This is a genomic window from Pseudoroseomonas sp. WGS1072, assembly GCF_049340465.1.
GTDB lineage: Bacteria > Pseudomonadota > Alphaproteobacteria > Acetobacterales > Acetobacteraceae > Pseudoroseomonas.
The window spans coordinates 2,598,790-2,654,951 of record NZ_JBMPSU010000001.1 but is presented as its reverse complement, the minus strand read 5'-3'; the positions used below and the strand labels follow the sequence as shown (position 1 = coordinate 2,654,951).

Sequence of the window (56,162 nt, the reverse complement as noted above, 5' to 3'; positions counted from 1 at the left end):
GACCAGGATCGCCGGCGAGACGAGGAAGAGCACGGCGAGCGCGAAGCCCAGCTTCTCCAGCAGGCGCATCATGCCTTGACCCTCCCGCGCGTCCAGAGCAGCAGGGAGGCCAGGGCGACGATCAGGAGGAAGAAGACCACCACCACCGCGCTGGCATAACCCATGTTGTAGTAGGCGAAGCCCTGCAGGTAGAGGAAGATGTTGATGGTCTCGCTGCTGGTCCCCGGCCCGCCCTGGGTGATGACATAGATGGTGTCGAAGGCCTTCAGCGCGTCGATGGTGCGGATGATGAGTGCCACGACGATGAACGGCGCGAGCAGCGGCAGGGTGATGTGCCAGAAGGCCTGCAGCGCGCTGGCGCCGTCGATCTTGGCCGCCTCGTAGGGGTCCTGCGGCAGCGAGGCCAGGCCGCCCAGCACGATCAGCATGACCAGCGGCGTCCAGTGCCAGACCTCGACCATCACCAGGGTCGGGATGACGGTGGCGGGGTCGTAGATCCACATGCTGGGCGGCAGGCCGAACCAGGTCAGCAGCCAGTTCAGCACGCCGAGCTGGGGATGGAACATCATGGTCCAGACCAGCGCCACCGCCACCGGCGTCGCCATCATCGGCAGGATGAAGATGGTGCGCGCCAGGCCGCGCAGCGGAAACTTCCGGTTGAACACCAGCGCGCCGGCCACGCCGAGGATCATCGGCAGGATGACGGCCAGCGCGGTGAAGTACAGGGTCCGCAACATGGCCCAGTGGAAGCGCTCGTCGGTCAGGAGCTTGCGGTAGTTGTCGAGGCCGACGAAATGGTGGCCACCGCCGATCTTCCAGTCATGCGCCGACATGAAGAGGGTGAAGGCCCAGGGGAAGAGGATGACGGAGAGCACCACCACCCCGGCCGGAACCACGAACCACCAGTAGCGGCGCGCATAGTTCCGGCGCCGGCCCGGCGCGGCGGCCAGGGCAGGTGCGCCCATGGCCGCCGGCTTTCCCGATGTCACGCCCGACATGGCACGATCAGGTCGCCCGCTCGGATTGTTCCAGCACCGGGCGGAAGGCGTCGGTCGCGCGCTTCAGCTCGGCGGGGATGTCGGCCCCGGTGCCGATGGCGTTGGTCAGCGCAGTGCCGATGGTGTCGCGGAACTCCGTCACCGGCACGATCTCCGGCAGGCCGGGGCGCGCGATGCGGCTGCTCTGCGTCAGGGTCTCGAAGAACTCGCGCGGGAAGCGGCTGGAGGCGATCGCTTCCTCGTTGCGGAAGGCGCTCGCCCGGGCCGGCGCGCCGGCCCCGGAGGTCAGGTAGCGAAGCTGGTTTGCCTTGCCGGTCGCCCATTGCAGGTAGTACCAGCTCGCGCCCCTGCGCTGGCTCTGCTCGGCGATGCCGAAGGCGGTGCCGAACAGGCAGCAATGGTGGTGCGCCGGGCCGGCGGGCGAGACGGCGTAGCCCACCTTGCCGCCCGCCAGCCGCGAGCGCTTCGGGTCCTCCAGCGGCGCGGCGAAGCCCACGCCGTCGATCCAGAAGGCGGCACGGCCCTGCATGAAGGTGGTCTGGCACTCGTTCCAGTTGAAGCCGATGCTGCCCGGCGGGCCGCATTCGCGCATCAGCTTGGCATACATCTCGGTGGCCCAGACGGCGTCGGGCGTGTCGGTCAGCAGCTTCATCTCGGGGCTGACCGTGTCGCGCTGCTGCGTGCCGAGGAGGAAGGAGGACCAGAGCACGACATTGGCGTTGCGCAGGCCGCGGCCCACGAAGCCGTACTGCTGCTTCGACGGATCGGTCAGCGCCTTGGCCGCGGTGTAGAGCTCGTCGAAGGTCTTCGGCACCGCGATGCCCTTCGAGGCCAGCAGCTCCTTGTTGTAGTACATGACGAAGTAGTCGGTGAACTCGGGCAGCGTGTCCATGCGCCCGTCGGCCTGGGTCGAGTAGGCCACGGCGCCCTGGCCGAAATCGGCGAAGTCGAAGTCGGGCGCCGTCATCGTGGGATCGTTGATCAGCGTCTTGACGTCGGTGCACCACCTGGCGCGCCCCACCTGCCGCTTGCTGACATGCAGGCTGATGCCGACCACGTCGAAGGAAGGGCGGCCGGAGGCGAACTCGATGGCGAACTTCTGCCGGTGCTGCTGCTCCGGGATGGCCTCGGCACCGACGCGGATGCCGGTCAGCTCCTCGAACTCCTTCTGATGCTGGATCAGCAGGCTGGAGCGTGGATTGGCGGTCAGGCTGGCCTCGACCTTCTCGCCCTTGAAGCGCTTCCAGTCGAAGGCCTGCTGCGCCCCCACGCTTTCCACCAGGGCCGGCGCCGCCAACAGGCCAGCGGCCGCGCGCAAGGCCACGCGCCGCGTGATCTCGGACATGTGTTCATCCCTCCCAAGTCCCGGCTTCACCGGTTGTCCGGCCATGCTTTCACCGGCATGGCCCGGATGGCAAGCGGGATCGGAAGGCGGTACGGTTTTCGCCAAGCCTCACGAGGCACACAGCAGGAGGACGCCGCATGACCACCCTCTCCACCGCCCTGCCGGAGGATTGGCGGGATGGCCATTTCGCCCTCCGGGCCGAGGGGCCGGACGGGCCGATGGCCCTCGCCCTGGCGCGCGGCGCCGCCTTCGACATGACGCCTGCCTTCGGCACGGTCAGCGCCTGGCTGAACAGCGACCAGCCGCTGGAGGCGATCCCGGCGCGCGGCGCGCCCATCGCCCTCGACATTCCGGGCCTGCTGGCCGGCGAGGGCCCCCACCGCCTGCTGGCGCCCTTCGACCTGCAGGCGCTCAAGGCCTGCGGCGTGACCTATGCCCGCTCGATGCTGGAGCGCGTCATCGAGGAGCGGTGCCGGGGCGATGCCAGCCAGGCGGAGGCGGTGCGGGCCGAGGTGCGCGGCATCATCGGCGACGATATCGCGAGCCTCCGCCCCGGCAGCCCAGAGGCCATGGCGCTCAAGGAGAATCTGGTCGCGCGCGGCTGGTGGAGCCAGTACCTGGAGGTCGGCATCGGCCCGGATGCGGAAATCTTCACCAAGGCCCAGCCGCTCTCCGCCGTGCCCTCCGGCGCCAGGGTCGGCATCCATCCCGGCAGTTCCTGGAACAACCCCGAGCCCGAGGCGGTGCTGGCGATCGACGCGCGCGGCCGCATCCTGGGCGCCACGCTCGGCAACGACGTGAACCTGCGCGATGTCGAGGGCCGCTCCGCCCTGCTGCTCGGCCGCGCCAAGGACAACAACGCGGCCTGCGCCCTGGGTCCGGCCATCCGCCTCTTCGACGAGGGCTTCACGCTGGAGGATGTCCGGGCCGCCGGGATCACGCTGACCATCGAGGGGCCGGATGGCTTCCGGCTGGAGGAGAGCGGCCGCGTCGGCGCCATCAGCCGCGACCCGACCGAGATCGTCGACCAGCTCATCAACCCCCACCACCAGTACCCGGACGGCGCCGCGCTCTTCCTCGGCACGCCCTTCTCGCCGGCCGCCGACCGCGACGCGCCGGGGATGGGCTTCACACACCATGTCGGCGACGTCGTGCGCATCGCCAGCCCGCGCCTGGGTGCCCTGGTGAACACCGTGGACCGCACCGATGCCTGCCCGCCCTGGCGCTTCGGCATCGGCGCCCTGATGGCCAACCTGGTCAAGCGGGGATTGCCGCACGCATGACACGGGAGGAAACCGGCCGGCTCGATCGGGGCGACGGCACGCATCTCGCCTGGGCCCGCCTGCCGGGGCGCGGCCCCACCACGGTCTTCCTGACCGGCTTCCGCTCCGACATGGAGGGCAGCAAGGCCCTGGCGCTCCGCGACGCCTGCGCCGCCGAGGGCCGCGCCTTCCTGCGCTTCGACTACTCCGGCCATGGCGCCAGCGACGGCGCCTTCGAGGCCGGCTGCGTCGGCGAATGGGCGGAGGATGCCGCCACGGCGCTGGAGCGGCTGACCGAGGGGCCGCTGGTGCTGGTCGGCTCCTCCATGGGCGGCTGGATCTCGCTGCTCCTGGCGCGGCGCTGGGCGCGGCTTCCCGGCAGCCGCATCCGGGCCCTGCTCGGCATCGCCGCCGCGCCGGACTTCACCCGCAAGCTGATGTGGCCGAGCTTCACCGAGGCGCAGCGCGAGACCATCCTGCGGGAGGGCGTGCTGCATGTGGAGAGCCCCTATGGCCCTCCGGTGCCGATCACGCGCCGGCTGATCGAGGATGGCGCGAGGAACCTGCTGCTCGATGGCCCGATCGCCTTCGACGGGCCGGTGCGGCTGCTGCAGGGCATGCGCGACAACGAGGTGCCCTGGGAGATGGCGGCCGAGATCGCCGGCCATCTGACGACACAGGATGTCCGCGTCACCCTGGTGAAGGATGGCGACCACCGCCTGGCGCGGCAGCAGGATCTGGCGCTGATCGTGGCGACGCTGCGGGAGTTGCTGGGGGGATGAAGGGAGGAGCGGCCACCCCTTCCCGCCCGCTCACCCCATGATGCCGATCTGCCAGGGCACGAACTCGTGCTTGCCGACGCCGAGATCCTCGCTCTTGCTCCGTTCGCCGGAGGCGATGCGCAGGATGTGCTCGAAGATCCGCTGGCCCATCTCCTGCAGGCTGGCCGTGCCGTCGAGGATCTCGCCGCAATTGATGTCCATGTCCTCCTCCAGCCGGCGGTACATGGGCGTGTTGGTGGCGAGCTTGATCGATGGCGCCGGCTTGCAGCCGAACATCGAGCCGCGGCCGGTGGTGAAGCAGATGACGTTCGCCCCGCCCGCCACCTGACCGGTGGCCGAGACCGGGTCGAAGCCCGGGCTGTCCATGAAGACGAAGCCCGGCGTCGTCACCGGCTCGGCGTATTTGTAGACCTCCATCAGCGGGCCGGTGCCGCCCTTCATCGAGGAGCCGAGCGACTTCTCGAAGATATTGGCGAGGCCGCCGGCCTGGTTGCCGGGGCTGACCACGCCGTTGATCTGCGTGTCGCGCCCGGCGGCATACTCGTCCTTCCACCAGCGGATGCGCTCGATCAGCTTCTCGCCCACCGCCCGGCTGGCGGCGCGGCGTGTCAGCGTGTGCTCGACGCCGTAGATCTCCGGCGTCTCGGACAGGATCGCCGTGCCGCCGTGCCGGGTCAGGATGTCCATGGCATGGCCGAGGGCCGGATTGGCGGTGATCGAGGAGAAGCCGTCCGAGCCGCCGCATTGCAGCCCGACCATGATGTGGCTCGCGGGCACCGTCTGCCGCGTCACGGCATTGGCCTCGGCCAGCATCTCGCGCACGGCGGCGATGCCGGCCTCGATGCTCTTCCGCGTGCCGCCGGTCTCCTGCATGGTGAAGTGGCGCAGCTTCGGCCCCGCCGACAGGCCGTGCTCCTGCATCAGCCCGGCGATCTGGTTGCGCTCGCAGCCGAGGCCGATGACCAGCACGGCGGCGATGTTCGGGTGGCGGATGTAGCCGGCGAGCGTCCGCCGCAGCAGCTGCATCGGCTCGCCCGAAAGCTCCATGCCGCAGCCGGTCTGGTGCGTGAAGGCGGCGACGCCGTCGACATTGGGGAACTCGGCCAGGCGCTCGGCGGTGAAGTGATCGGCGATGTTCTGCACCACGGTCGCCGAGCAGTTCACCGTCGAGACGATGCCGATGTAGTTCCGCGTGCCGACGCGCCCGTCCCCGCGGACGATGCCCTGGAAGGTGGCGCGCTCCGCCTCCGGCACCATGGCGAGCGGCGCGTAGTCCTCGCAGAAGGCGTAGTCGCGGTCGAACTCGGTGAAGGTGATGTTGTGGCCGTGCAGCATGGTGCCGGCCGGCATGTCCTCGGCGGCGAAGCCGATGGTCACGTTGTACTTCAGGATCGGCTCGCCCTTGCGCAGATGGCGCGTGGCGATCTTGTAGCCGGCCTGGACCGCCTCGCGCGCCAGGACGTTCTCGCCGGGGATCGAGGTGCCCGCCTCCACCGGGATGCGGGCGACCACGACATTGTCGTTGGGATGCAGGCGGATGACGGGGCCGTTCAGCCGCTTGGCGGAAAGGTCGATGATGGACATGGGCGGACGTCCCTTATCGTTGATGCTTGAGGGTGGCCTGTCCGCCGGCGGGACCGCTGGACAAGCCACGGATACGACAATTCAGGTCACGGGCTCCGGCAGGGCGACGCCGAGGCGCCCGGCATAGGGGCGGAGCGACTCCAGGATGCCCTCGGCCAGCGGCACCCCCTCGCGCAGCGCGGCCTCGCGCTGGGCCAGGCCCTTCTCTCCGGGCAGGCGCACCCTCTCCACACCCGGGCGCGGCGCCGCGGCGCGGCAGGCGGCGACCGTATGGCCGGTCTGGCGGGTGAAGGCGCCGAGCCCGGCGAAGGCCTCAGGATCGATCACCTGCAGGAAGACGCTGGCCAGCATGCCACCGGCCCCGTCGGCGCGGCCGAAGCCGGAGAGGCCCTGGGTCAGCGCCTCGGTCATCAGCGCCCAGCCATAGCCCTTCTGCCCGTGATCGAGGCCGCCGGCGGGCAGTACCGTGCCGCCCCGGCCGATCACCGCCGGATCGTCGGTGGCATGGCCCTCGGCATCCATCAGCCATTTCTGCGGGAAGCGGCGGCCGAGCTTGGCCAGGCGCAGGCTCATGTTGTTGGTGGTGATGGAGGCGGAGATGTCGGTCACCACCGGCACGCTGCCGGTGGGAAAGCCGGCCGAGACCGGGTTGGGCGAGAGAACGCCCTGCCGGGCGCCGAAGGGCGCGACGCTGGCCGTCCCCGGGGCGCTGCTGTGCAGGATGCAGACCAGCCCCTCCGCCGCCGCCCGCGCGGAATAGACCGCGAGGCAGCCGATATGGTGGCTGTTGCCGATGGCGATGCTGACCGTGCCATGCTGCCGCGCCCGCTCCATGGCGAGGTCGAGCGCCGTCGTGGTCAGCCAGCCGCCCGGCAGGGCACGGCCGTTCCAGGCGAGGCACGCGCCGCGGTCGGAGAGCACCTCCGGCTCGCCATCGGGGCGCATCAGGCCGCTCTCGAGATCGTCCAGGTACTTCGGCACCAGGCCGAGACCATGCGTCACATGGCCCATCAGGTCGGATTCGACGAGCACCCCGGCCATGACATCGGCCTTGGCGGCCGGCACGCCCGCCGCCTGGAACAGGGCCGAGGCGAAGGCGCGCAGCCCGGTGGCGTCGTAAAGCGTCGGCGCGCTCACGCCGCAGCTCTCCGCAGCCCCGCATGGCGCGGCGATGATGTCATGTCCGTTCTCCCGTCCCAGTCATCCGATGATCGCATGGCAACCCCGGCGCCGCAACGCGGAGGCGGCGGCGTGGTCAGCCGAAGACCTCCTCCCAGGCCAGCCGCAGCGCCACGTCCACCTCGGCCATGCTGGGCGTGACGCCGAGCGCCCAGAGGCTGGTGACACCGTGCTGGCGGATGCCGCAGGGCACGATGCCGGCGAAGTGCGACAGGTCGGGATCGACATTGAGCGCGATGCCGTGCCAGCTCACCCAGCGGGTCACGCGCACGCCGATGGCGCCGATCTTGTCCTCCCGCCCGCGCGCCTGGTCCGCCACCCAGATGCCGACCCGCCCCTCGCGCCGCTCCCCGCGCACGTTGAAACGGTCCAGGGCGCGGATCATCCACTCCTCCAGCCCGTGCACGAAGGCGCGCACGTCGCGCGCCGGCACGCGGCCGTGCGGCCGCGTGAGGTCCAGCATGACGTAGGCGGTGCGCTGGCCGGGGCCGTGATAGGTCCATTGCCCGCCCCGCCCGGCGGCGTAGGTCGGGAAGCGCGCCTCGACGAGGCCGTCCGGCGTGGCCGAGGTGCCGGCCGTATAGGCGGGGCTGTGCTCGACCAGCCAGACCCGCTCCGGCGCGCCGTCCTGGCGGATGGCGGCCGCATGCGCCTCCATGGCCGCCAGGGCCTCCGGATAGGCGGTCAGACCGGGGGCGACGCGCCATTCGGGCGTGTCCGGGGCGGGAGCGGGAGCGGGGGCCGAAGAATTATCTTCCGCCGGCCCTCCGGGGGTTGTTGCTGTCTCCGAGATCATCGGCTATACGCCCGGCCCTGCCTGATACTTTCCCACGTGCGGTCGTGGCGGAATGGTAGACGCGTCAGCTTGAGGTGCTGGTGGGGGCAACCCCGTGGAAGTTCGAATCTTCTCGACCGCATATTTCCCTGAACCGTAATTCATCGCCCCGCCTGTCATCCGGCCCTGCTCCCTTGTGGCACTGTGCCGGCTCCGTCATCGTCCGGGGCACGGAGGTGCGCATGGACGATGATTTCCGCAAGGCGGCGCTGAACTACCACCAGCTGCCGCGCCCTGGAAAGCTCAGCGTCGAGCCGACCAAGCGGATGGCGACGCAGCGCGACCTGGCCCTGGCCTATTCCCCCGGCGTCGCCGCCGCCTGCGAGGCGATCGCGGCCGACCCCCGGGCCGCCTACGACATGACGGTGCGCGGCAACCTGGTCGCCGTGATCACCAACGGCACTGCCGTGCTCGGCCTCGGCGCCATCGGCGCCCTGGCCTCGAAGCCGGTGATGGAGGGCAAGGCCGTCCTCTTCAAGAAGTTCGCCGGCATCGATTCCATCGACCTCGAGGTGGACGAGCTCGACCCGGCGAAGTTCGTCGAGGCCGTGGCGGTGCTGGAGCCCAGCTTCGGCGCCATCAACCTCGAGGACATCAAGGCGCCGGAGTGCTTCGAGATCGAGCGCGCGCTCCGCGAGCGGATGAAGATCCCGGTCTTCCACGACGACCAGCACGGCACCGCCATCATCGTCGCCTCCGCCGTGCGCAACGGCCTGCTGCTGCAGGGCAAGCAGCTCGCCGAGGCGCGGATCGTCACCTCCGGCGGCGGCGCCGCCGCGCTGGCCTGCCTCGACCTGCTGGTGGCGATGGGCGCGAAGCGCGAGAACATCACCGTCACCGACATCAAGGGCGTGGTCTATGTCGGCCGCCCCGAGCTGATGGACCCCTACAAGGACCGCTACGCCCAGGCGACCACGGCGCGCACCCTCGAGGAGGTGCTGACCGGCGCCGATGTCTTCCTCGGCCTCTCGGCGCCACGGGTCCTGAAGGCGGAATGGCTGCCCAAGCTGGCGCCGCGCCCGCTGGTGCTGGCACTCGCCAATCCCGAGCCGGAGATCCTGCCCGAGGCGGTGCGCGCCGCCCGGCCGGACGCCATCGTCGCCACCGGCCGTTCGGACTATCCGAATCAGGTCAACAACGTCCTCTGCTTCCCCTTCATCTTCCGCGGCGCGCTGGATGCCGGGGCGACCACCATCAACGAGGCGATGAAGGTGGCCGCCGTCGAGGCCATCGCCCGCCTGGCGCGGATCGAGGCCTCCGAGGTGGTGGCCGCCGCCTATGGCGGGCAGGCGCCGATCTTCGGGCCGGACTACATCATCCCGAAGCCCTTCGACCCCCGGCTGATCCTGGAGATCGCGCCCGCCGTCGCGCGCGCGGCGATGGACAGCGGCGTCGCGACACGGCCGATCGCCGATTTCACCGCCTATCGCGAGACGCTGGAGCGCTTCGTCTACCGCTCGGGCGACCTGATGCGCCCGGTGGTCGAGGCGGCGCGCAAGCAGCCGCGCCGCGTCGCCTATTCCGAGGGCGAGGACGAGCGCGTGCTGCGCGCCGTGCAGTCGGTGCTGGATGACGGCGTGGCCGAGCCGGTGCTGATCGGCCGCCGCGCCGTGATCGCCGAGAAGGTCAGGACCATGGGCCTGCGCATGGATCTCGAGGAGAGCGTCCGTGTGCTCGACCCGGACGTCGATGACGAGATCTTCCTGCCGCTGATCGACATCTACCGGCAGAAGGTCGGCCGCCGCGGCGTGCCGCCGGATGCCTGCGAGCGTTTCGTCCGCACCCGCCCCTCGGTCGCCGCCTCCCTGCTGCTGGAGGGCGGCTATGTCGATGCCGCGCTGGTCGGCGGCCAGGGCGAATGGATGCGGATCTGGCACCAGGCGCATGACGTGATCGGCAAGCGCGAGGATGTCAGCCGCGTCTATGCGCTGACCGGCGTGATCCTGACGGCCGGCGTGCTGTTCTTCGTCGACACCCACCTGATCGTCGATCCGACGGCGGAGCAGGTGGCGGAGATGACGCTGCTCGCCTCCGAGCAGGTGCGCGCCTTCGGCCTGACGCCGCGCGTGGCCCTGCTCTCGCACTCCTCCTTCGGCGCCAGCGGCGCGCCCTCGGCGCGCAAGATGCGCGAGGCGCTGAAGCTGATCCAGGCCGCCGCGCCGGATCTGGAGGTGGATGGCGAGATGCACGCCGATGCGGCGCTGATCCCGGCGATCCGCGACCGGGCCGTGCATGCGTCCCCGCTGACCGAGACGGCCAACCTGCTGGTCATGCCGAACCTCGATGCCGCCAATATCGCCTACAATCTGGTGAAGGCGGCGGCGGACGGGTTGCAGGTCGGCCCCATCCTGCTGGGCATGCGCAAGCCGGTCCATGTCCTGGTGCCGAGCGTGACCGCGCGCGGCATCTCCAACATGACGGCGCTGGCCGTGACGCAGAGCTGAGGCTGGAGCGCTTTTCCGTCCGGCCGGGGCGGGGGGCGGTCTTTCACGGGCGGTCGGGCGAGGCCATCTTCGCAGGCATGGCGAATGTCCCTGCCCGCCCCGCCTCCGCCGCCGTCGCCGCCTTCCTGAAGCAGGCGGAGGGCCTCCCCGCCCTGCGCCCGGCGGTCCACCGTCCCGGGCGGCTAATCTTCGCTGTGGACGCGACGGCCAGCCGCCAGCCCGCCTGGGACCGCGCCAGCCATCTGCAGGGCGAGATGTTCCTGGCCGCCGCCGGTCATGGCGGCCTGGCGGTCCAGCTCGCCTATTACCGCGGCTTCGGCGAATTCGCCGCCACACCCTTCCTGGAGGATGGCGCGGAGCTGGCCCGGCGCATGTCCGGCGTCACCTGCCTCGGCGGCCAGACCCAGATCGGCGCGGTGCTCGCCCATGCCCTGGCGGAGACGGCGCGGGAGCGGGTGGCGGCGCTGGTCTTCGTCGGCGATGCCGTCGAGGAGGCGGCCGACCCGCTTTGCCACGCCGCCGGCCAGCTGGGCCTGCGCGGCACGCCCGCCTTCGTCTTCCAGGAGGGGGGAGATGCCCACGCCACGGCCATCCTGCGACAGATCGCCCGGCTCTCGGGCGGTGCTCATCATGCCCTCGACGCCGCCAGCCCCGCCACGCTGCGCGACCTGCTGCGCGCCGTCGCGGTCTTCGCCGCCGGCGGCCACGGGGCGCTGGCGCGGCTCGGCGGCGGCGCGGCGCGCGGTCTGATGGCGCAGCTTCCGGCCCCCCGCCGATGAGGCTGGCCAGCCGCGCCTGGATGGCGCCCCGCCCCCCTGTCCAGACCCGCACGCCTTGACCTGGATCCTCGCCGGGCTGGCGGTTCTGGTGCTGCTGGGCCTGACCGTGCACGGCTTCGCCACAGCCAGCGTGGCGCAGGTCCGGCGCGGCGGCGCCATCCTGCTTGCGGTCTTCGGCGCCGCCGCCTTCGGCCTGCTGGTCTACAGCGGACGGATGGCGCAGGCCGCGGCGGCGCTGCTGCCGATGGCGCCGCTGGCCCTGCAGCTCTGGCGCGGCTGGCGCCAGGCGCGCCGCTTCGGCGCCGCCCCCACCTCCGCCGGCAACACGACGCAGGTGGAGACGGAGACGCTGCTGATGCGCCTCGACCTCGGCAGCGGGCAGCTGTCCGGCCGGGTCCGCAGCGGACCGCAGGCCGGGCGCGAGCTGGGGGAGATGGCGCTGCCGGAGTTGCTGGCCCTGCTGCGGCACTGCCAGGAGGAGGATGCCGAAAGCCTTCCCCTGCTGGAGAACTGGCTCGACCACGCGCATCCCGGGTGGCGCGCGGAGGCCGGCGGCGGCCCGCAGGGGGAGGCGGCCGGGCACGACTGGGCCCTGGCGACGCTGGGGCTGACGGCCGGGGCGAGCCCGGCCGAGATCCGCGCGGCGCACCGGCGGCTGATGCAGGAGGCCCACCCCGATCGCGGCGGCCCGCCGGACCGCGCGGCGGCCCTGAACCGGGCCCGCGACATTTTATTGTCGTGACATTTTATTGCGATAATGGATTCAACCAGTGCGTGCTGCCCGCGATTGCGGCAGGATCGGTGCCATGGCAAAGCTCTGCCATCGCAGCCTTAGTTCTGCCGTTTCCTGGCGGCAGAAGAGGTTCTGACCACAGCCTGAAGGATCAGCCGAGTGACGAAACCGCTGAAGAAGGCCGTGCTGCCCGTCGCGGGCCTGGGCACGCGCTTCCTGCCCGCCACGAAGGCCCTGGCCAAGGAGATGCTTCCGGTCGTTGACAAGCCTCTTATTCAGTACGCGGTGGAGGAGGCGCGGGCCGCCGGGATCGACCAGTTCTGCTTCGTCACCGGCCGTGGCAAGACCGCCATCGTCGAGCATTTCGACGTCGCCTACGAGCTTGAGCGCACGTTGCTGGAGCGCGGCAAGAACGAGCTTCTGGAGGAGCTGCGCCAGCAGGCCCAGCTGCCCGGCTCCATCACCACGGTGCGCCAGCAGGTTCCGATGGGCCTCGGCCATGCCATCTGGTGCGCCCGCTCCTTCATCGGGGACGATCCCTTCGCCATCCTGCTGCCCGACGACCTGATGCTCTGCGACACGTCCTGCACCAAGCAGCTCGCGGACGCCTATCTCGAGACGGGCGGCAATGTCGTCGCCATCGAGGAGGTCCCGATGGAGCGCGTCAACAAGTATGGCGTGCTGGACATCCAGGAGGACAAGGGCAGGCTGGTCTCGGTCAGGGGCCTGGTCGAGAAGCCCAAGGTCGAGGACGCCCCTTCCAACCTCACCGTCATCGGCCGCTACGTGCTGATGCCGGAGGTGCTGACGCACCTGTCCAGGATGGAGAAGGGGGCCGGCGGCGAGGTGCAGCTGACCGATGCCATGGCCAAGCTGATCGGCTCCCAGCCCTTCCATGGCCTGCGCTACGAGGGCCGCCGCTTCGACTGCGGCGACAAGGTGGGGTTCCTGGAGGCGCAGATCGCCTTCGCCCTGCAGCGGCCCGACATCGCCAAGGCGGTGCACGACTTCCTGCCGAAATACGTCTGATCGCGCCGGAGCCGGAAACCCGCCCGCCCGCCGGGCGGTTTCCCGCTCCCGACCGCCTGCACCTGAAGAAGGCCAAGCTGGATGAGCAATTTCCGCCACGACTTCCACCCCACCTCCCTGCGCGAGTACGACATCCGCGGCATCGTCGGCAGAACCCTGTCCGGCGCGGATGCCTTCGCCATCGGCCGCTGCTTCGGCAGCATTGTCGCGCGGGGCGGCGGGAAGAAGGTGGCGGTGGGCTATGACGGCCGCCTCTCCTCCCCCGAGCTGGAGGAGCAGCTGGTCGCCGGGCTGGTCGCCTGCGGCCTCGAGGTGGCCCGCATCGGCTGCGGCCCGACGCCGATGCTCTACTACGCCGCCTATGCGCTGGGCGCCGACGGCGCCGCCATGGTCACCGGCAGCCACAACCCGCCGGACTACAACGGCTTCAAGATGATGCTCGGCAAGAAGCCCTTCTTCGGCCAGCAGATCCAGGAGATCGGCCGGATGGCGGCGGCGGGCGACGTGGTGCCCGAGGCCTCCGGCTCCTCCACCCAGGTCGATGTCTCCGAGGAGTACATCGCGCGCCTGCTGAAGGATTATGACGGCGGCGACCGCGCGCTGAAGGTGGTGTGGGACCCGGGCAACGGCTCCGGCGCCGAGATCACGCGGCGGCTGGTGGCGAAGCTGCCGGGCGAGCACATCGTCATCAACGGCGAGATCGACGGCCGCTTCCCGAACCACCATCCCGACCCGACCGTGCTCAAGAACCTGGCGCAGATCATCGCCAAGGTGCGCGAGACCGGGGCCGATCTCGGCATCGCCTTCGACGGCGACGCCGACCGCATCGGCGCCGTGGACGGCGAGGGCAACATGCTGTTCGGCGACCAGCTCCTGGTGGTGCTGGCGCGCGACGTGCTGAAGAACCATCCGGGCGGCACCATCATCGCCGACGTCAAGGCGAGCCAGGTGCTGTTCGACGAGGTCGCCCGGGCGGGCGGCACGCCGCTGATGTGGAAGACCGGCCACAGCCTGATCAAGGCCAAGATGGCCGAGACCCGCGCGCCGCTGGCCGGCGAGATGTCGGGCCACATCTTCTTCGCCGACAAGTGGTACGGCTTCGACGACGCGCCCTATTCGGCGGTGCGCCTGCTCGGCATCGTGGCGCGCGCCAGCGAATCCTTGGCGCAGATGCGCGACGCCCTGCCCAAGGTCATCAACACCCCGGAGCTGCGCTTCGATTGCCCGGATGAGCGCAAGTTCGGCGTCATCCAGGAGGTCAAGGACCGCCTGGCGAAGTCCGGCGCCCAGGTGAACGACGTGGACGGCGTCCGCGTGCTGACCGAGGATGGCTGGTGGCTGCTGCGGGCCTCCAACACCCAGGCGGTGCTGGTCGCGCGCGCCGAGGCCCGCTCGGAGGAAGGGCTGGAGCGGCTGAAGGCGCTGCTGGCCGAGCAGGTCGAGGCCTCGGGCCTCGCCGCACCGGACTTCTCTGGAGAGAATGCCGGACACTGATCCGGTCTTCGTCCGCGGCACGCCGCCGGATGGCGGCGTGCCGCGGCCCGCGCCCGCTCATTGCGGGTGCAGCGGCGGCACGCGCCGCCAGCCCTTCGGCCGCCGCACCGTCTCGCGCATGTAGGTGAAGACGCCCGCGAGGATGATGATGGCGACGCCCAGCGCCATCACCGGCTCGAGCGGGTCGTCGAAGACCAGGTAGCCGAAGGCGATGGCCCAGAGCATCTGGCTGTACTGCGTGGGGGCCACCAGCGTCGCCGGAATCCGCGCCGAGGCCAGCATGACCAGGATGTTCCCCGCCGCCGCCAGCAGGCCATAGCCCAGCAGCCAGACCCACTGCGCCGGCGTCGGCCAGACGAATCCGGGGAGCATCAGCAGGCCGCCCGTGACGATCGGGCCCAGCAGCCCCGCGCCATAGAGCGACATCCGCTTCTCGCTCTGGCCATGGGCGCGGAGCATGACCACGGTGACCGCGCCCGAGAGGCCCCCCACCGCCGCGCCCAGATGACCGATGCCGAGGTCACGGAAGCCCGGGCGCAGCACCACCAGCACGCCGACGAAGCCCATGAGCACCGCACCCCAACGGCGCCAGCCGACCTGCTCCTTCAGCAGGACGACGGAGAGCAGGGTCACGAAGGTCGGCATCAGGAACAGCAGCGAGAAGGCCTCGGCCATGGAGAGATGGGTGAAGGCGGTCACGCTGCCGAGGCTGCCGGTGGCGGCGGCGGCGGCGCGCACCCACCACATCAGCCGCCTGTTGGCATGGAAGACATCCCGCAGCCGCTCCCCCCGCCGGCGCAGCAGCGGCAGGGCGAGCAGGCCCGACAGCGCGCCGAAGAAGACCGCCTCATAGGGGCTGAGCGCGCCCTCCAGCAGCTTCACCGAGGCATCGCTGGCGGCGTAGGCGGCATAGGCCAGGAAGGCGAGCAGGATGCCCGGCGCGGTGGATCGGTCCATGGACGGGCGGGGCTCCGGAGGGCACGCGATTCGCCGGCCTGGCCGGCACCGGCGCTATGTTGCACCGCGGCAGGCGCCATGACAGTGCCCCGGCAATGACAGTTCAGTGCCGCCCGGGCGGCATTCCCGCCCCCGACCCCCTGGCCTAGACTGCCGCCTCCCCTTCGCCGGAGTCCCGAGGCCATGCCGCAGATCCCGCCCGCCGAACCCGGCATGCGCGAGGAGGAGGTCGATACCCCCGCCCTGATCCTCGACCTCGACGCCTTCGAGGCCAATCTGGACGCCATGGCCGCCTTCCTCGCCCCGACCGGGGCGCGGCTCCGTGCCCATGCGAAGACGCACAAATGCCCCGTGGTCGCGCTGCAGCAGATCCGCCGCGGCGCGGTCGGGCAGTGCGTGCAGAAGGTGGCCGAGGCCGAGGCGCTGGCCTGGGGCGGTGTCGGCGACATCCTGGTCAGCAACGAGGTCGTGGCGCCGCGCAAGCTGGCGCGGCTGGCGGCGCTGTCGCGAATCAGCAAGGTGGCGCTCTGCGCCGATGACGCCGGGGCCGTGGAACGGATCGAGCAGGCCGCCGAGGCGGCCGGGACGCGCCTGCCCGTGCTGGTGGAGATCGATGTCGGCGCCGGCCGTTGCGGCGTCGCGCCGGGGCCCGAGGCCGTGGCCCTGGCGCAGCGCATCGCCGGCAGCCCGCACCTGATCTTCGGCGGCCTGCAGGCCTATCACGGCCGCGCCCAGCACATCCGCAGCCCGGCCGGCCGGGCCGAGGCGATCGGAGGCGCCATCGAGCGGACGCGACGCACCGTCGAGCAGCTCCGCCAGCAGGGGTTGGACTGCGCCATCATCGGCGGCGGTGGCACCGGCACCTTCCGCCACGAGGCCGGGAGCGGCGTCTTCAACGAGATCCAGGCCGGCTCCTATGCCTTCATGGACGCCGACTACGCCGCCAACGAGGAGGCGCCGCCGTTCCGCCAGTCGCTTTTCGTGCTGGCGCAGGTGATGAGCACGCCAAAGCCGGGCCTCGCCGTGGTCGATGCCGGCCACAAGGCGGTGCCGACCGATTCCGGCTTCCCGAAGGTCTGGGGGCGCGAGGGCCTGCGCTATGCCGGCGCCTCGGATGAGCACGGCAATATCGCCATCGAGGGCGGCGCCCGTCCCGCGCTGGGCGAGACGCTGCGGCTGGTGCCGGGCCACTGCGACCCGACCATCGACCGCTATGACTGGTTCGTGGGCGTGCGGGGTGGCCGGGTGGAGTGCCTCTGGCCGATCACGGCACGGGGCGGCATGGCCTGAGGCCCGGCTCCCCGCCTGGGGGGTCTGTGAGCGCGCGCACATCGGCTCGGTCCGGCACGGAGCCAACCTGGCCCTGCCGTCAGGATGACGGCCAGGAGCCGGTCCGGACCGCGCGGCGGCTCCCGCCCTTCGGCATCGGGAGACCCATCTCATGCGCTCACTGCGATCACGCCTGGCCACCTGCCTGCTCGGCGGTTGCCTCGCCCTGTCGGCTGCCGGCCAGGCCAAGGCGCTCGACGACCTCATCTTCTACGAGGGCAACGGCTGCACCCAGGATATCGTCTTCACCTACGATTCCCGCGTCGCGCGCAACGACAACTGCAAGCGCAGCGGACCCTGCGACGGCGACAACGACGAGGCCCGTTCGTTGCGGATCCTGAAGTCCGCGGCGATGAACACGCGAATCGTCGTCTTCGACAGCCCCGATGCCCGGCAGGACGACGACTTCACCGTCATCGACATCCTGCGGCCCGACTTCATGGAGGATCAGGGCTACTGCCTGCGGTCCTTCGAGCAGAACTTCGACACGCCGCGCGAGAACCAGGGCATCCTGGTCGACTACGTCCGCAAGAACGGGCTGGACGGGAAGATCTCCCGGGTGCGGGTGATCCCGAACGGCACCGGCGGCTGAACCCTCCCGGCGCGACCCCGCGTACGGGGCCGCGCCGCCGCCCGCCTCAGGCCTTCCGGGTCAGCAGGAACAGGGCCTGTTCCCCGAAGAGATTGGCCAGGCCGACGGAGCGCTTCCAGGGCGCCCGCAGCCCCCGCTCGTCCACCGCCAGCCAGTCCTCGACCGCGTAGCCGTCCTGCTCGCAGAGGTCGAAGAAGTCGAGGATGGTGCAGGGGTGGATGTTCGGCGTCTCGTACCAGGGCCGGCCCCAGGTCGAGGTCATCGGCATGCGGCCGGTCAGCAGCAGCTTCAGCCGCACCTCCCAATGGCCGAAGTTCGGGAAGGAGACGACGGCGTGCCGACCGATGCGAAGCATCTGCCGCAGCACCTCGCGCGGCTTCTCCACCGCGTGGATGGTGCGGGAGAGGACGACGTAATCGAAGGCGTCGGCCGGATAGGAGGCCAGGTCGTTGTCGGCGTCGCCATGGATCACCGCCAGCCCCTGCGCCACGGCGGCGCTGGCCTGGGCCATGTCGATCTCGATGCCGCGCGCATCCGCGCCCTTCTCGCGCTCCAGATGCTCGAGCAGCGCCCCATCGCCGCAGCCGATGTCGAGGACCGTGCTGCCGGGTGCGATCATCTCCGCGATCAGCCGCAGGTCGAGCCGCATGTTCTTGGCGACGTAGCGGACCGGGGCGGCGGTATCGGACAAGGCGGGGTTCCTGCCGGGCGGGAAACGGGCCGGATCGATACCCCCTGCCGCGCGGCAAGGCAAACCGGAGGGGGCAGACCGGGAGGCGGAAACGACAAAGGGGCCCGGAGGCCCCTCGTCACGTGCCGGCCGGCGCGGCCGGTCTCAGGCGGCGCGCAGCGCCCGCGGCAGGTCGGCCACGGCGGCATCGATCAGCCTGGCATCCTGCTTGGCGTCCAGCGTCTCGGCGATGACCTCGCGCGCGGCGGCGGCGGCCACGGCGGCGGCGGCCTGGCGCACCTCGGCCAGGGCCCCGGCCTCGGCGGCCTGGATGCGCTCCAGGGCCATGCGCTCGCGGCGCTTGGCGGTCGCCTCGGCCTCGGCGGCGGTGGCGGCGGACAGGCGCTCGGCCTCCGCCTTGGCGCGGGCGATCAGCGCCGTCGCCTCGCTCTGCGCGGCGGCACGGTCGGCCTCCGCCTGGCGGCGCATCGCCTCGGCCTCGCCGCGCAGGCGGGCGGCCTCGTCGAGATCGGCGCGGATCTTGGCGGCGCGGGCGTCCAGCGCCTCGGTCGCTTTGGTCCACATGGTGCGGCCGAGCAGCACCACGAAGATGATGAAGGAGACCGCGACCCAGAAGGTCGGGTTCAGCCAGAAATGCTCGTAATGATGCATCGCGCCCTCCTCAGGCCCGGCCCTGGGCCGCCAGCTCGCGCTGCACGGCGGCGGCGACGGCGGGCTCGTTCTTCAGGCCGGTCAGCCGCGTCACCAGCGCATTGGCGGTGTCGGTCGCGACCTCGCGCAGCGCGCCCATGGCGGTGTCGCGGGCCGTGTTGATGCGGGCCTCGGCGGCCTCGATCTGCTGGTTCAGCCGGGCGTTCAGCTCGGCGCCCCGGGCCGCGGCCTCGGCCTGGGCGGACTGCGTCGCCTCGGCGATGGCGGCCTGGCTCTCGGCGCGGGCGCGGGCGGTGGCGGCGCGGTGCGCCTCCATGGCGGCGTCGGCCTCGGACTTGGCGGCCCGCGCGGCCTCGAGGTCGCCCTCGATGCGGTTGCGGCGCTCCTCCAGCACGGAAGCGACGCGCGGCAGGGCGATGCTCGACAGGACGTAGTAGAAGACGCCGAAGATGATCAGCAGCCAGACGATCTGGGCGAGCATCAGCGGATTGGCGAAGTCCAGCTGCGGCATGCCGCCGGAGGCTTCCGCCGCCGCCACCGACTGGGCCTCAAGGCCGTCGGGCACCGCCGTCGCCGCCAGCGCCATCTGGGCGCCGAGGCTGTAGAGAGCGGCCGTCACGCCGGCCAGGGTCATCCGCTTCATCATCTGCATCCCTGCAATTCGCGCACCGGTTCGGAGGGGCACGGCGCCATGGCCGCGCCCCTCCTTCACTTCACCCGGCGGATCAGGTGAACAGGATCAGGAAGGCGATCAGCAGCGCGAAGAGCGCCACGGCCTCCGTCAGGGCGAAGCCCAGGATGCCGATGGGGAACACGGTGTCGCGCGAGGCCGGGTTGCGGGCCACGGACGCGATCAGCGTCGAGAAGATGTTGCCGAGCGCGAGGCCGACGCCGAACAGGGCGAGGACGGCAATACCGGCGCCGATCGCCTTCGCAGCAAGCACGATTTCCATCAGAGGTATCCCTTCGCTGATCTGATGTTAGGTCCGCCGGACGCGGTCCCGCAGAGACGTGGTCCCTTTGTGAGGACTGACCCCGTCAGTGCAGGTGCACCGCGTCATGCAGATAGATGCTGGTCAGGATGGCGAACACATAGGCCTGCAGGAAGGCCACCAGGAGTTCGAACCCGATCAGGAGGACGTTCACCCCGAGCGGCAGCACCGCGACGAGGGGCCCGACGGCGCCCAGGCCGCCCAGCAGCACGACGAAGGTGGCGAACACCTTCAGCAGCACGTGGCCGGCGACCATGTTGGCGAACAGACGGACGGAGAGGCTGATCGGCCGCGAGAGGTAGGACACCACCTCGACCGGCACGATGATCGGAGCGAGCCAGAGCGGCGCGCCCTCGGGGAAGAAGTAGCCGAAGAACTTCTTGCCATGCAGCGCCAGCGCCACCAGCGTCGTCACCGCGAAGACCAGGAAGGCCAGGCCGAAGGTGACCGCGATGTGGCTGGTATAGGTGAAGGCGTAGGGGAAGAGCCCCAGCACATTGCCGAACAGCACGAACATGAAGAGCGCGAAGACGAAGGGGAAGTAGCGCTTCCCCTCGTGGCCCACCTGCCCGGCGACGAGGTTCTCGACGAACTCGTAGAAGGTCTCGGCCAGGGCCTGGAAACGGCCCGGCACCACCGCGCGCGGCGCCATGCCGAGCGTCATGATCAGCACGATGATCACCGACGCGGCGAGCATATGGGCGTTGGACTGGGTGAAGTTCACCGCCGCGCCGATCGGCCCCAGGGCCGTATGCAGCTCGAACTGGCTCAGCGCGTCGATCGTCTTGCCTTCGGCGGCCACTGCGGCTCTCCCGTATCCCGGTGCTACTTGCGCGCGCCTGTCCGGGGGTTGAACAGCCGATAGACGTTCATCACCCCGGCGACACCACCCACCACGAAGAAGACCATGAAGAGCCAGGGCCAGGAACCGAGCCAGTGGTCGAGCAGCCAGCCCAGACCCGCGCCGGCGATCAACGCCGAAACGACCTCGACGCCCGCCCGCATGCCGATCTGAAACGCGTTGGGCGGAAGTCCGTCCGGATGGTCGTTGCCACCCTGGCCGGCATCCTTCTCCAGGCCCTGCTTCCGCCGGGCCTGCCTCAGTCGCGCCTCGAAATCGTTCTGCTCGTTCAACCCTTGCTCCCGCGGTCCCCCCGCCGGAAGGCTGGACGGCTCGTAAGGGGGCCTTCATGAGGTGTCAAGGGCGGGGGCGGCATCACGGCCGCAGGGCGGCGGCCCGGAACCGCGCCGCCAGCGCCGGGGCGGGCATCGGCCGGCCCAGCAGATAGCCCTGCACGGCGTCGCAGCCGAGCGCCGCCAGGGCGGCGAGCTGCGCCTCGGTCTCCACCCCCTCGGCCACGGCCTCGGCCCCCAGCGCCCGCGCCAGCGCCAGGATGGCGGCGACGATCGCCGTGCTGTCCGGCCGGCCGGAGCCGAGCGCCTGGATGAACACCCGGTCGATCTTCAGCGTGTCGAAGCGCAGGCTCTGCAGGTAGCCGAGCGCGGCATAGCCGGTGCCGAAATCGTCGAGCGCCACCCGCACGCCGAGCGCGCGCAGCCCGGCCAGCGTCTCCCGCGCCCGCTCGGCATCCCGGATGAAGATGCTCTCGGTCAGCTCGACCTCCAGCAGACGGTGCGGCAGGCCGCTCTCCGCCAGCGCCTCGCGCACCAGCTCCACCGCCTCGGTGGTGGCGAAGAGGGAGGCGGAGAGGTTGACCGCCACCGGCATCTCCTGCCCCTCCCGCCGCCAGGCGGCGGCCTGGCGGCAGGCGTGGCGCAGCACGTGGCGCGCGAGGGCGGCGGCATGTCCGGCCGCCTCGGCCAGCGGCACGAAGCGGCCGGGCGGCACCGCGCCGCGAACGGGGTGGTTCCAGCGCAGCAGCGCCTCGCAGCCGATGGGCTCGGCGCCGCCGATGCGGTACTTCGGCTGGAAGACCAGGAACAGCGCCTCCTGCCGCAGCGCGGCGACCACCTCGCTGGTCAGCAGCCGCTCGTCCAGCACCGCCTCCTCCATCTCGGGGCGGAACAGCGCCGCCTGCCCCCGCCCCGCCGCCTTGGCCTCGTAGAGCGCCATGTCCGAGCGCCGCAGCAGCGTCTCGTCCCGCCAACCCTGCCCGGGCGCCAGGACGGTGCCGATGCTGGCGCCGATGCGGATCGGCAGGCCGCCGATGTGAAAGGGCTCCTGCGCCGCCGCGATCAGCCGGCCGGAGAGGGCCAGCGCCTCCGCCGCCCCCGCCACCCGCGCCTGGATCACCGCGAACTCGTCGCCGCCGATTCGCGCCAGCATGTCCTCCGGCGCCAGGCAGGCGGCCATCCGCGCCGCGACGGCGAGCAGCAGCTCATCGCCCACCGGGTGGCCGTGGCTGTCATTCACCGCCTTGAAGCCGTCGAGGTCGATCGAATGCAGCGCGAAGGGCCGGAACGCGCCCATCCCCTCCCCTCCCCGCTCCCCGTCGACCGGCGCCAGGGCGGCGCGCAGCCTCGTCTTGAACAGGGTGCGGTTCGGCAGGTCGGTCAGCGGGTCATGCTCGGCCAGGTGGCGGATGCGGTTCTCGGCCGCCTTGCGGTGGGTGATGTCGAAGGCGATGAAGACCACGCGCCGCCGCTCGCCGCCAGCGCCGGCCACCGAGACCGCCGTGCTCAGCAGCGTCCGCGACCGACCCCTGTGGTCGATCGCCGCGCCCTCGACGAAGGGCAGCGGTCCTTCCGCCGCCAGGGCGCGCAGCAGCAGCCCGGCCTGCGGGCCGTTGCAGAGGTCGGGCCCCACCCGGCCGGGCTCCAGCCCGTGGAAGCCGGCATAGGCCTCGTTCACGAAGAGGCAGCGCCCGGCGGCGTCCGTGGCGCAGATCAGCGCCGGCAGGTTGTCGATCAGGATGCGCAGCGTGCCCTCGGCCTGGCTGAGCTGCTCCGCGGCGGCGCGGGATTGCGCCAGCAGCCGCCGGGCGCGCGCGCTTTCCGCCAGCAGCAGCAGGATCAGCAGCCCGGCCGAGACCATGAGGCCCAGGGTGCAGGCCAGGAAGACCGTCTGGCCGGTGCCGAGATTGGCCAGCGCCTGCTGCGCCAGGGCATTGCGCTGCTGGTGGATGCGGACATTGGCGTGCCGGAGCAGCAGCTTCATCTCGGCCAGGCGGCGATCGACCCGCCCACCCGCTGCCACGCTGCCGGCGAGCATGGCCTGCAGGTCCCGCTCGATCTCGTCCAGCTCCGCCATCAGCAGGGGGGCCTGGTCGCGCAGCCGGTCCATCTCATCCTGGGGAATCCGGTCGTCCGGTGGATCGATCGACTTCATCCGGCTGTAGAGGATCTCGAACTGCTGCCACATCCGCGCCGGCGATTCGGTGCCGAGCTGTACGCCGCGCAGCACGGCCTCGAACTCGCTCAGCTCCACCAGCATCTGGCTGGCGGTCCAGACGCTGGTGCGCTGCACCCGTGCCTCCAGCTCGGATTGTGTCGTCAGGTGCAGGCCGGACGCGGCGATGGAGAGGCAGAAGAGCAGCGCCGCGCCGCCAAGGCCGAGCTTGAAGAGCGCCCCGCGCCGGCCAGCGAGCAGAGCGCGCAGGCGGCGCGATGTCACCTATCGCACCTCAAGCCGGCGCAACTGCCAGATGGCGCGCTCATGATAGGGGGGCTGGTCCAGCTCCGGCCGCAGCGACCAGGGATAGATCAGCCAGATCGGCCCCCGGTTGCGCAGCCGCAGCGGCTCCCCGTCCAGCCGCGTGGCGAGGAAGGCGCCATGCCTCTCCGCGTCCTCGGCCGGAATCGTGACATTGTAGTGGTTGAGCGCCGAGGCCACCATGTCGCCGGACACGCCGAGGCCGCGCAGCAGGCTGCGGAGCGGCACTCCGCCGAAGGCCTGCGGGCCGCGCGTCCAGGGCGTCGCCGTGCGCAGGGTCTCGAAGCCCAGGGCCTCGATCTGCTCGAGCGTGAGGTCGATGGTCTCGCCGCCGGCAACCTGACCGTCCACGGTCAGCACGACCGGTGCGGCATCGATCCCTTCCGCCTGGCCGCGCCGCCGGGGCGACAGCAGACCGAAGCTGAGAGCGGACAACCCAAGCACGCAACGACGTCGCATTCCATCACCCCGACGCTTGGCGGAGGATTCGCTTCAACTTCCGGAACCCGCGACGAACCGCGGATCGCGCTCGGGTAATATCCTTACGACAGCGCTTCCACCATTTCCACCGCCTTTCCGAGATCCACCGAGAGCAGCCGGCTGACGCCCCGCTCCTGCATCGTCACGCCATAGAGCCGATGCATCCGCGCCATGGTCAGCGGGTGGTGCGTGACCACCAGGAAGCGCGTGCCGGCCTCCCCGGCCATCGCCTCCAGCAGGCCGCAGAGCCGTTCGACATTGGCGTCGTCCAGCGGTGCGTCCACCTCGTCGAGCACGCAGATCGGCGCCGGCTGGCAGCGGAAGACGGCGAAGATCAGCGACAGCGCCGTCAGCGCCTGCTCGCCGCCGGAGAGCAGCGAGAGGGTGGCGAGCTTCTTGCCCGGCGGCTCGGCGTAGATCTCGAGGCCGGCCTCCAGCGGATCGTCGCTGCCGACCAGCGCCAGATGCGCCCGCCCGCCCCCGAACAGGCGGCCGAACAGGGCGCGGAACTTGGCATCGACCCGGTTGAAGACCTCGCGCAGCCGCTCCCGCCCCTCGCGGTTCAGATGGCCGATCGAGCCGCGCAGCTTGGCGATGGCGGTGCCGATCTCGTCCCGGTCGCGGTCGATGGCGCCAATCCGCTCCTCCAGCTCGGCCATCTCCTGCTCGGCCCGCAGATTGACCGGCCCCATCTCCTCGCGCTCCCGCGCCAGCCGCTCGGCCTTGCGGCGCGCCCGGTCCTCCGCGGCCTCGGAGAGATCCTCGGGCGGGTCCGGCAGCGCCGGCTGCTCGCCCAGCCGCTCGGCCAGGCGCTGCGCCAGGGCGGTGGCGGCGGCCTCGGCCTGCTGCAGCCCGGATTCGGCGCGGAGCTGCGCCTCGCGCGCGGCGGCGAAGGCGGCGTCGGCTTGGCGCCGCGCCTCCCCGGCCTCGCGCTCCTCGGTCTCGGCGGCGCGCAGCCGCCTGGCGGCCGCCTCATGCGCGGCCTCCGCCTCGGCCAGCTGCCGCGCCGCGGCGGCACGGCGGGCGGCCACCTCGTCGGGCGCGCCGGCGGCGGCCTCGCGGGCGGCGGCGGCCTCGCGCTCGCGCCGCGCCAGGCTTTCCAGCCGCGCCACGGCACCCTCGCGGCGATCGCTCCAGGAGGCGCGCTCGGCGGCGATGGCGGGCAGGCGCGCGGTGGCGCGCGCGGCCTCGGCGGCAAGCGCGGCGTCGGCGTCGCGTGCCGCGGCGGCCTCCGCCCGGCGTGCCGCCAGGGCCTGCCGCGCCACCTCGACGGCGGCGCGCGCCGCCTCGGGGTCCGCCCGACCGGCGAAGGCCCGCTCCGCCTCGGCCCGCAGACGGTCCGCCTCGGCGGCCTCCTCGGCCACGCGGCTGAGCTGCGGCGCCAGGGCGGCCAGCCGGCCCTCCGCCTCGGCGGCACGGCTCGATAGCCGCGCCTCGGCGGCCCGCGCCTCCTCGAGCGCCGCCTCGGCGCGGCGGCGGGCCTCGCGGGCGGCGGTCTCCTCGGCCAGGGCCTCCGCCTCGGCCCTGGCCGCCTGGTCCCGCGCCGCGCGGGCAGTGCCGGCATCCGGCAGCCCGTCCAGCACGGCCTGGGCGGCAGCGCGCGCCGCACCGCTCAGCGCCAGCTCGGCCTCCAGCCGCTCCAGCTGCGGCCCCAGGCCGGCGAGCCGGCTCTCGGCGCGCTCCAGCGCGGCGGCCAGGCGTTCCTCGGCCTGTCGGGCGAGGGTCAGGCGGGCCTCGGCCTCGTCCCGCGCCTGGCGGGCGGCGGCCTCGGCGGCGGTTGCCCCGGCCTCGGCCCGTTGCGCCGCGCCGGCGGCCTCGGCGGCCCGCGCGGCGAGGCCGGCGGCCTCGGCCAGGGCGGCCTCGGCGGCGCGCAGCCGGTTGCGTTGCGTCAGGCGCACCGCGCCGGGGCTCGGAGCACCGGCGCGGATGCAGTGCCCGTCCCAGCGCCAGAGAGCACCTTCCCGCGACACCAGGCTCTGCCCCGCGGCCAGCCCGGCCTGCAGCGCGGCGCCGTCGCCCTCGATCACACCGATGCGGGACAGCGCGCGGGCCAGCTCGGCCGGCGCCTCGACCAGACGGTCCAGCGGCGTGGCGCCGTCCGGCAGGGCGGCGCCGGCGGGCAGCGGCGGCAGGGCGCGCCAGTGCCGGACGGCGACCGGATCGGCGGGACTTTCCAGCGCCTCCCCCAGCGCGACGCCCAGCACCGCCTCCAGTCCGGGCGGCACGGTGACGGCATCGAGGATCGGCGCCGCCGCACCGGCCTCGCGGGCCCCGAGGAGATCCGCCAGCCCCTGCCGCTCGGCCTCGGCGCGGGCCCGGCTCGCCTCGGCCCCGGCGGCGGCGGCCCGGGCCTCGGCATGGGCCAGGGCGGCGGCGGCGCGCTGGCGCTCCGCCTCCTCCAGCGCTGCCCGGCCGGTCCCGAGCGCCGCCTCGGCATCGGTCCATGCCGCGCGCGCCGCCGCCAGCGCCTCAGGCGCGGGGCGCTCGGCCAGGGCCGCGTCGCGCTCACGCTGCAACCGGTCGCGCTGATCCGTGGCCTGACGCGCGCGATGGGCGGCGGCGTCGCGCTCCGCCGTGGCGCGGGACCGCGCCGCATCGGCCTCCGTGGCGGCCCGCCGCGCGATGGCATGCGCCTCCTGCGCGGCGGCGCGGGCGGCCTCGCCCCGCTCCAGCCGCTCGCGCGCCGCCTCCAGCGCCGCGACCGCTGCCTCGCGCGCCGCCGCCGCCCTGGCCAGGGCGTCCGGCGGCACCAGCGCGGACTCCGCCGCGGCCTGCTGCCCGGCCAGGAGGCGGCGCTGCTCCTCCGCCCGCCCCGCCCGCTGCCGCGCGGCGGCGAGCTCACGCTCCAGCCGGGCCGCCTCGGCGCTCAGCTCGGCCGCGCGGCCGGCGGCGCGGTCCGCATCGGCCTCGGCGCCGGCGGCCGCGGCCTCGGCCGCTTCCCGCGCGGCCTCGGCGGCGGCGGCACGGGCGGGCAGATCGGCGAGGATGGCCTCCAGCGCCGCGGCCTCCTGCCCCAGCCGCGCCTCGGCGGCCCGCGCATCCTCGGCGAGGCGGCTGGCATGGCCGAGATCCTCGCGCATCTGGGCGAGCTGCGCCTCGGCGGCGGCCAGCGCCTCGCGGGCGCGGCGTTCCTCCGCCTCCAGCCCTTCCTGCTCGACACGCCGCCGCTCCAGGGCGGTGCGGGCCTCGGCCTCTCTCTCGCGCGGTTCCGGCAGGTCGCGGCCGGCGGCGAAGGCCCGGGTGGCCGCGCCCGCGGCGGCCTGCTCGGCGGCGCGGGTGGCGGCGCGGGCAGCGTCGAAGCCGGCGCGGGCGGCCGTGAGGTGCTGCCCGGCGCGGGCCGTCAGCAGGGCGAAGTACTCGGCCTCGGCCTGCCGCGTCATGCCGGAGAGGTTGCGGTAGCGCGCCGCCTGCCGCGCCTGGCGCTGCAGCGACTGGCGCTGCACGTCGAGCTGGCCCTTGAGGTCGTCGGCGCGGGACAGGTTGGCCTCGGCCTGGCGAAGCTTCAGCTCCGCCTCGTGCCGGCGGGCGCGCAGCCCGGCGATGCCGGCGGCCTCCTCCAGCACCTGCCGCCGCTCCTCCGGCTTCGCCGCGATCAGCGCCGCGACGCGGCCCTGGCTGACCATGGCCGAGGCGCGGGCGCCGCTGCCGATGTCGGCGAAGAGGGTCTGCACGTCGCGGCCGCGCACCTCGCGGCCGTTGATGCGGAAGCCCGTGCCCTCGCCGCGCACGATACGGCGGGTGATCTCGAGGTCGCTGGACTGCTGGTGGGGCGGCGGGGCGAGGCCGCCGGCCTCCTCGAGCAGCAGCGTCACCTCCGCCTGGTTGCGGCCGGCGCGGGTGGCGGTGCCGGCGAAGATGACATCGTCCATCTCGCCGCCGCGCATGGCGCGGGCATTGGTCTCGCCCATCGCCCAGCGCAGCGCCTCGACCACGTTCGACTTGCCGCAGCCATTCGGCCCGACGATGCCGGTGAGGCCGGGCAGCACCTCGATCGTGGTCGGCTCGGCGAAGGACTTGAAGCCGGCGATCCGCAGGCGGGTGAGCACGGCGCGCAGGGCCGCCTCGCGCGCGGCGGCCAGGCTGGCCGCGTCCCGCGACGCCTCGGCCTCCTCCGCCGCCACCGCCGGGAGCGGCGGGCCGCCGCTCCCCTCCCCCCCCCCGCCCAAGCCGCGCCGGCGAGTTCGGCGAAGCGATCGAAGCTGATCGCGCCCGGCACGGTCTGGCTGCCGAAGACGAAGCTCGGCGTGGAACTGACCTTGTGCTCCTGCTCGCCCTTCAGCCGCCCCTCCAGGATGCCGCGGCGCAGCGCCTCGTCGGCGATGGCGGCGTCCACCTGCGCCCGGCCCATCCCGGCCAGGGCGGCGACCTTGGCGATCTCGCCGATATGGTCGGCGTCCCGGGCGAAGGCCCAGCGCTCCTGGCTCGCCAGCAGGGCCCCGATGAAGCCCTCATAGCGCTCGGCCGGCAGGGCGCGGGCCACCTGGGCGGCGGCGAGCGCCAGCTGGTCGAGCGGGAAGTCGCGCCAGACCAGGCGGACCTTGCCGGTCTCCACCAGGGTCTTCTTCACCTGCGGCCAGGTCTCCTTGTGGAAATGCGCGCAGTGCGAGCAGGTCAGGGAGAAGTACTCGATCACCGTCGCGCCGGCCTCCGGCTTGCCGGCGGCACGCTCGCCGAGGCGCGGATCGGCCCCGCCCTGGGCGCGTGCCGCCCGTATCCCGGCGAGCGGCGCGAGAATGGCGGGCGCTAGCATCAGCGTGCGGCGGGACAGCGGCATGGAGGAATCTCCTGAGGATCGAGAGGCGGCGCGGGCCAGGCGCGGCCGTGCTTAGAGCAAACGCCGGCCGGATGGAATTCTCCGGACACTCCCTGGTCCGGAGCGGCTTCTCTCCGATCGGGCGCGCCGGACACGCTCCCGCCGCAGATGGCGTGGCGGGGCGGGGCTGTCCATCCGGCGTTGCATTTCGCCATCAGTGGTCCCGCCCCGGCGGCCTCAGGAGCCGGTCGCGCGCCGGTAGACGCCCCGCCCCAGCCGCGCCAGAGCGGCGCGCAGCTCCGGGTCCTCCACCGAATCCAGCGCCCGGTTGACCGGTTCGGGGAGGGCGGCGGGCGCCGGGCGGGGAGCGCGGCGCGGCGCGGCGGGCATGGCGGACTGCACGAACCGCAGCCGCTCCACCACGCGCTGGCCGAGCGCGCCATTCACCTTGGCGATCAGCTGCGGCCCGAGATGCTGCAACTCCATGGCGACCGGGCCCGAGCAGCCCAGCGTCAGCGTGCCGCCGACCAGCCGTTGCGGCATGGTTTGCGCCGCCAGCACGGGGCCCACGATCTGCGGCCAGTCGGACATCAGATGCGCCGCCGCCGGGCTGCGCCGCCGGAAGGCCGGGCGGGTCACGCGCGGCAGCAGGACGGCGACGGGGCGCAGGCCGAGATCGGCCCGCCAGGGCGCCTCCGCGGCCGGGGGCGCGGCCGGGGGGGATGAGGCGGGGGGGGATGAGGCGGGGGCGCGGCCGAAGCGGGCGCGGGGCCTGGCGGCGGCCTCGCCCGGCGCGTCGCCGCGGGGACTTCCATGGGGACTTCCACGGGGACTCCCATGGGGGCTTGCCTTGCGGCGCGCTTCGTCCTCTTCCTGCATCCGTGCTGCCCCCTGCCCCCGCCCTGCTCGCCTGGTACGACCGTCACCGCCGCGCCCTGCCCTGGCGCGAGGCGGCGCGCGATCCCTACCGCATCTGGCTCTCCGAAGTCATGCTGCAGCAGACCACCGTCGCCGCCGTGACGCCGCGCTGGCGCCGCTTCCTGGCGCGTTTCCCGAGCGTTGGGGCCCTCGCCGCCGCGCCCTGGGAGGCGGTGGCCGAGGAATGGGCCGGGCTCGGCTACTATGCCCGCGCCCGCAACCTGCATGCCTGTGCCCGGACCGTGGCGGAGCGGGGCGGCTTCCCCGACACCGTGGAGGGGCTGCGCGCGCTGCCGGGCATCGGGGCCTATACCGCCGCCGCCATCGGCGCCATCGCCTTCGACCGGCCGGTGGTGCCGCTGGACGGCAATGTCGAACGCGTCACCGCCCGGCTGCTCGCCATCGAGGAGCCCCTGCCGGGCGCGCGCCCGCGCCTGGCCGCCCTGGCCCAGGGCTGGATGGAGCAGGCGGCGGCGCGCGAGCGGCCGGCGGATTTCGTGCAGGCGCTGTTCGACCTCGGCGCCACGATCTGCACGCCGCGCAACCCGGCCTGCGCCCTCTGCCCCTGGCGCGACTCCTGCCTCGGCCAGCGTGCCGGCATCGCCGCCGGCCTGCCGCGCAAGGCACCCAGGGCGGCGCGGCCGCTGAAGCGCGGCGTGCACTTCCTGCTGACGGACGCCGCCGGGCGCATCCTGCTGCGCCGCCGCCCGCCCACCGGCCTGCTGGGCGGCATGCTCGGCCTGCCCGGCACCCCCTGGCGCGAGGAAGGCTGGACCGAGACCGAGGCGATGGCCTTCGCGCCCGCCGCCACGCCCAACTGGCGCCCGCTGCCGGGCGAGGCGCGGCATGGCTTCACCCATTTCGAGCTGCGCATGACCCTGCTGGCGGCCGAGGCGCCGCCCGGCCTCGTGGCGGAGGGCGAATGGCTTTCGCCGGACGCGGCCATCGCGGCGCTGCCGGGCGCCATGCAGCGGCTGCTGGCGCTTGCCGGGGAGGCGGGCATCGTGGCAAGCCCGGTGGATCAAGACGCCAGAACGGACCCTCCCCGATGACGATGATCCTGCCTTCCGCCCGGCGCGCCCGCACCGGTGCCCTGTATGCCGGCCTCGCCCTGCTGGGCTCCGCCGCGCTCGCCGCCTCGGCCCAGGTCAGCGTGCCGATGTGGCCGGTGCCGGCGACCCTGCAGACGCTGGTCGTGCTGCTGCTCGGCGCCCTGGGCGGCGCCCGCTTCGGCGCCGCCACCGTGCTGCTCTATCTGGCGGAAGGCGCCATGGGCCTGCCGGTCTTCGCCGGTGGCGCCGCCGGCCCGGCCGCGCTGATGGGCCCGACCGCCGGATACCTGCTGGGCTTCGCCGCCGCCGCCTGGCTGGCCGGCCACGCCCGGGGCGCGCTGCCGCGGCAGGCCGGGGTGCTGCTGGCCGCCCACCTGCTTCTCTTCATCCCCGGCGTGCTCTGGCTGGCCACCTTCACCGGCCTGGAGCAGGCCGTCATGGCCGGTTTCGTCCTCTTCATCCCCGGCACCCTGGTCAAGACGGGCCTGGCCCTGGCGGTGCTGCGCGCCACCGGGCGCCGCTGATCGCGCGGGGGTGGCGCAACCCGCGCCGCCCCCACGTCGTTTCCATCGGGAACAAGGCGCGAACAGGCGCCCGGAGGACCCGATGGCCAAACCCAAGGACGACACTCCCGCCGACACGGCGCCCAACAACACCGTCAAGGATCCCGACAACTGGACCACGGGCGAGGAGACCATGACCGGCGCCCAGGCCAGCTATCTGAGGACCCTGAGCGAGGAGGCCGGCGAGCCCTTCGAGGAAGGGCTGACCAAGGCCGAGGCCTCGAAGCGGATCGACGCGCTGCAGGCCAGGACCGGACGCGGGCGGGACCACTGAACCCTGTCCTCCTCTGGGCAAGGGGAATGCGGCCGCGCTAAGGGTAGGCCTGGGCCGCCAGGAAGGACCATGCCCGAACACCCGACCGTCCGGATCGTCGAGGCCGCATCGCCCGGGGATATCGCGGCGATCCGCGGCCTCTTCGCTGAATATGCCCGGGGCCTCGGCATCGATCTCGCCTTCCAGCGCTTCGAGGCCGAGCTGGCCGGGCTGCCCGGGGCCTATGCGCCGCCGCGCGGAATCCTCCTCCTGGCCCGCGGCAGAATGGCCAGGCCTCTCGGCTGCGTCGCCCTGCGCCCCATGGCCGCCGAGGGTGAGGCGGAGATGAAACGTCTCTATGTGCATCCCGAGGCGCGGGGCCACGACCTTGGCCGCCGCCTGGCCCGGTCGGTCCTCGACCACGCCGCCGCCATGGGCTACCGGCGCGTCCGGCTGGACACCCTCGCCTCCATGCAGGCGGCGCAGGCGCTCTACGCCGGTCTCGGCTTCCGCCGCACGGAGGCCTATTATGCCAACCCCTTGCCCGGGACGATCTACATGGCGCTGGAGCTGGACCACGGCCCGGCCCTCCCTTCCGGCAGGTGAGCCGGATGGGAGACGTGGGATGACGGAATGCCGCCTGGTCCTGGCCCGGGCCTCGGCCGGAGCCGGCGCTCGGATCGGCGCCGTGCGGGAGGCGCATCTCGCCCTCATCCGCCCCCTGGCCGAGGCCGGATCGCTGATCCTCGGCGTGCCGCTGCTGGAGGAGGACGGCGCCTATCGGGGATCGCTGATGCTGGTGGCGGAGGAAGCGCTCGAGCGCTACCTCGAGGCCGAGCCGTTCCGGCGCGAGGGAATCTGGGAGAGCCACACGGTGCAGCCCTTCCGCATCGCCCCGCTGCCCTACCGTCCGCTTCCGGCGGGGCCCGTGCCCGACCGGCCCAGCCATGTCGTCGCCCTCGCCCGGGATGGCCAGGACAGCGCCGCGCCGGCACGCCGGATGGCGGCGCGCGAGGCGCATCTCGCCCGTGTCCGTCCGGCGGCGGCGGAGGGCCTGCTCGCCGTGGGCGGGGCGCTGCTGGACAGTCCGGGCGGGCGCATGATCGGCTCCCTGGCCATCACCGCGCATCCGGCGCCCGAGGCGGCCCGCGCCTGGTGGGCGGCGGACCCGTATGTGACGGAGGGCGTCTGGCGGGACGTCGAATGGCACAGCACCCGCTTCGCGCCCCTGCCCTACCGTCCCCTGCCCCATTGCCCCCTGCCTGGCGTGGCCTGAGCGGGGGCCGGCGGTCTCCGGCTCAGCGGTCCAGCGCGCGCCAGCCGATGTCGCGGCGGCAGAAGCCGCCGGGCCAGCGCACGGCGTCCACCGCCGCATAGGCGGCGTCGCGCGCCGCCCGCAGGGACGCGCCACTGCCGGCGACGCCCAGGACGCGGCCGCCGGTGGCGATCAGCGACCCGTCCTCCGCCCGCGCCGTGCCGGCGTGGAAGATCTGGGCGCCGGGCACCTGCGCCGCCGCCTCTAGCCCCTCGATCACGCTGCCCTTGGCATAGGCGCCGGGATAGCCGCGCGCCGCCATGACCACGACCATCGCGGCCTCGCGCGACCAGCGCAGGGTGAAGCGGTCCAGCTCGCCGTCGCAGGCGGCCAGCAGCGCGGCCAGCAGGTCCGATTGCAGCCGCATCATCAGCACCTGGCATTCGGGATCGCCGAAGCGGACATTGAACTCGATCAGGCGTGGCCCCCCGTCCGTCAGCATCAGCCCGGCGAAGAGCACGCCGCGGAAGGGGGTGCCGCGCCGCGTCATCTCGGCCAGGGTCGGGCGGATGATGCGCGCCATCACCTCGGCCTCGATCTCGGGCGTGAAGGCGGGGGGCGGGGAATAGGCGCCCATGCCGCCGGTGTTCGGGCCGGTGTCGCCCTCGCCCACGCGCTTGTGGTCCTGCGCCGCCGCCATGGGCAGCGCGGTGGTGCCGTCGCACAACGCGAAGAAGGAGACCTCCTGCCCGACCAGGCATTCCTCGACCAGGATCTCGGCCCCGGCGGCGCCGTGGACGCGATCCTCCATGATCTCGGCGACGGCCCTCTCGGCCTCCTCGACGGAGGCCGCCACCACCACGCCCTTGCCGGCGGCCAGCCCGTCGGCCTTGACCACGATCGGCGCGCCCTTCTCCCGGATATAGGCGCGGGCGGCGGCGGGGTCGGTGAAGCGCGCCCATTCGGCGCCCGGCACGCCGGCGGCGGTGGCGACCTCGCGGGTGAAGGCCTTGCTGCCCTCAAGCCTCGCCGCCGCGGCGCTGGGGCCGAAGCAACGCAGCCCGGCGTCCGCGCAGGCATCGGCCAGGCCCAGCGTCAGCGGCGCCTCGGGGCCGACCACGACCAGATCGACCGCCTGCGCCGTCGCGAAGGCGACGAGGCCGGCGACATCCTCGGCGCCGATGGCGACGCATTCGGCGATCTCGGCGATGCCGGCATTGCCCGGCGCCACCCAGAGCCGGCTCAGCAGGCCGGAGCCCGAGAGCGCCCAGGTCAGGGCATGTTCGCGGCCGCCGCCGCCCACCAGGAGAACCTTCATCGCGCGCCTACTCCTCAAGCGGAACGGCGCCGCGCTAGCATGACGCGGGCGCCGCGTCAGCCCGCCCGCGCGCGGAGGCGGGACGCGTCGGACTGGCGGCCCCGCCAGGCCCGGTAGGCGCCGACCGGTTCCGGGGCGGCGGTGGCCGCCGCGCCACCGCGCTCCGCCAGCACCTCGCGCGGGGCGCAGCCGTAGGCGCGGCGGAAGGCGCGGCTGAACTGCGCCTCGCCGGCGAAGCCGCAGGCGAAGGCGACGGCGCCGACCCGCCGCGGCGCCGCGGGATCGCCGAGCAGGGCATGGGCGCGCTCCAGCCGCAGCCGCTGCAGTTCGGCGGCGACCCCGCCCAGCGGCGCGAAGAGGCGGTACAGGCTGGAACGCGACAGGCCCAGCGCCAGTGCCAGCGCCTCCGGCCGGAACTGCGGCTCGTGCAGCCGCGCCCGCATCAGCCGCCGCGCGCGGTGCAGCAGCGCGGCCTCCGCCGGGGCGCGGGCCCGCTCCAGCCGCTCCCGCCCGGGCGAGAGGGCGGCGGCGAGCAGCTCGGCCGTGGCGCGCGCCAGGAAGGGCGCCTCGGCGGCCGTCACGGCGGGCAGCGCGCGGCGCAGGGCCAGGAGGTGATCGCGGAACAGGGTGCCGAGCGCCCCGTCGGGCTGCACCCCGTGCCATCCGGCGGCGGGCGGCGGCAGCAGCCCGTCGAGCAGGTCGCGCGGCAGGGAGAGGCTGGTGAAGCGGACCTCGCCCGAGCGCGAGGCGAAGGGGGCCGCCAGGTCCAGGACGCGGGCGGCGCCGGGCGTGCCCTCGCCGCGCATCCCGCCGAAATCGCCGCTCCAGGAGCCGTCGTGGAACAGCATGAGGGAATAGTGATCCGCCCCGTCCCGGCGGGCGCGCCGGGCGGGGCGGTCGAACCGCATGGGCGAGGCGCGCAGCGTCATCAGGTCCAGCGGGCCGAGGCGCCAGTGGCTGGCCTCCGCGGCGACCGGCGCCTCATCCTCCGGCCGCACCTCGAAGGCCGGACCAACCAGCCCGCGCCAGACCTCCAGCCGGTCCGGCGGCGCCACCGCCTCGGTGCTGAAATGGAACACGGGGAGGCCGGGCGGATCGGGCGTCTCGGTCATGCTGGCGCGGGGTGGCTCCTGCGGAAGCGACAGCATTCCCCACGGCCTGACCGATTGGCAATGCCGTGGCGCGCCACCTTGCGCCCTTCGCCGGAGCCGCCGTCAGAGCTGCCACTCCGGCTGGCCGTAGAGCAGATAGGCGGCGCCCGAGCCGCCGCCCCGGTGGTCCGCCCCGGCGGCGCCGACCAGCAGGTCGGCCAGCCCGTCCCCGTTCATGTCGCCGGCATTGGCCAGGGCGAAGCCGGTGAAGCCGGGCGTCTGCGACACCTGCAGCCGCGTGACATGGGGCGGCAGCGCGACGTTGAGCGCGATCACCGCCTCGCCCGTGGCCGGCGCCGCGTGGCCGCGGATGATGTAGGCGCCATGGGCTCGGTTCCGGGGGTGCCGCTGTTGGCATCACCCGAGGCGCCGATCAGCAGGTCCGCATAGCCATCGCCGTTGAAATCGCCCGCCGCCACGCGCTGGCCGAGCTGGCTGCCCGGCCGGGCGCCGAGGATGGCGAAGCCGCCCTTGCCGGCGGCGATGTCGGCGAGCCGCACCGGCGTGATCGGGTACTGCACCGCCGCCACCTCCAGCGTCACCGTCCCCGTGGCGGTGGAGCCGTCACGGTCGATCAGCGTGTAGTCGAAGCTGTCGGTGCCGTTCGCATGGGCCTTGGGCATGTAGAGGAAGCTGCCATTCGTCCGCATCAGCACGGTGCCGCCGAGCGCCGTGGCGAAGGTGCCCGCCACCGCCGCCTTGCCGCCATCCGGCGCCAGGTCGTTGGCCAGCACGCCCTGCGCGCCGGAGACGCTCAGCGCCCTGTTCTCCACCGCGGCGTAGCGGTCGGTCACCGCCGTCACCGGCTCGTCCAGATCGGTGATGGCGATCCGGAAGACACGGTCCAGGGTGAGCCCGCCGGTGTCGGTGGCGCGCACCGTCACGGACAGCTCGCGCGGGCCGGCCTCGTAGTCGAAGCTCCGGTTGGCGAGCAGGGTCACGCCATCCCCGGCCAGGCGGAAGGCACCGCCGGCATCGTCGAGCAGGGTGAAGGCGAGCGCGTCGCCCTCCGGGTCGGTCCCGGAGAGGCTGCCGATGGCATGGCCCGCGGGCAGGCTCTCCGCCAGGCTGGTGCCGCTCAGCGCGATCTCCGTGGGCGCGGTGTTGGCCGGCGGCCGGGCGAAGACGAACTGGCTCTCCGCCAGGTCGCGCGGGTTGATCCAGCGGAGGGTCAGCACATCCGTCCCGCTCAACCGGATCAGCGTGTCGCCGCCCCATTGCGCGGTGCCGGCGACGCGCCCGGCCGCCACCAGCCCGGCCAGGCTGTCGATGCCGCCGAGCAGCGGGGCCCAGGCGGTGAGATCGACGCGGTCGCCCTCCGCCCGGTTCAGGCCCTGGATCTCGTCCCGCCCGTCGCCGGGGCGATGGATGTAGGTGTCCGCCCCGGCGCCGCCGGAGAGGATGTCGCCATCCTCCGCGCCGCCGGACAGGGTGTCGTCGCCGGCGCCGCCATAGAGCGTGTCGCGTCCGGCGCCGCCCTCCAGCCAGTCGTCGCCCTCGTCGCCGGTGACGAAGTCGTCGCCGTCCCCGGCCAGGATCACGTCCCGCCCGGCGCCGCCATGGACGGAGTCGTTGCCGCCGCCGGCCTCGATACGGTCGTCGCCGCCACCGGCGAAGCTCTCGCCCGCCGCCGTCCCCAGCAGCAGGTCGCGGCCCTGGCCGCCCCAGTAGCCGCCCCAGCGTGTCGCCTCCTGCACGCTGTCGAAGCTATCGGCGCTCGGCCGCTCGGGGGGTTGGGCATCGGGCAAACCTCGGGCGTGGCGGCGCGGCGCGCCACCGTGGCGGGGACCGGAACGGGGACGGAGGGCCGGCATCCCGCGCGGCGGCGGAGCGGGCCGGCTCCGGCGGCGAGAGTAGCCGGGCCGCGCGGCGCCTCAAGCGGCCCGGCGGCCGGTGGGACGGCGGGTCAAGACTCTGGGCTACGGGATCAAATCCGGCCGCCCGGCTTTGCCCCCGCCGCCGCCGCGCCTAGTCTGCGCCGCATGGATACCGACGCGCCGGACCCCGCCCCCCGCGGCAACACCCCCGAATTCACCGTCAGCGAGATCAGCGGCGCCATCAAGCGCACGCTGGAAGGCGAGTTCGGCCGCGTGCGGGTGCGCGGCGAGATCACCGAGATGAAGGCCTATCCCTCGGGCCACATCTACATGGCGCTGAAGGACGAGGGGGCGAAGATCCGCGCCATCATCTGGCGTTTCGCCGTGCCGCGCCTGACGCTGAGGCCCGAGAACGGCATCGAGGTGATCGCCACCGGCAAGGTCTCGGCCTATGGCGAGCGGTCGGACTATCAGCTCATCATCGACCGCCTCGAATTCGCCGGCGAGGGCGCGCTGCTCGCCCGCATCGAGCAGCTGCGCAAGAGGCTCGGCGCCGAGGGGCTGTTCGACGAGGCGCGCAAGCGCCCGCTGCCGCTGCTGCCGCGCGTGGTCGGCGTCGTCTCCTCCGAGAAGGGCGCGGTGATCCAGGATATCCGCACCACCATCGCCCGCCGCTTCCCGAGCCGGATCCTGCTCTGGCCGGTGCCGGTGCAGGGCCAGGGGGCGGCGGAGCAGATCGCCGCCGCCATCGCCGGCTTCTCGCGCCTGCCGGCGGGGATGCCCCACCCCGATGTGCTGATCGTCGCGCGGGGCGGCGGCAGCCTCGAGGACCTCATGGCGTTCAACGAGGAGGCGGTGATCCGTGCCGCCGCGACCTGCCCGATCCCGCTGATCTCGGCGGTGGGACACGAGACCGACACGACGCTGATCGACTTCGCCGCCGACCGCCGCGCGCCGACGCCGACCGCCGCCGCCGAGCTGGCGGTGCCGGCGCGCGCCGAGCTGCTGGCGGCGCTGGGCCAGACCGCGGCCCGCCTTCTGCAGAGCGGCCAGGCGGCGCTGGACCGCGCGCGGCTGCGCCTCTCCCGTATCGAGGCGCGGATGCCAGACCTGCCCGGCATCCTGGGGGCGGCGCGGCAGCGGCTGGACGACCGGGCCGAGCGCCTGGTCCTGGCGCCCCTGGCGCTCATCCAGCGCAAGCGCGGCGCGCTCGGCGCCGTGGCGCCGCGCCTGCCGCATCCGCGAGAGGCGCTGGCCCTGCATCGCCACAGCCTGGCGCAGTTGGAGACCCGGGCCCGCGCGGCCCTGCTCCGCATGACCGATCAGCGCCACGCCCGGCTGGCGCGCATCGCCGATCCCGCCGCCGGCATGGCGGCCCGGCTGCGCGAGGCGCGGCTCCAGCTCGACGGACTTTCGGCCCGTCTGCGGAGCGCGTCCTACGAGGGCGTGCTGGCGCGCGGCTTCGCCCTGTTGCGCGGCCCGGAGGGGGAGCCGCTGCTCGATGCCGCCGCCATCGGCCCGGGCGACCGCGTCACGGCCGTCCTGCGCGATGGCAGCGTCGCCCTGACCGCGGATGGCGAGGCCACCGGCCCGGCGCGGCCGCGCCGCCGTGCCCCTCCGACGCCCTCCCCCGGACAGGGCAGCCTGCTGTGACCCCCGCCTCCCGCCGCATGAGGACCGCCATGATCCACCGCCGGCTCGCCCTTGCCCTCCCCGGCCTGCTGCTGGGCCTGCCACTGACCGCCTGCGCCGGTCCCGAGGCCGCCCCGGGCGGCGCCCCGCCGCCCTCCTCCGCCGGCGCGGGGCTGGAGCTGGCGACGGAGGGGCTGCGTCAGGGCGGCTTCGCCCTCGGGCGCGTGCCGCCGGGCAGCCGGGTGGCGCTGGATGGCCGGCCGGTGCAGGTCGGGCCGGATGGCCGCTTCGCCCTGGGCTTCGCGCGGGACGCGGCGCCGGAGGCGCGGCTCGCCGTCACCCTCCCGGACGGGCGCCCGCAGACCCGCCGGCTGGAGATCGGCCGGCGCGAATGGGACGTGCAGCGGATCAGCGGGCTGCCGCAGGCCATGGTCAGCCCCAATGCGCAGCAGCTCGCGCGGATCCGCCAGGAACGCGAGCGCCTCGCCGCCATCCGCAAGGTGGACAGCGACCTGCCCTTCTTCGCGGAAGGCTTCGTCTGGCCGGCGCGCGGGCGGATCAGCGGTGTCTTCGGCAGCCAGCGGATCCTGAACGGCGAGGCGCGGGCCCCGCATCTCGGCCTCGACATCGCCGCTCCCACCGGCACGCCCTGCGCCGCCATGGGCGGCGGCCGGGTGCTCCTGGCGGAGGATCTCTACTTCACCGGCCACACCGTGCTGCTCGACCATGGCCATGGCGTGGTGAGCCTCTACGCCCATCTCTCGCGCATCGACGTGCGGGAGGGCGAGATGCTGGCGCGCGGACAGGGGCTCGGCGCGATCGGTGCCACCGGCCGGGTCACCGGGCCGCATCTGCATCTCGGCCTGAACTGGCTGGCCACGGCGATCGACCCGCAGCCCCTGCTGCCGGCCTAGAGCAGCGGCCTCCATCCAGTTATTCCGGACAGGATATGGATAATGTGATCCGTTTAACCTAAGAGACGCATTGTCTTCATCAACCGGAAAGCAATAGCAGTGCATGGGCGCCGCATGTCCGACATCGCCCCTCTTATCGCCCATCGCCCCGCCCCTCCGGTCGAGACCGCCTTCGGCCCGGCCGGCCGGGAAGCGCCTCTTGTCGTCCTTTTCGCGGATGCCGCGGCCGCCGAGGGCGCCTTGCGGCGGGCCGGCGCGCGGCTGCTGCGTCATCGCTCCGGCGGGGTGGTGACGGTGGAGCCGTCCCCGGGCCTGCGCGAGCGGCTCTACGCCGCCGGCGCCCTGCTGGTGGTCAGCTAGGCGCCCGCCCCTCCCCGCGCCCCCCCCTCCCCACGATAGTAGCGGGCGGGGAAACGGCGGTGCAGCCAGAGCCATTCCCCGGGCCGCTCCCGCACCCATTCGCCGATCCGCTCGTTCATCGCGCGGGTGATCGCGAGCAGCCTGGCGTGGCGGTCGCCCTCCGCCGGCATCGGCAGCGGCGGCTCCACCCGCAGGCGGAAGCGGCAGGGGCCGATGCGCAGGACCTGCACCAGCACCACCGGGCAGTCGAAGCGCAGGGCGAGTTCCGCGGCGGCGGGCGAGGTCATGGCGGGAATGCCGAGGAAGGGCACCTCGAGTCCCTCGTTCAGCTTCTGGTCGCCCAGCAGGCCCAGGACCCCGCCATCCGCCAGCAGCCGCAGGCCGAGCCGGGCGCCCTTGCTGCCCTTCGGGAAGAGCTGGATATCCGCCCCCTCCTGCCGCATCCGCCGCACGATCGCATCGACGAAGGGATTGTCCGGCGCGCGGTAGAAGCCGCCCATCCGGATGCCCGATTCGGCGGCCGCGCGCAGCAGGATCTCCCAGTTGGCCAGATGCGCCGATAACAGGATGCCTGCGCCCCGGCGTGGCAGATTCTCCTCCCCGGTGATCTCCCACCCCGGCCCTTCGGCGGAGCGCAGCAGCCGGGGGACATGCGGCATCTCCATGGCCGTGCGGCCGAGATTCTCCCAGGCGTCGCGCAGCACGGATTCGCGCCAGGCGGCCTCGCTGCCGGGGAAGGCCAGTTCCAGGTTGCGCCGCCCGATCCGCGAGACCGGCAGCCGGGGGCCCAGGGCCCGCGCCACCGCCCCGCCCAGGTTGGAGGCCCGCAGGGGCCCGAGCCACCCGGACAAGGCCAGCAAGCCGCGGACCAGCGCCGCTTCACATCGCCACCAGAAGCGCCGCACCCGATCCTCCCGCCGGTTTCCGCCCGCCTTCTGCGGTATCCGGCCCGGTTTGGCCAGCGCCGGCGCCCACGTCGGCACGTCGCCCATGGATTACGGCGCGGTAATGCCTATATTCGGGGGCGATGACCTTTCTTCGGAGGACGCCCTCAATGCGTGGAAGAGCCAGGCTCCTGGCCGCCCTTGCCGCTTTCGCCCTGGTGCTTGGCCCGGCCCTGGCCGAGGCCCGGCCCGGCGGCCGGACCAGCATGGGCAGCCGCGGCAGCCGCACCTATGCGCCACCTCCGGTGACGCGCACCGCGCCCGACGCGGCGCGGCCGATGGACCGCAGCATGACGCAGCCGACCCGGCCGCAGAACACCGTGCCCGGCGCCACGGCGCCGCAGCGGGGCGGCATGTTCGGCGGCGGCTTCGGCGGCGCGCTGATGGGCGGCCTGATCGGCATGGGGCTGGGCGGGCTGCTCTTCGGCAATGGCCTCTTCGGCGGCTTCGGCGGCTTCGGCAGCATCCTCGGCCTGCTGCTGCAGATCGTGCTGATCGTCTTCCTGGTGCGCTTCGCGCTGCGCTTCTTCCGCAGCCGCCAGCAGCCGGCCATGGCGGGCGGCCCGAACCCGAACGGCATGCAGCGCCAGGCCCAGGGAACGCCCCCTGGCATGGCGCCGGGCGCCGGTGGCCGGGCGATGCCGGGCAGCATGGGCGCCTCCATGGCAGGCGCGGCGGCGCAGGCTCCGGTGCAGGTCGGCAACAGCGACTTCCAGGCCTTCGAGACCCTGCTGCGGGACGTGAACGCCGCCTGGTCGCGGCGGGACCTGCAGGGCCTCTCCCGCATCTCCACGCCCGAGATGATGAGCTACTTCGAGCAGGACCTGCGCGATCTCGACGCCCGTGGCTGGCGCAACGAGACCCGCGACCTGAAGCTCGAGCAGGGCGACCTGGCGGAGGCCTGGCGCGAGGGCGGCGCGGAATTCGCCACCGTGGCCATGCGCTTCAGCCTAGTGGACGTCACCTATGACGCCCAGGGCCAGGTGGTCGAGGGGCATCCGGAGCGGCGCGACACCGCCACCGAGCTCTGGACCTTCGTCCGGCAGCCCGCGGGGCCGTGGAAGCTCTCCGCCATCCAGCAGACCGGCTGACGCGGCCGGCCGCGCGTTCGGGCATGGCCGCGAGGCCATGCCCTTTTTTTTGCCTTCAGCTCAGGCACGCGCCGCCCAAACTTCCGGCGAACCGCCACTTCCGCTGACAGAATGGCAGGATTCTGCTCCCGATATCGTCAATGACCTGGGAAGTGGCGGGGAAAGGCGCTAAGCGCCGCGCCGCTCATCCTGTCCTGATCCGGGAGACCCGCCATGCAGCGCCGCGACATCCTCCGCTCCACCGCCGCCCTGGCCGGCGCCGGCCTGACCGGCGGCCTTTCCCTCCCCCGTCTGGCCCGCGCCCAGGATGCCCGCCTGCTGCGCTTCGTGCCTCAGGCCGACCTGCCGAACCTGGACGCCGTGGCCGGCACCCAGCTCGTCGTGCGCAATGCCAGCCTGCTGGTCTTCGACATGCTCTATGGCCTGGATTCCAGCCTGGAGCCGAAGCCGCAGATGTGCGAAGGCCATGACGTCACGCCGGACGGGCTGAGCTGGACCTTCCGCCTGCGCGAGGGCCTGAAATTCCACGACGGCGAGCCCGTGCGCGCCGCCGATGCCGTGGCCAGCATCCGCCGCTGGATGCCGCGCGACGGCATGGGGCAGATGATCCAGGCCCGGCTCGACGCGCTGGAGGCGGTGGATGACCTCACCTTCCGCTTCCGCCTGAAGCAGCCCTTCCCGAAGCTGCTCTATGCGCTGGGCAAGAGCAACACGCCGCTGCTGGTGATCATGCCGGAGCGGATCGCCGGCACCGATCCCTATACCCAGGTGAAGGAGTATGTCGGCTCCGGCCCGATGCGCTTCCGGCGTGACGAATGGATGGCCGGCTCGCGCGCCGTCTTCGAACGTTTCGAGGGCTACCGGCCGCGCGACGAGGCGGCCGACTGGCTGGCCGGCGGCAAGCGGATGCTGGTGGACCGGGTCGAGTGGATCACCATGCCGGATCCCTCCACCGCCCTCGGCGCGCTGCAGAATGGCGAGGTGGACTGGTGGGAGAACCCGATCGCCGACCTGGTGCCGGTGCTGAAGCGCAACCGCCGCATCGAGGTCGGCATCGCCGATCCGCTCGGCAATATCGGCGCCATGCGGATCAACCACCTGATCCCGCCCTTCGACAACAGGCTGGTCCGCCAGGCGCTGCAATACGCGGTGAACCAGGAGGACTACATGCGCGCCATCGTCGGTGACGATGAAGCGCTGTGGAAGCCGCTGCCCTCCTTCTTCACCCCCGGCACGCCGCTCTACACCGAGGCGGGCGCCGAGCGCCTGAAGGGGCCGCGCCGGTACGACAAGGCGAGGGACCTGCTGAAGCAGGCGGGCTACAACGGCGAGAAGGTGGTGATGCTGGTGGCCGCCGACGTGCCGGTCACCAAGGCGCAGGGCGACGTCACCGCCGACATGCTGGGCCGCATCGGCATGAACGTCGACTACCAGTCGCTCGACTGGGGCACGGTCGGCTCCCGGCGCACCAGCAAGAAGCCTGTCTCCGAGGGCGGCTGGAACATCTTCTTCAGCTGGCACAGCGGCGTCGATTGCATCAATCCGGCGCCCTACAAGGGCGTCTCCGCGAGCGGCGACAAGGCCTGGTTCGGCTGGCCGGACGACGCGCGCGTCGAGCGCCACATCGCCGAATGGTACGACGCGCCGGACCTGGCGGCGGAGAAGGCCGCGATCGAGGGCATCAACAGCGCCGGGATGGATGCCGTGACCTATATCCCCACCGGCTTCTTCATGGGCCATACCGCCTGGCGCAAGGATGTCGCCGGCCTCGCCAAGGCCCCCTTCCCGCTGTTCTGGGGCGTGAAGAAGGGCTGAACCGCCGGAGGGGGGGCCGCGTCGCCCCCCGCTCCTCACGCCGGCACGGCGGTTGCTAGACTTTCAGGCCGCTGGGATGCGCCCGGCGCGACACTCCGGGAGATCCCTCATGTTCCCCACCCGCCGTGGCCTGACGCTGGGCGCCGCCGCCGGCCTGCTCGCCGCTCCTCGCCTGGCGCGCGGCCAGGCCGCGTTGACGCCGGTGAAGTTCTGCCTCGACTGGGCCTTCCAGGGACCGCAGGCGCCCTATGTCCTGGCGGCCGAGCGGGGCTTCTTCCGGGAGGAGGGGCTGAACGTCACGGTCGATCGCGGCTTCGGCTCGGGCGATACGCCGGTGAAGGTCGCCAGCGGCGCCTATGAATTCGGCATCGCCGATCTCTCCCCCGTCATCCGCCTGCGCCTGACCACGCCGGCGAGCGATGTCATTGCGCCCATGGTGGTGCAGCAGGGCAGCCCGCTGGCGGTGATGACGCTGAAGAAGACCGGCATCACCACGGCGAAGCAGCTCGAGGGCCGCAAGCTGGCGGCGCCGGAGAGCGATGCCGGGCGGCAGCTCTTCCCCGCCTTCGCCAGGGCCGCCGGCATCGACCCGGCGAGGATCGGCTGGGTGACGGTGACGCCGCAGCTGCGCGAGCCGATGCTGGCGCGCGGCGATGCCGATGCCATCACCGGCTTCGAGGTCTCCGGCGTGTTCAGCCTGCGCTCGCTGAACATCGCCCCGGACGACATCGTCTCGCTGCGCTACGCTGATGCGGGCGTCGCGCTGCTCTCCACCGCCCTGCTGGTGCGGCGCCCCTATGCCGAGGCCAATGCGCGGGTGGTCACCGGCATGATCCGCGCCATCGCCCGCGGCCATGACCTCGCCTGGAAGGAGCCTGATGCCGCCATCGCCGCCCTGGCCAAGCGCGACGCCACCGCGCCCCGGGATCTCGAGAAGGCGCGGATGCTGGCCAACTTCGCCTTCATCCGCACGCCGGAGGTGATGTCGGGCGGCTTCGGCAATCTCGGCTCCGAGCGCGTACAGGCGGCGATCGAGACCGTGCGCGGCGCCTTCGGCATCACCGCGGAGCTCAGGGCGGCCGATCTCTACGCGCCGCAGTTCCTGCCGCCGGCCGCGGCGTTGAAGTTCAGCGCCTGAGGCGCGGCGGCGGGGCGGGCTCGGCGCCCGTTCCCGCGCCCCTGCTTTCCCCCCCTGGGCAAGCTGCCCCCTCCGGGTCTATCCCCTGTCGCGGAACCAGCCCCGGAGAAGACCGCCATGTCCCGTCCGAAGCCCGTGATGTTCGTGATCCTCGACGGCTGGGGCTGGCGCGAGGAGGAAGCGGACAACGCGGTGCGGCAGGCGAGCACGCCCTGCTTCGACCGGCTCTGGTCCGGCTGCCCGCACAACTTCCTGCACACCTGCGGCGAGGATGTCGGCCTGCCGCATGGCCAGATGGGCAATTCCGAGGTCGGCCACCTCAACCTCGGCGCCGGGCGGGTGGTGATGCAGGAGCTGCCGCGCATCAGCAAGGCCGTGGCGGATGGCACGATCGGCGGCCTGCCCGCCGTCACCGGGCTGATCCGGGCGCTCAGGGCCAGCGGCGGCACGCTGCATCTGATGGGCCTGCTCTCTCCCGGCGGCGTGCACAGCCACCAGGATCATGGCCTGGCCCTGGCCAGGGTCTTCGCCGCCGCCGGCATCCCCGTCGCCGTGCATGCCTGGACGGACGGGCGGGACACCCCGCCCGAGGCCAGCCCGCAGTACCTGGCGCGGTTCGAGCCGGCGCTGCCCGCCGGGGCGCGCATCGCCACCGTGACCGGCCGCTACTTCGCCATGGACCGCGACCGGCGCTGGGAGCGGGTGCGGCAGGCCTATGACGCCATGGTGGAGGGCCACGGACAGGCCAGGGCGGAGAGCGCCGCCGCCGCCATCGCCGCCGCCCACGCGGCCGGCAAGACCGACGAGTTCATCCCCGCCACCGTGATCGGCGACTATGCCGGGATGAAGGACGGGGATGGCGTGCTCTGCTTCAACTTCCGCGCCGACCGGGTGCGGCAGATCATGGGCGCGCTGGTCGATCCCGCCTTCGACGGCTTCATCCCGCCGCGCCGCCCGAAGCTCGCCGGCGCCGCCGCCATGACCGAGTATTCCGAGGTGCTGAACCCCCACCTCGCCGCCCTCTTCGGGCCCGAGACCCTGAAGGACATCCTGGGCGCCGTCGTCTCCGCCGCCGGCCTGACGCAGTTGCGGATGGCGGAGACGGAGAAGTACCCGCACGTCACCTACTTCTTCAACGGCGGCGAGGAGACCCCCTTCCCCGGCGAGGAGCGGATCATGGTCCCCTCCCCCAAGGTCGCGACCTACGACCTGCAGCCGGAGATGTCGGCGCCCGAGCTGGCGGAGAAGGCGGTGCAGGCGATCGGCTCCGGCCGTTTCGACCTGATCATCCTGAACTTCGCCAATGCCGACATGGTCGGTCATACCGGCAGCCTGCCCGCCGCCATCAAGGCCTGCGAGGCGGTGGATGCCGGGCTGTCGCGGATCGAGGCGGCGATCCGGGCGCAGGGCGGCGCCCTGCTCGTCACCGCCGATCATGGCAATGCCGAGTTGATGAAGGACCCGGCGACCGGCGGCCCGCACACGGCCCACACCACCAACCCGGTGCCGGTCCTGCTGGTCGGCGGCCCCGCCGGGGCGCGGCTGGGCGAGGGCCGGCTGGCCGATGTGGCGCCGACGCTGCTGGACCTGCTGGGCCTGCCGCAACCCGCCGCGATGACCGGGCACAGCCTGATCCAGCGGGGCTGAGCCCGGCCATCGCATCCATCGCCTGCCTCGCGAGGACCTCCCACCTGCCGCTCCGCCTGCTTCTCGCGATACCCCTGTTGATGCTGGCGGCGGGCCCGGCCCGGCCGGAGCAGGCCAGCCCCGAGACCCTGCGCGAGGCGGAGCGCAGCGCGCACGAGGCGCACCGGGCGGCGGCGGCGGCGGCCGAGGCGGCGCGGGCCGCGGCGGCGGCCGAGGAGGCCCTGGCCCGCCAGCGCGCCGAGGCGGGGCGCCGCGCCGTGGCCGCCGATGCCGCCGCCGACGAGGCCGAGGCCCGCGCGCGCGAGGCTGCCCAGGTGCGCGACAATGCCCTGGTCGATCTGCGGCGGCGCGCCGATGCCCTGGCGCCGCTGCTGCCGCTCATGCGCCGCCTCGGCCAGTGGCCGTCCGAGACGCTGCTGGCCGTGCCGGTCGATCCCGAGACGGCGCTGCGCGGCGCGCTGGTGCTGCGCAGCCTGACGCGCCACCTCTCGGCCGAGGCGACGGCGCTGCGCGAGGCCCAGGCCGTGGCCGCGGAGGCCAGCCGCCAGGCCGAGGATGAGGCGGCACGGCTGGCCGGGGCCCGGGCCGAGGTCAGGGCCGCCGCCGCCGCCGTGGAGGAGGCGCTGCTCGCCGCGCAGGCGCAACGCGGCCGCGCCGAGCAGGAGGAGATGGAGGCGGCGGCCCGGGCCGCCGCCACGGCCGCCCGCGCCAGCGATCTGCGCGAGATGCTCGACCGCCTGGAACAGGCCCGCGCGAAGGCGGAGGCCGAGGCGCGGGCGAGAGCCGAGCGCGAGCGGCAGGCGGCGGAGCAGGCCGCCCGCCAGCGCGCCGAGCGCGAGGCGGAGGCCCTGGCCGCGCGGCAACGCGCCGCGCGGGACGCCGAGGCCCGCGCCGCCCTGGAGCGCGAGCGCGAGGTGCTTCGGGAGCGCGAGCAGGCGCGGCGGGAGCAGGCCGCCCGCACCCCGCCGCCCTCCGCCCCCCGCCCCAGCGCCCCCCAACCTAGCGCCGGCCGCGCGCAGCCGGTGGCGGGACGCATCACGCGGGACTTCGGCGAAGGCGGCGCGGGCGGCCCGTCGCGTGGCCTGACCTATGCCGCGCCGGCTGGCGCGCGGGTGGTGAGCCCTTGCGGCGGCAGTATCGCCTTCGCCGGTCCGTTCCGCAGCTATGGCCAGCTGTTGATTGTCGATTGCGGCGGCGGCTACCATTTCGTGCTCGCCGGGATGGACCGGCTGGATGCCAGGCTCGGCGCCCGCGTGGTGGCGGGCGAGGCGGTGGGGCAGCTTGGCGCGGCGGAGGATTCGGGCCGGGCCAATCTGTATGTCGAGCTGCGCCGGAAGGGCCAGCCGGTCGATCCGAAGAGTTGGTACCGCGGGCGAGGGTGACCATGTCCATCTGACTGTTCAGAAAGGTTTCAGTTTGCCCCCGGCAGGTGGAATCGCGGTACTGTCCGCCCGGATCCGGCAGGCTTTGCCCCTGGCGGAGGCGGCGCGGCGGGACGGATGGAATGGGATGGCGCCGGGCCCGGAAGATCCTGGGAAGGATCTCCGGCCGGTGTCACCGGGTTGGCGCCACGGGTAACGGCCGCTATGGCCAGGCTGTAGGGCCGCGACGAAAGGATCGTTGACCGCATGAAGCGTCACCGCATGAAGTCGGGATTGCGCACGGTGGGTATGGTTGCGGCTGCCTTCGCCGCCGGTGCCGTGCTGGGGCCGGTGGTGGCGCCGCCGATCGTCTCCGCCATCGCGCAGGAGGCCGGCCGCAATGCCGAGACCTACCGGCTGCTCAACCTGTTCGGCGATGTCTTCGAGCGCGTCCGCGCCGAGTATGTCGAGCCGGTGAACGACCGCGATGTCATCGAATCCGCCATCAACGGAATGCTGCAGGGCCTCGACCCGCACAGCAGCTACATGAACGCCCGCTCCTTCCGCGACATGCAGGTGCAGACGCGGGGCGAGTTCGGCGGCCTCGGCATCGAGGTCAGCCAGGAGGGCGGCTACGTCAAGGTGATCAGCCCGATCGACGACACGCCGGCGGCCAAGGCCGGGGTCAAGCCGGGCGATCTGATCACGCATCTGAACGGCAATTCCGTGCAGGGTCTCAGCCTGCAGGAAGCGGTTGACCAGATGCGGGGCGAGCGCGGCAGCACCATCAAGATCACCATCCGCCGCCCCGGCACCGACGCGCCGCTCGAGCTGGCCATCACCCGCGACGTCATCCGCCCGCAGGTCGCGCGTTTCCGGATCGAGGGCGAGGATGTGGCCTATGTCCGCCTCTCCTCCTTCAACGAGCAGACGGACACAGCGCTGCGGCGCGCCCTCGGCACCATGAAGCAGCAGGCCGGCAACAACCTGAAGGGCGTCATCCTGGATCTGCGCAACAATCCGGGCGGCCTGCTGGATCAGGCGGTGCAGGTGGCGGACGACTTCCTGGACCGCGGCGAGATCGTCTCCACCCGCGCCCGCCGCCCGGAGGATGGCCAGCGCTGGAACGCCAAGCCGGGCGACATCGCCGAGGGCTTCAGGATCGTGGTGCTGGTCAATGGCGGCTCGGCCTCGGCCAGCGAGATCGTCGCCGGCGCCCTGCAGGACCACCGACGGGCGATCGTGCTGGGCACCAAGTCCTTCGGCAAGGGCAGCGTCCAGACCGTCATGCCGATCCCCGGCAATGGCGCCATCCGCCTGACCACGGCGCGCTACTACACGCCCTCCGGCCGCTCGATCCAGGCGCTCGGCATCACCCCCGACATCGAGGTGCTGGCGACGCGGGAGGAGGGCAATGCGCCGCTGCGGGACCGCGAGGCGGATCTGCGCAAGGCGCTGCGCAACGACAATGACACCCACCCCACCGCCCCGCTGCCGCCGATGAACCTGCCCGGGGGCGTGGCCGAGAAGGTGCAGAAGATGCCGCCCGAGGGCGCGCCGTCCTTCGACCCGACCAAGCCGGAAACCGACTTCCAGCTGCAGCAGGCGGTGGGCCTGCTGCGCGCCTGGGCCGCGGCGGACCCGCAGCGGCGCGCGGCGCGCTGAGGCCACGGGGCGTCGGCGGGGGGCGCCATGTCCGGTCACGCCCGCCGGCCCGCCTTCCGGACAGGAATGGGCTGGCGGGCCCTGGGCGTGTTCTGGGCGCTGGTGGCGACGGCGGCGGCGACAACGGCGCTGACGCTCCATCTCCTGGGCCCAGCCGAACCGGCCCCGCCGCGCCAGGACAGGCGGGAGCCGGTCGCGCCAGCGCAAGGCGCCCCCGCGCCGGCGGTGCCGGAACCCGCGCCGGCCCCGGTGCCGTCACCCCCCGAAGCCGCCAAGGCGCCCTCGCCGCCGCATCCCCTGCCCCATCCCCCGCCCCATCCCCCGCCCTTCGGCGAGACCGTCAGCGAACTTGCTGTCGCACCGCCGGCGCCGCCCGGCCTGCCGGAAGCCCCCTCGCCACCGCCCCTGCCGCCGCGTGACGGCAGGGGCGGCGCGGCGGCCCCGATCCCCCCGCCCCTGGAGGACCTGCTCGAGACCGGCCCGGCCGGCGCGATCCCGCGCCGCGCCGGCGATGGGCGGGAGGCCAGGGAGGTCTATGCCCGCCCCTTCCTCGCCGGAGAAACCCGGCCGCGCATCGCGCTCGTCATCGGCATGGGATTCGTGGCCGAGCGGGCCGAGGCGGCGCTGCACCGCCTGCCGGCCGAGGTCACGCCCGCCTTCAGCCCGCGCCTGCCCCGCGCGCGGGCGTTGCAATCCCTGGCCCGCCAGCGCGGCATGGAGATGCTGCTGGCCCTGCCGCTCGATTCCCTCGGCATGCCCCTGGCCCCGGACCTGCTGCGCGCCAGCCTGTCGCCGGCCGAGAACCGCGAGCGGCTGCTGCGCGCGCTCGGCGCCATCGGCGGCTATGCCGGCGCCATCGGCGCCACCGGCGGCTGGCGCGGCGAGCGCTTCGCCGCCGAGGCGGCGCCGCTGGAGGCCCTCCAGGACAGCCTGGCCGAGCGTGGCCTCTACTACGTCGAGGCCCGGCCCGGCGCGCCGGAGCCGGCCGCCGCCTGGGGCGCCAGCGTGGACCTGGTGCTGGACGAGCCCCTGACCCGGGGTGAGGTGGATCGCCGGCTGGCCCTTCTGGAAGCCCTGGCCCGCCGCCGGGGCCATGCCCTGGGCCTGGCGGCGGAGCCCGCGCCGCTGCTGGTCGATGCCATCGCCGGCTGGGCGGCGGGGCTCGCGGCGCGCGACTTGGTGCTGGCGCCGGTCAGCGCCCTGACCTATCCCCCAGGATCCTATCCTCCTGGCAGCACCCCCGCTTCGCGAGGCACCGACTAGCCGATGTCCGACCTTCCCTACCGCCGCAATGTCGGCGCCGTGCTGTTCAACCGCGATGGCCGCGTGCTGATCGCCCGCCGCGCCGACGTGGTGGCCGAGGCCTGGCAGTTGCCGCAGGGCGGGCTGGACGAGGGCGAGGATCCCCGCGCGGCGGTGCTGCGGGAACTGGCCGAGGAGATCGGCACCGGGAAGGCCGAGATCATCGGCGAGGTCGCGGACTGGCTGCGCTACGACCTGCCGCCGGAGCTGATCGGCAAGGCGCTGCGGGGCCGCTTCCGGGGGCAGGAGCAGAAATGGTTCGCCCTGCGCTTCCTGGGCGAGGAGTCCGAGATCCGCCTGGACCTCGACCCGCATCCCGAGTTCAACGCCTGGCGCTGGGCGCGGCTGGAGGACCTGCCGGGGATCGTCGTCGCGTTTCGCCGGCCGGTCTATGATCGGCTGGTCCGGGAATTCCGCCACCTCGCCCAAAGCGGCGGGGAAGGCACCGGGAAATAAGGCTCCCCGTGCCCCGGGCCCGGCACGGATTGTTAACCGCCAGCCCCTCTAATGCCGCCTCACGCACATCGTGAGTCACGGATAATGGTTTCTTTCCTGCAAGGGCTCAGCATCCGCAGCAAGGTGATCCTTGCCTTGGGGGCCATGCTGATCTGCGGCATCTGCAACAGCGGCTACAGCCTGCTGGAGCTGCGCCAGGTGAATGCCGGGCTGGTCGATATCCAGACCAACTGGATGCCCGCCGTCAAACGGCTGAGCCAGTTGCAATACGCCATCTCCCGCGAGCGGACCCGCACCGCCCGGCAGATCGCCAGCGAGGATCCGGCCGAGCGCCGCCAGATCGGCACCGAGGTCCGTGCCATGAGCGAGCAGGTCCATCAGATGACGGAGGACCTGCGGCCCTACCTGACCGAGGCCGAGGAGCGGCGCCTCTTCGAGATCTTCCGGCAGACCTACCGGCGCTATCAGACCGAGGTCGGCCTCATCCTCGACATGGAGGCGGAGCAGGGCCGGCAGGCCTTCAATACCTCGGCGCGCTCGGTCAACGAGGTCTTCAACAGCCTCGAGCCGCTGATCGCCTTCAATGAGCGTGGCGCCGCCACGGCGGCGCAGGAGGCGGACCGGATCTTCACACGGGCGATCTGGGGCACCCTGATCGGCGCGCTGCTGGCGCTGGCCATCGGGATCGTCAGCCTGGGCTGGCTGGACCGTGACCTGGCGCGCAACGTCCTGTGCCTCTCCAAATCCCTGCGCCGCCTGGCGCGGCGCGACTATGGCTTCGAGCTGCCCGCCCTGCGGCGGCGCGACGAGATCGGCGACATGGCCCGGGCGCTCGACGAATGCCGCGCCGGGCTGCGCGAGGCCGATGCGCTCTCCGCCACGCAGGAGGCCGAACGCGCCGCCAAGGAGCGCCGCGCCGCCGCCCTGGGCGAGATGGTGGCCCGCTTCGAGGGCAAGGTGGGGGACATGGTGGGCATGCTCTCCTCCGCCTCGACCGAGCTGGAGGCCACCGCCCGCACCATGACCGGCAATGCCGGCGATACCGGGCGCCAGGCGGGCACGGTGCTGGAGGCCGCGCGCCAGGCCAGCCACGGCGTCCAGACCGTGGCCACCGCCGCCGAGGAGCTGACCGCCTCGATCGGCGAGATCAGCCGGCAGGTCAGCCAGGCGACCGGCGTCACCGCCCGCGCGGTGCAGGACGCGCAGCGCACCGACGCCACGGTGCGGGCCCTGGCCGAGGGTGCGGCGCGGATCGGCGAGGTGGTGGGGCTGATCAGCACCATCGCCGGGCAGACCAACCTGCTGGCGCTGAACGCGACGATCGAGGCGGCGCGGGCCGGCGAGGCCGGCAAGGGCTTCGCGGTGGTGGCGAGCGAGGTGAAGTCGCTGGCCGCGCAGACCGCGAAGGCGACCGAGGAGATCGGCAGCCAGATCGCGCAGATCCAGGCGGCGACGCAGCAGGCGGTGAGCGATATCCAGGCCATCACCGGCACCATCGACGCCGTGAGCAGCATCACCGTGGCCATCGCCTCGGCGGTCGAGCAGCAGGGCGCCGCGACGGCGGAGATCGCCCGCACCGTGACGGAGACGGCGCATGCCACCAATGCCGTCTCGGAGACCATCGCCGCCGTCAGCCATGGCGCCGAGAGCACGGGCGCCGCGGCCAGCCAGGTCCTGGCGGCCTCGGGCGAACTGTCGCGTCAGTCGGAGCGGCTGAGCGGCGAGGTGCGCGGCTTCATCTCCGAGGTCCGCGCGGCCTGACCGATGCGGGGCCGGGACGCCCTCCCGGCCCGGCCTCAGCTGCCCGCGACGGTCAGCCCCTCGACGCGCAGGGTCGGCGCGTCGGTTCCCCGGCGGAAGCGGAGGTCGCCGGCCGCCGCCATGTTGAGGAACATCTCCTTGAGATTGCCGGCGATGGTGATGCCGCTGACCGCCTCGGCCAGCTCTCCATCGCGGATCATGAAGCCGGAGGCGCCCCGGCTGTAGTCGCCGGTGACGCCGTTCACGCCGGAGCCGATCATCTCGGTGACGTAGAGGCCCTCCCCGATATCGGCCATCAGGGCCTCCGGCGTGCCGCTGCCGCCGTCCAGCCAAAGGTTCGTGGTGGAAGGCGCGGGGGGGCCGGAAATGCCGCGGCTGGCATGGCCGGTGGAGGCGAGGCCCAGTTGCCGGGCGCTGCGCCAGTCCAGCACCCAGCTCGCCAGGATCCCGTCCTCGACCAGCGCCAGGGCGGCGCCCGGCATCCCTTCCCCATCGAAGGGACGGGAGCGCAGGCCGCGCCGGCGCAGCGGGTCGTCGCGCAGGCTGAGGCCGGCGGCCAGCACCCGCTGCCCCATGCTGTCGCGCAGGAAGGACGTGCCCCGCGCCACCGCCGCGCCGTTCAGCGCCCCGGCGAGATGAGCGGCCAGCGAGCCGGCCACGCGGGGATCATAGATCACCGTGCGCCGGGCCGTGCGCGGCCGGGCCGGGCGGAGCCGCCGCACCGCGCGCTCGCCGGCCGCGCGGCCCAGGCTGGCGGGGTCCTCAAGATCGGACAGGTGGACCGCGCTGCTGTAGTCGTAATCGCGCTCCATGCCCGTACCGCTGCCGGCCAGCGCCGTCACCGAGAGGGAATGGCCGCTGCGGGCATACTCGCCGGCGAAGCCGTCCGATGTCACGAGGGCGATGGCGGTGCGGGAGAAACCGGCCTCGGCGCCCTCGCTGTTGCTCACGCCCGGGACGGCCAGCGCCGCCTCTTCCGCCACGGCGGCACGCGCCAGCAGGGCGTCGGCATCGGGCTCGGCGGGATCGTCCAGCTCGAGGTCGAGCGGGCGGAAGGGGTGGTACGCGCCAAGCCCGGCGAAGCGGTCCTCCGGCACGGCCCGCGCCATGGCGACGGCCCGCTCGGCCAGGGCCTGGAAGCCACGCGGGTCGGGGTCGGTGGTGGAGACGATGGCCTGCCGCCCGCCGACCAGGACCCGGAGGCTCAGATCCAGCCCCTCGGAGCGTTCCAGGTGCTCGATCCGGCCGAGCCGCCGCTGCACCGAGAGGGCGGTGCCGCTGGCCAGCAGCGCGTCGGCGGCGCCGGCTCCGGCGGAGCGGGCGGCACGGACCAGATCCTGCAGCCGCTCCAGCCGGTTCATGCGGCCAGCTTCTCGGCGATGGCGGGCAGGCCGGGCACCTTGCCGGCGGGGCCGAGGGCGGCCAGCGTCGGCCGCGAGCGGAAGATCATCGCCGCCGCCTGCTGCACCTGCTCGACCGTGACCGCGGCGATCTTCGCCTTGGTCTCCTCGGCCGGGATGACGCGGCCATGCACCTGGATCTGCCGCGCCAGCTGCTCGCACCGGCTGCCGGTGGATTCCAGCGACATCAGCACCGAGGCGCGCAGCTGCGCCTTGGCCCGCGCCAGCTCCTCCTCCGTCACGTCGTGCTGGACGCGACGCAGTTCCTCCAGCGCCACCGGCACCAGCTCCGCCGCCTGCTCCTCGCCGGTGCCGGCATAGAGGGCGAAGAGGCCGCCATCGCGGAACGGCTGGGCGAAGGAATAGATCGAGTAGACCAGCCCCCGCCGCTCGCGGATCTCCTGGAACAGGCGCGAGGACATGCCGCCGCCGAGCAGGGTGGAGAGCAGCATGGTCGGGTAGTGCATCGCCGTCGCCACGGCCGGCCCCTCGAAGCCGAGCACGACATGCACCTGGTCGAGCTCCCGCTCCTCGCGGAATTCGCCGCCGCCATAGCGCGCGACCTCGGAGGCGGTGGGCGTGACGACCGGCAGGTCGGCGAAGTGGCGCTCCACGAGCGAGACCAGGGCCTCGTGCTCCAGCGCTCCGGCGGCGGCGACCACCATGCGGCTCGGGCCGTAGTGGCGGCGCATATAGCCGGTCAGCACCTCGCGCGGCATGGCGCCGATCACCGCCTCGGTGCCTAGCGTCGGCCGGCCCATCGGCTGGTCGGGGAAGGCCGTGGCCTGGAAGTGGTCGAAGACGATGTCGTCCGGCGTGTCGTTGGCCTGGCCGATCTCCTGCAGGATGACGCCGCGCTCGCGCTCCAGCTCCTCCGGCACGAAGGTGGAATGGGTCAGGATGTCGCCGAGGATATCCGCCGCCAGCGGCAGGTCCTCCTTCAGCACCTTGGCGTAGTAGGCCGTCTGCTCGCGCGCCGTATAGGCGTTGAGATGGCCGCCGACATTCTCGATCTCGCGGGCGATGGAGGCGGCGTCGCGCCGGGCCGTGCCCTTGAAGGCCATGTGCTCCAGGAAGTGGGAGGCGCCGTTCTCGGCCGCTGTCTCGTCCCGCGTGCCGGCATGGACATAGGCGCCGATCGAGACGGTCTCGACCCGCGGCATGGTCTCGGAGACGATGGTCAGCCCGTTGGGCAGGCGCGTCAGCCGCACCGGTTCAGACATAAGGAAGGTTCCTGTGGTCGGCCCGCCGGGGGCGCCCGCCGGCGCGGCGGCCGAGGGGGCGTTCGATCGGATGGCAGGCGAAGAGGCGGTCATTACGCGCAATGTAATGCCGGCACCGCCGCGATGCGACCCTCATCATGACGCGCTGCGGCAGAGAGGCGCCCGCCCCTCAGTCCGCGCGGTTGCGCCGCCCGTGCTGCCGCACCGCCTCCTCCACCGCCGCCAGGGCGTTGGGCAGGGTGGAAAGGCGCTCCTCCCGCTCGTAGAGATCGGCCATCCGCGCCGGCAGCGGCGGGCGGATGCCGGTGGCGCGCTCCACCGCGTCCGGGAACTTGGCCGGATGCGCCGTGGCGGCGACGATCACCGGGATGCCCTCGGGCGGCAGGTGCGCCCGCGCCGCGGCGGTGCCGATCGCCGTGTGCGGATCGGCCAGATAGCCGCTCCCGGCATGGAGGCGGCGGATCTCGCCCAGGGTGCCTTCATCGTCCAGCGCGAAGCCATGGAACAGGCCGGCCGCCTTGCGCCAGGCGGCGTCGGGCACCGGCATGCGGCCCTCGGCGCGGAAGCGGCGCATGATCCCGGCCGTGGCCGCCGCGTCGCGGCC

General features: G+C 73.2%; 51 protein-coding genes, 1 tRNA gene and 1 pseudogene (2 of these 53 only partly in view). 27 read left to right on the top strand and 26 right to left on the bottom strand.

Going from position 1 to position 56,162, the window contains the following annotated elements:
* The 3 genes in view from ACF3NH_RS12545 to ACF3NH_RS12535 are tightly spaced (at most 40 nt apart) and all read right to left on the bottom strand, a layout consistent with a single transcriptional unit that may run on beyond the window.
* Positions 1-72, bottom strand: the start of a protein-coding gene (locus ACF3NH_RS12545; RefSeq protein WP_422923213.1) for a carbohydrate ABC transporter permease. Its footprint begins 747 nt before the window's first position; 72 of the gene's 819 nt are visible here — the first part of the coding sequence; its start codon is at positions 70-72; its stop codon lies beyond the left edge, outside the window.
* Positions 69-965, bottom strand: a complete 897-nt coding sequence (locus tag ACF3NH_RS12540; protein ID WP_422923211.1) for a carbohydrate ABC transporter permease — start codon at positions 963-965, stop codon at positions 69-71. The genes ACF3NH_RS12545 and ACF3NH_RS12540 overlap by 4 nt, the downstream gene beginning before the upstream one ends.
* 40 nt (positions 966-1,005) lie before the next feature.
* Positions 1,006-2,343: an extracellular solute-binding protein gene (locus tag ACF3NH_RS12535; RefSeq protein WP_422923209.1), complete on the bottom strand. Its 1,338-nt coding sequence runs from the start codon at positions 2,341-2,343 to the stop codon at positions 1,006-1,008.
* A 137-nt stretch (positions 2,344-2,480) separates the two neighbouring features.
* On the opposite strand from ACF3NH_RS12535, the gene ACF3NH_RS12530 reads away from it, so the two are divergent.
* Together ACF3NH_RS12530 and ACF3NH_RS12525 are read left to right on the top strand one after the other, a co-directional pair.
* Positions 2,481-3,626 carry a fumarylacetoacetate hydrolase family protein gene (locus tag ACF3NH_RS12530; protein ID WP_422923207.1) on the top strand — a complete coding sequence of 382 codons (1,146 nt, stop codon included), beginning with the start codon at positions 2,481-2,483 and terminating at the stop codon, positions 3,624-3,626.
* Complete coding sequence (locus ACF3NH_RS12525) at positions 3,623-4,387, top strand: alpha/beta hydrolase (RefSeq protein WP_422923205.1); 765 nt, start codon at positions 3,623-3,625, stop codon at positions 4,385-4,387. The genes ACF3NH_RS12530 and ACF3NH_RS12525 overlap by 4 nt, the downstream gene beginning before the upstream one ends.
* A gap of 30 nt (positions 4,388-4,417) precedes the next feature.
* Here ACF3NH_RS12525 and ACF3NH_RS12520 read toward each other — a convergent pair whose 3' ends face one another.
* The 3 genes from ACF3NH_RS12520 to lipB all read right to left on the bottom strand — a co-directional run bounded on the left by ACF3NH_RS12520 (position 4,418) and on the right by lipB (position 7,946).
* Positions 4,418-5,971: a UxaA family hydrolase gene (locus tag ACF3NH_RS12520; protein ID WP_198366571.1), complete on the bottom strand. Its 1,554-nt coding sequence runs from the start codon at positions 5,969-5,971 to the stop codon at positions 4,418-4,420.
* 81 nt (positions 5,972-6,052) lie between these two features.
* Positions 6,053-7,108, bottom strand: coding sequence for an Ldh family oxidoreductase (locus ACF3NH_RS12515; RefSeq protein ID WP_422923202.1), 1,056 nt, complete (start codon positions 7,106-7,108; stop codon positions 6,053-6,055).
* Positions 7,109-7,226: 118 nt separating this feature from the next.
* Positions 7,227-7,946: a lipoyl(octanoyl) transferase LipB gene (gene lipB, locus ACF3NH_RS12510; RefSeq protein ID WP_422923200.1), complete on the bottom strand. Its 720-nt coding sequence runs from the start codon at positions 7,944-7,946 to the stop codon at positions 7,227-7,229.
* A gap of 38 nt (positions 7,947-7,984) precedes the next feature.
* Here lipB and ACF3NH_RS12505 point away from each other — a divergent pair.
* From ACF3NH_RS12505 to pgmG, 6 genes are all read left to right on the top strand, one after another.
* A tRNA-Leu gene (locus ACF3NH_RS12505) sits at positions 7,985-8,067 on the top strand.
* A 100-nt stretch (positions 8,068-8,167) separates the two neighbouring features.
* Complete coding sequence (locus tag ACF3NH_RS12500) at positions 8,168-10,429, top strand: NADP-dependent malic enzyme (protein ID WP_198366568.1); 2,262 nt, start codon at positions 8,168-8,170, stop codon at positions 10,427-10,429.
* A gap of 77 nt (positions 10,430-10,506) precedes the next feature.
* On the top strand, positions 10,507-11,208 hold the full coding sequence (locus ACF3NH_RS12495) for a vWA domain-containing protein (RefSeq protein ID WP_198366567.1): 702 nt from the start codon (positions 10,507-10,509) through the stop codon (positions 11,206-11,208).
* Between the two features lie 55 nt (positions 11,209-11,263).
* Positions 11,264-11,950: a J domain-containing protein gene (locus ACF3NH_RS12490; RefSeq protein ID WP_422923197.1), complete on the top strand. Its 687-nt coding sequence runs from the start codon at positions 11,264-11,266 to the stop codon at positions 11,948-11,950.
* Between the two features lie 150 nt (positions 11,951-12,100).
* On the top strand, positions 12,101-12,970 hold the full coding sequence (galU, locus tag ACF3NH_RS12485) for a UTP--glucose-1-phosphate uridylyltransferase GalU (RefSeq protein ID WP_422923195.1): 870 nt from the start codon (positions 12,101-12,103) through the stop codon (positions 12,968-12,970).
* Positions 12,971-13,051: 81 nt separating this feature from the next.
* Positions 13,052-14,464 (top strand): phosphoglucomutase/phosphomannomutase PgmG, encoded by a 1,413-nt coding sequence (gene pgmG, locus ACF3NH_RS12480; protein WP_422923193.1) that lies wholly within the window; start codon positions 13,052-13,054, stop codon positions 14,462-14,464.
* A 57-nt stretch (positions 14,465-14,521) separates the two neighbouring features.
* Here pgmG and ACF3NH_RS12475 read toward each other — a convergent pair whose 3' ends face one another.
* A complete protein-coding gene (locus ACF3NH_RS12475; protein ID WP_422923191.1) occupies positions 14,522-15,421 on the bottom strand; it encodes a DMT family transporter in 900 nt (299 codons plus the stop codon).
* A 183-nt stretch (positions 15,422-15,604) separates the two neighbouring features.
* Here ACF3NH_RS12475 and ACF3NH_RS12470 point away from each other — a divergent pair, with 183 nt between their 5' ends.
* Both ACF3NH_RS12470 and ACF3NH_RS12465 read left to right on the top strand, forming a co-directional pair.
* Positions 15,605-16,711 (top strand): DSD1 family PLP-dependent enzyme, encoded by a 1,107-nt coding sequence (locus ACF3NH_RS12470; RefSeq protein ID WP_198366562.1) that lies wholly within the window; start codon positions 15,605-15,607, stop codon positions 16,709-16,711.
* Positions 16,712-16,862: 151 nt separating this feature from the next.
* On the top strand, positions 16,863-17,342 hold the full coding sequence (locus tag ACF3NH_RS12465) for a hypothetical protein (RefSeq protein WP_198366561.1): 480 nt from the start codon (positions 16,863-16,865) through the stop codon (positions 17,340-17,342).
* Positions 17,343-17,388: 46 nt separating this feature from the next.
* Here the strand turns inward: ACF3NH_RS12465 and metW are convergent, their stop codons facing one another.
* The 11 genes and pseudogenes from metW to ACF3NH_RS12410 form a co-directional block, all read right to left on the bottom strand.
* Positions 17,389-17,991 carry a methionine biosynthesis protein MetW gene (metW, locus tag ACF3NH_RS12460; protein ID WP_198366603.1) on the bottom strand — a complete coding sequence of 201 codons (603 nt, stop codon included), beginning with the start codon at positions 17,989-17,991 and terminating at the stop codon, positions 17,389-17,391.
* A gap of 186 nt (positions 17,992-18,177) precedes the next feature.
* Positions 18,178-18,684 (bottom strand): F0F1 ATP synthase subunit B family protein, encoded by a 507-nt coding sequence (locus ACF3NH_RS12455; RefSeq protein WP_422923189.1) that lies wholly within the window; start codon positions 18,682-18,684, stop codon positions 18,178-18,180.
* Between the two features lie 10 nt (positions 18,685-18,694).
* Positions 18,695-19,327 (bottom strand): F0F1 ATP synthase subunit B family protein, encoded by a 633-nt coding sequence (locus ACF3NH_RS12450; protein ID WP_422923187.1) that lies wholly within the window; start codon positions 19,325-19,327, stop codon positions 18,695-18,697.
* Positions 19,328-19,409: 82 nt separating this feature from the next.
* Complete coding sequence (locus ACF3NH_RS12445; RefSeq protein WP_076959667.1) at positions 19,410-19,637, bottom strand: ATP synthase subunit C family protein; 228 nt, start codon at positions 19,635-19,637, stop codon at positions 19,410-19,412.
* 85 nt (positions 19,638-19,722) lie between these two features.
* Positions 19,723-20,478: a F0F1 ATP synthase subunit A gene (locus ACF3NH_RS12440; protein ID WP_198366558.1), complete on the bottom strand. Its 756-nt coding sequence runs from the start codon at positions 20,476-20,478 to the stop codon at positions 19,723-19,725.
* Between the two features lie 23 nt (positions 20,479-20,501).
* Complete coding sequence (locus ACF3NH_RS12435; RefSeq protein WP_198366557.1) at positions 20,502-20,810, bottom strand: AtpZ/AtpI family protein; 309 nt, start codon at positions 20,808-20,810, stop codon at positions 20,502-20,504.
* Positions 20,811-20,892: 82 nt separating this feature from the next.
* Positions 20,893-23,250 carry a putative bifunctional diguanylate cyclase/phosphodiesterase gene (locus ACF3NH_RS12430; RefSeq protein ID WP_422923184.1) on the bottom strand — a complete coding sequence of 786 codons (2,358 nt, stop codon included), beginning with the start codon at positions 23,248-23,250 and terminating at the stop codon, positions 20,893-20,895.
* Positions 23,251-23,748, bottom strand: coding sequence for a putative pterin-binding protein (locus tag ACF3NH_RS12425; protein ID WP_422923182.1), 498 nt, complete (start codon positions 23,746-23,748; stop codon positions 23,251-23,253).
* An 83-nt stretch (positions 23,749-23,831) separates the two neighbouring features.
* The gene (locus ACF3NH_RS12420; protein ID WP_422923180.1) at positions 23,832-27,935 is read right to left on the bottom strand and encodes an AAA family ATPase; all 4,104 of its coding nucleotides are present in this window, start codon (positions 27,933-27,935) and stop codon (positions 23,832-23,834) included.
* Positions 27,936-28,009: 74 nt separating this feature from the next.
* Positions 28,010-28,519 (bottom strand): annotated as a pseudogene (locus tag ACF3NH_RS12415) (thioredoxin domain-containing protein); the annotation flags it as partial.
* Between the two features lie 240 nt (positions 28,520-28,759).
* Positions 28,760-29,173, bottom strand: coding sequence for a DUF721 domain-containing protein (locus ACF3NH_RS12410; protein ID WP_422924788.1), 414 nt, complete (start codon positions 29,171-29,173; stop codon positions 28,760-28,762).
* 230 nt (positions 29,174-29,403) lie between these two features.
* On the opposite strand from ACF3NH_RS12410, the gene ACF3NH_RS12405 reads away from it, so the two are divergent.
* From ACF3NH_RS12405 to ACF3NH_RS12385, 5 genes are all read left to right on the top strand, one after another.
* Complete coding sequence (locus ACF3NH_RS12405; RefSeq protein WP_422923178.1) at positions 29,404-30,492, top strand: A/G-specific adenine glycosylase; 1,089 nt, start codon at positions 29,404-29,406, stop codon at positions 30,490-30,492.
* Positions 30,489-31,016, top strand: coding sequence for a biotin transporter BioY (locus ACF3NH_RS12400; protein WP_422923176.1), 528 nt, complete (start codon positions 30,489-30,491; stop codon positions 31,014-31,016). Before ACF3NH_RS12405 ends, ACF3NH_RS12400 begins: the two co-directional genes overlap by 4 nt.
* A gap of 82 nt (positions 31,017-31,098) precedes the next feature.
* On the top strand, positions 31,099-31,329 hold the full coding sequence (locus ACF3NH_RS12395) for a DUF3072 domain-containing protein (RefSeq protein WP_198366552.1): 231 nt from the start codon (positions 31,099-31,101) through the stop codon (positions 31,327-31,329).
* A gap of 69 nt (positions 31,330-31,398) precedes the next feature.
* Complete coding sequence (locus ACF3NH_RS12390; RefSeq protein ID WP_422923174.1) at positions 31,399-31,914, top strand: GNAT family N-acetyltransferase; 516 nt, start codon at positions 31,399-31,401, stop codon at positions 31,912-31,914.
* 19 nt (positions 31,915-31,933) lie between these two features.
* On the top strand, positions 31,934-32,584 hold the full coding sequence (locus tag ACF3NH_RS12385) for a YciI family protein (RefSeq protein WP_422923172.1): 651 nt from the start codon (positions 31,934-31,936) through the stop codon (positions 32,582-32,584).
* A gap of 22 nt (positions 32,585-32,606) precedes the next feature.
* On the opposite strand, the gene purD is transcribed toward ACF3NH_RS12385, so the two are convergent.
* The 4 genes from purD to ACF3NH_RS12365 form a co-directional block, all read right to left on the bottom strand.
* The gene (purD, locus tag ACF3NH_RS12380; RefSeq protein ID WP_422923170.1) at positions 32,607-33,881 is read right to left on the bottom strand and encodes a phosphoribosylamine--glycine ligase; all 1,275 of its coding nucleotides are present in this window, start codon (positions 33,879-33,881) and stop codon (positions 32,607-32,609) included.
* Between the two features lie 56 nt (positions 33,882-33,937).
* Complete coding sequence (locus tag ACF3NH_RS12375) at positions 33,938-35,029, bottom strand: helix-turn-helix transcriptional regulator (RefSeq protein WP_422923168.1); 1,092 nt, start codon at positions 35,027-35,029, stop codon at positions 33,938-33,940.
* A 66-nt stretch (positions 35,030-35,095) separates the two neighbouring features.
* Positions 35,096-35,308 (bottom strand): integrin alpha, encoded by a 213-nt coding sequence (locus tag ACF3NH_RS12370; RefSeq protein WP_422923166.1) that lies wholly within the window; start codon positions 35,306-35,308, stop codon positions 35,096-35,098.
* The gene (locus ACF3NH_RS12365) at positions 35,305-36,780 is read right to left on the bottom strand and encodes an Ig-like domain-containing protein (protein ID WP_422923164.1); all 1,476 of its coding nucleotides are present in this window, start codon (positions 36,778-36,780) and stop codon (positions 35,305-35,307) included. The genes ACF3NH_RS12370 and ACF3NH_RS12365 overlap by 4 nt, the downstream gene beginning before the upstream one ends.
* Positions 36,781-37,014: 234 nt before the next feature.
* On the opposite strand from ACF3NH_RS12365, the gene xseA reads away from it, so the two are divergent.
* From xseA to ACF3NH_RS12350, 3 genes are all read left to right on the top strand, one after another.
* Positions 37,015-38,502 carry an exodeoxyribonuclease VII large subunit gene (gene xseA, locus ACF3NH_RS12360; protein ID WP_422923162.1) on the top strand — a complete coding sequence of 496 codons (1,488 nt, stop codon included), beginning with the start codon at positions 37,015-37,017 and terminating at the stop codon, positions 38,500-38,502.
* 29 nt (positions 38,503-38,531) lie between these two features.
* A complete protein-coding gene (locus ACF3NH_RS12355; RefSeq protein ID WP_422923160.1) occupies positions 38,532-39,395 on the top strand; it encodes a M23 family metallopeptidase in 864 nt (287 codons plus the stop codon).
* Positions 39,396-39,509: 114 nt separating this feature from the next.
* Complete coding sequence (locus ACF3NH_RS12350; RefSeq protein ID WP_198366545.1) at positions 39,510-39,755, top strand: hypothetical protein; 246 nt, start codon at positions 39,510-39,512, stop codon at positions 39,753-39,755.
* Here the strand turns inward: ACF3NH_RS12350 and ACF3NH_RS12345 are convergent.
* On the bottom strand, positions 39,752-40,660 hold the full coding sequence (locus ACF3NH_RS12345; RefSeq protein WP_422923157.1) for a lysophospholipid acyltransferase family protein: 909 nt from the start codon (positions 40,658-40,660) through the stop codon (positions 39,752-39,754). The genes ACF3NH_RS12350 and ACF3NH_RS12345 overlap by 4 nt on opposite strands.
* 149 nt (positions 40,661-40,809) lie before the next feature.
* Between ACF3NH_RS12345 and ACF3NH_RS12340 the strand changes: the two genes are divergently transcribed.
* The 9 genes from ACF3NH_RS12340 (at position 40,810) to ACF3NH_RS12300 (ending at position 52,935) form a co-directional block, all read left to right on the top strand.
* Positions 40,810-41,790 (top strand): TIM44-like domain-containing protein, encoded by a 981-nt coding sequence (locus ACF3NH_RS12340; RefSeq protein WP_198366543.1) that lies wholly within the window; start codon positions 40,810-40,812, stop codon positions 41,788-41,790.
* Positions 41,791-42,003: 213 nt separating this feature from the next.
* Positions 42,004-43,605 (top strand): ABC transporter substrate-binding protein, encoded by a 1,602-nt coding sequence (locus ACF3NH_RS12335; RefSeq protein ID WP_422923155.1) that lies wholly within the window; start codon positions 42,004-42,006, stop codon positions 43,603-43,605.
* A gap of 109 nt (positions 43,606-43,714) precedes the next feature.
* Complete coding sequence (locus ACF3NH_RS12330) at positions 43,715-44,743, top strand: ABC transporter substrate-binding protein (RefSeq protein WP_422923153.1); 1,029 nt, start codon at positions 43,715-43,717, stop codon at positions 44,741-44,743.
* Between the two features lie 117 nt (positions 44,744-44,860).
* Positions 44,861-46,390 (top strand): 2,3-bisphosphoglycerate-independent phosphoglycerate mutase, encoded by a 1,530-nt coding sequence (gene gpmI / locus ACF3NH_RS12325; protein WP_422923151.1) that lies wholly within the window; start codon positions 44,861-44,863, stop codon positions 46,388-46,390.
* A gap of 80 nt (positions 46,391-46,470) precedes the next feature.
* A complete protein-coding gene (locus tag ACF3NH_RS12320) occupies positions 46,471-47,772 on the top strand; it encodes a murein hydrolase activator EnvC family protein (protein WP_198366539.1) in 1,302 nt (433 codons plus the stop codon).
* 246 nt (positions 47,773-48,018) lie between these two features.
* Entirely contained in the window at positions 48,019-49,416 is a 1,398-nt protein-coding gene (locus ACF3NH_RS12315; RefSeq protein WP_198366538.1) for a S41 family peptidase, read from the top strand.
* 27 nt (positions 49,417-49,443) lie between these two features.
* Complete coding sequence (locus tag ACF3NH_RS12310; RefSeq protein WP_422923148.1) at positions 49,444-50,679, top strand: divergent polysaccharide deacetylase family protein; 1,236 nt, start codon at positions 49,444-49,446, stop codon at positions 50,677-50,679.
* Positions 50,680-50,682: 3 nt separating this feature from the next.
* Positions 50,683-51,174: an RNA pyrophosphohydrolase gene (locus ACF3NH_RS12305; protein ID WP_422923146.1), complete on the top strand. Its 492-nt coding sequence runs from the start codon at positions 50,683-50,685 to the stop codon at positions 51,172-51,174.
* Positions 51,175-51,225: 51 nt separating this feature from the next.
* Positions 51,226-52,935: a methyl-accepting chemotaxis protein gene (locus ACF3NH_RS12300; protein WP_422923144.1), complete on the top strand. Its 1,710-nt coding sequence runs from the start codon at positions 51,226-51,228 to the stop codon at positions 52,933-52,935.
* Between the two features lie 35 nt (positions 52,936-52,970).
* Here ACF3NH_RS12300 and ACF3NH_RS12295 read toward each other — a convergent pair whose 3' ends face one another.
* The 3 genes from ACF3NH_RS12295 to thrC form a co-directional block, all read right to left on the bottom strand.
* Positions 52,971-54,296, bottom strand: coding sequence for a TldD/PmbA family protein (locus tag ACF3NH_RS12295; RefSeq protein WP_422923142.1), 1,326 nt, complete (start codon positions 54,294-54,296; stop codon positions 52,971-52,973).
* Complete coding sequence (locus ACF3NH_RS12290) at positions 54,293-55,558, bottom strand: M16 family metallopeptidase (protein ID WP_198366533.1); 1,266 nt, start codon at positions 55,556-55,558, stop codon at positions 54,293-54,295. Before ACF3NH_RS12290 ends, ACF3NH_RS12295 begins: the two co-directional genes overlap by 4 nt.
* Positions 55,559-55,727: 169 nt before the next feature.
* On the bottom strand, positions 55,728-56,162 hold the final stretch of the coding sequence (gene thrC, locus ACF3NH_RS12285; protein WP_422923140.1) for a threonine synthase. It continues 972 nt past the right edge of the window; the window shows 435 of its 1,407 coding nt (coding positions 973-1,407); its start codon lies beyond the right edge, outside the window; the stop codon is at positions 55,728-55,730.

Bases quoted from the DNA above. Each gene is read 5' to 3' on its own strand.
- ACF3NH_RS12540 (WP_422923211.1), bottom strand. From the start codon at position 965: ATGGGCGCACCTGCCCTGGCCGCCGCGCCGGGCCGGCGCCGGAACTAT.
- ACF3NH_RS12535 (WP_422923209.1), bottom strand. From the start codon at position 2,343: ATGTCCGAGATCACGCGGCGCGTGGCCTTGCGCGCGGCCGCTGGCCTG.
- ACF3NH_RS12530 (WP_422923207.1), top strand. From the start codon at position 2,481: ATGACCACCCTCTCCACCGCCCTGCCGGAGGATTGGCGGGATGGCCAT.
- ACF3NH_RS12525 (WP_422923205.1), top strand. From the start codon at position 3,623: ATGACACGGGAGGAAACCGGCCGGCTCGATCGGGGCGACGGCACGCAT.
- ACF3NH_RS12520 (WP_198366571.1), bottom strand. From the start codon at position 5,971: ATGTCCATCATCGACCTTTCCGCCAAGCGGCTGAACGGCCCCGTCATC.
- lipB (WP_422923200.1), bottom strand. From the start codon at position 7,946: ATGATCTCGGAGACAGCAACAACCCCCGGAGGGCCGGCGGAAGATAAT.
- ACF3NH_RS12500 (WP_198366568.1), top strand. From the start codon at position 8,168: ATGGACGATGATTTCCGCAAGGCGGCGCTGAACTACCACCAGCTGCCG.
- ACF3NH_RS12495 (WP_198366567.1), top strand. From the start codon at position 10,507: ATGGCGAATGTCCCTGCCCGCCCCGCCTCCGCCGCCGTCGCCGCCTTC.
- pgmG (WP_422923193.1), top strand. From the start codon at position 13,052: ATGAGCAATTTCCGCCACGACTTCCACCCCACCTCCCTGCGCGAGTAC.
- ACF3NH_RS12475 (WP_422923191.1), bottom strand. From the start codon at position 15,421: ATGGACCGATCCACCGCGCCGGGCATCCTGCTCGCCTTCCTGGCCTAT.
- ACF3NH_RS12470 (WP_198366562.1), top strand. From the start codon at position 15,605: ATGCCGCAGATCCCGCCCGCCGAACCCGGCATGCGCGAGGAGGAGGTC.
- ACF3NH_RS12465 (WP_198366561.1), top strand. From the start codon at position 16,863: ATGCGCTCACTGCGATCACGCCTGGCCACCTGCCTGCTCGGCGGTTGC.
- metW (WP_198366603.1), bottom strand. From the start codon at position 17,991: ATGCGGCTCGACCTGCGGCTGATCGCGGAGATGATCGCACCCGGCAGC.
- ACF3NH_RS12455 (WP_422923189.1), bottom strand. From the start codon at position 18,684: ATGCATCATTACGAGCATTTCTGGCTGAACCCGACCTTCTGGGTCGCG.
- ACF3NH_RS12450 (WP_422923187.1), bottom strand. From the start codon at position 19,327: ATGAAGCGGATGACCCTGGCCGGCGTGACGGCCGCTCTCTACAGCCTC.
- ACF3NH_RS12445 (WP_076959667.1), bottom strand. From the start codon at position 19,637: ATGGAAATCGTGCTTGCTGCGAAGGCGATCGGCGCCGGTATTGCCGTC.
- ACF3NH_RS12425 (WP_422923182.1), bottom strand. From the start codon at position 23,748: ATGCGACGTCGTTGCGTGCTTGGGTTGTCCGCTCTCAGCTTCGGTCTG.
- ACF3NH_RS12400 (WP_422923176.1), top strand. From the start codon at position 30,489: ATGACGATGATCCTGCCTTCCGCCCGGCGCGCCCGCACCGGTGCCCTG.
- ACF3NH_RS12395 (WP_198366552.1), top strand. From the start codon at position 31,099: ATGGCCAAACCCAAGGACGACACTCCCGCCGACACGGCGCCCAACAAC.
- ACF3NH_RS12390 (WP_422923174.1), top strand. From the start codon at position 31,399: ATGCCCGAACACCCGACCGTCCGGATCGTCGAGGCCGCATCGCCCGGG.
- ACF3NH_RS12385 (WP_422923172.1), top strand. From the start codon at position 31,934: ATGACGGAATGCCGCCTGGTCCTGGCCCGGGCCTCGGCCGGAGCCGGC.
- purD (WP_422923170.1), bottom strand. From the start codon at position 33,881: ATGAAGGTTCTCCTGGTGGGCGGCGGCGGCCGCGAACATGCCCTGACC.
- ACF3NH_RS12375 (WP_422923168.1), bottom strand. From the start codon at position 35,029: ATGCTGTCGCTTCCGCAGGAGCCACCCCGCGCCAGCATGACCGAGACG.
- xseA (WP_422923162.1), top strand. From the start codon at position 37,015: ATGGATACCGACGCGCCGGACCCCGCCCCCCGCGGCAACACCCCCGAA.
- ACF3NH_RS12355 (WP_422923160.1), top strand. From the start codon at position 38,532: ATGATCCACCGCCGGCTCGCCCTTGCCCTCCCCGGCCTGCTGCTGGGC.
- ACF3NH_RS12350 (WP_198366545.1), top strand. From the start codon at position 39,510: ATGTCCGACATCGCCCCTCTTATCGCCCATCGCCCCGCCCCTCCGGTC.
- ACF3NH_RS12340 (WP_198366543.1), top strand. From the start codon at position 40,810: ATGCGTGGAAGAGCCAGGCTCCTGGCCGCCCTTGCCGCTTTCGCCCTG.
- ACF3NH_RS12335 (WP_422923155.1), top strand. From the start codon at position 42,004: ATGCAGCGCCGCGACATCCTCCGCTCCACCGCCGCCCTGGCCGGCGCC.
- ACF3NH_RS12330 (WP_422923153.1), top strand. From the start codon at position 43,715: ATGTTCCCCACCCGCCGTGGCCTGACGCTGGGCGCCGCCGCCGGCCTG.
- gpmI (WP_422923151.1), top strand. From the start codon at position 44,861: ATGTCCCGTCCGAAGCCCGTGATGTTCGTGATCCTCGACGGCTGGGGC.
- ACF3NH_RS12320 (WP_198366539.1), top strand. From the start codon at position 46,471: ATGCTGGCGGCGGGCCCGGCCCGGCCGGAGCAGGCCAGCCCCGAGACC.
- ACF3NH_RS12315 (WP_198366538.1), top strand. From the start codon at position 48,019: ATGAAGCGTCACCGCATGAAGTCGGGATTGCGCACGGTGGGTATGGTT.
- ACF3NH_RS12310 (WP_422923148.1), top strand. From the start codon at position 49,444: ATGTCCGGTCACGCCCGCCGGCCCGCCTTCCGGACAGGAATGGGCTGG.
- ACF3NH_RS12305 (WP_422923146.1), top strand. From the start codon at position 50,683: ATGTCCGACCTTCCCTACCGCCGCAATGTCGGCGCCGTGCTGTTCAAC.
- ACF3NH_RS12300 (WP_422923144.1), top strand. From the start codon at position 51,226: ATGCCGCCTCACGCACATCGTGAGTCACGGATAATGGTTTCTTTCCTG.
- ACF3NH_RS12295 (WP_422923142.1), bottom strand. From the start codon at position 54,296: ATGAACCGGCTGGAGCGGCTGCAGGATCTGGTCCGTGCCGCCCGCTCC.
- ACF3NH_RS12290 (WP_198366533.1), bottom strand. From the start codon at position 55,558: ATGTCTGAACCGGTGCGGCTGACGCGCCTGCCCAACGGGCTGACCATC.